The 46,518-nt window shown below is 68.0% G+C and carries 46 protein-coding genes and 1 pseudogene (1 of these 47 running past the window's edge); 26 read left to right on the forward strand and 21 right to left on the reverse strand.

Going from position 1 to position 46,518, the window contains the following annotated elements; all coding sequences use genetic code 11:
- Nucleotides 1-528, reverse strand: the 5' portion of a protein-coding gene (locus tag AB0B72_RS20455) for a sensor histidine kinase (protein ID WP_367740421.1). The gene continues 738 nt to the left of window position 1, outside the view; the window shows 528 of its 1,266 coding nt (coding positions 1-528); the start codon lies at nucleotides 526-528; its stop codon lies beyond the left edge, outside the window.
- A 1-nt stretch (nucleotide 529) separates the two neighbouring features.
- Entirely contained in the window at nucleotides 530-1,246 is a 717-nt protein-coding gene (gene cseB, locus AB0B72_RS20460; RefSeq protein ID WP_367740422.1) for a two-component system response regulator CseB, read from the reverse strand.
- Nucleotides 1,247-1,419: 173 nt separating this feature from the next.
- Here cseB and AB0B72_RS20465 point away from each other — a divergent pair, with 173 nt between their 5' ends.
- Nucleotides 1,420-2,142, forward strand: coding sequence for a TetR/AcrR family transcriptional regulator (locus tag AB0B72_RS20465; RefSeq protein ID WP_367740423.1), 723 nt, complete (start codon nucleotides 1,420-1,422; stop codon nucleotides 2,140-2,142).
- Between the two features lie 22 nt (nucleotides 2,143-2,164).
- Nucleotides 2,165-3,010, forward strand: coding sequence for an oxidoreductase (locus AB0B72_RS20470; protein WP_367740424.1), 846 nt, complete (start codon nucleotides 2,165-2,167; stop codon nucleotides 3,008-3,010).
- A 58-nt stretch (nucleotides 3,011-3,068) separates the two neighbouring features.
- On the opposite strand, the gene AB0B72_RS20475 is transcribed toward AB0B72_RS20470, so the two are convergent.
- Nucleotides 3,069-3,665 carry a TetR/AcrR family transcriptional regulator gene (locus tag AB0B72_RS20475; RefSeq protein WP_367740426.1) on the reverse strand — a complete coding sequence of 199 codons (597 nt, stop codon included), beginning with the start codon at nucleotides 3,663-3,665 and terminating at the stop codon, nucleotides 3,069-3,071.
- Nucleotides 3,666-3,746: 81 nt separating this feature from the next.
- Here AB0B72_RS20475 and AB0B72_RS20480 point away from each other — a divergent pair, with 81 nt between their 5' ends.
- The gene (locus AB0B72_RS20480; protein ID WP_367740427.1) at nucleotides 3,747-4,517 is read left to right on the forward strand and encodes an SDR family oxidoreductase; all 771 of its coding nucleotides are present in this window, start codon (nucleotides 3,747-3,749) and stop codon (nucleotides 4,515-4,517) included.
- Between the two features lie 25 nt (nucleotides 4,518-4,542).
- Here the strand turns inward: AB0B72_RS20480 and AB0B72_RS20485 are convergent, their stop codons facing one another.
- Nucleotides 4,543-5,112 carry a TetR/AcrR family transcriptional regulator gene (locus AB0B72_RS20485; RefSeq protein ID WP_367740428.1) on the reverse strand — a complete coding sequence of 190 codons (570 nt, stop codon included), beginning with the start codon at nucleotides 5,110-5,112 and terminating at the stop codon, nucleotides 4,543-4,545.
- A gap of 108 nt (nucleotides 5,113-5,220) precedes the next feature.
- Between AB0B72_RS20485 and AB0B72_RS20490 the strand changes: the two genes are divergently transcribed.
- Together AB0B72_RS20490 and AB0B72_RS20495 are read left to right on the forward strand one after the other, a co-directional pair.
- Nucleotides 5,221-6,171 carry an SDR family NAD(P)-dependent oxidoreductase gene (locus AB0B72_RS20490; RefSeq protein ID WP_367740429.1) on the forward strand — a complete coding sequence of 317 codons (951 nt, stop codon included), beginning with the start codon at nucleotides 5,221-5,223 and terminating at the stop codon, nucleotides 6,169-6,171.
- Nucleotides 6,172-6,428: 257 nt separating this feature from the next.
- A complete protein-coding gene (locus AB0B72_RS20495) occupies nucleotides 6,429-7,490 on the forward strand; it encodes a 5'-nucleotidase C-terminal domain-containing protein (RefSeq protein ID WP_367740430.1) in 1,062 nt (353 codons plus the stop codon).
- A 140-nt stretch (nucleotides 7,491-7,630) separates the two neighbouring features.
- On the opposite strand, the gene AB0B72_RS20500 is transcribed toward AB0B72_RS20495, so the two are convergent.
- Together AB0B72_RS20500 and AB0B72_RS20505 are read right to left on the reverse strand one after the other, a co-directional pair.
- Nucleotides 7,631-8,905, reverse strand: coding sequence for a glycosyltransferase (locus AB0B72_RS20500; RefSeq protein ID WP_367740431.1), 1,275 nt, complete (start codon nucleotides 8,903-8,905; stop codon nucleotides 7,631-7,633).
- Nucleotides 8,902-11,139, reverse strand: a complete 2,238-nt coding sequence (locus AB0B72_RS20505) for a glycoside hydrolase domain-containing protein (protein WP_367740471.1) — start codon at nucleotides 11,137-11,139, stop codon at nucleotides 8,902-8,904. Before AB0B72_RS20505 ends, AB0B72_RS20500 begins: the two co-directional genes overlap by 4 nt.
- A gap of 220 nt (nucleotides 11,140-11,359) precedes the next feature.
- Here AB0B72_RS20505 and AB0B72_RS20510 point away from each other — a divergent pair, with 220 nt between their 5' ends.
- The 7 genes from AB0B72_RS20510 to AB0B72_RS20540 all read left to right on the forward strand — a co-directional run bounded on the left by AB0B72_RS20510 (nucleotide 11,360) and on the right by AB0B72_RS20540 (nucleotide 17,051).
- The gene (locus tag AB0B72_RS20510) at nucleotides 11,360-11,932 is read left to right on the forward strand and encodes an RNA polymerase sigma factor (protein WP_367740432.1); all 573 of its coding nucleotides are present in this window, start codon (nucleotides 11,360-11,362) and stop codon (nucleotides 11,930-11,932) included.
- A gap of 2 nt (nucleotides 11,933-11,934) precedes the next feature.
- Nucleotides 11,935-12,552: a hypothetical protein gene (locus AB0B72_RS20515; protein WP_367740433.1), complete on the forward strand. Its 618-nt coding sequence runs from the start codon at nucleotides 11,935-11,937 to the stop codon at nucleotides 12,550-12,552.
- Nucleotides 12,553-12,691: 139 nt separating this feature from the next.
- Nucleotides 12,692-13,669 (forward strand): MerR family transcriptional regulator, encoded by a 978-nt coding sequence (locus AB0B72_RS20520; protein ID WP_367740434.1) that lies wholly within the window; start codon nucleotides 12,692-12,694, stop codon nucleotides 13,667-13,669.
- Between the two features lie 119 nt (nucleotides 13,670-13,788).
- Nucleotides 13,789-14,436, forward strand: coding sequence for a DUF1707 domain-containing protein (locus AB0B72_RS20525; protein ID WP_367740435.1), 648 nt, complete (start codon nucleotides 13,789-13,791; stop codon nucleotides 14,434-14,436).
- A gap of 165 nt (nucleotides 14,437-14,601) precedes the next feature.
- The gene (locus AB0B72_RS20530) at nucleotides 14,602-14,958 is read left to right on the forward strand and encodes a VOC family protein (RefSeq protein WP_367740436.1); all 357 of its coding nucleotides are present in this window, start codon (nucleotides 14,602-14,604) and stop codon (nucleotides 14,956-14,958) included.
- 198 nt (nucleotides 14,959-15,156) lie between these two features.
- Nucleotides 15,157-15,921: an alpha/beta hydrolase family protein gene (locus tag AB0B72_RS20535; RefSeq protein WP_367740437.1), complete on the forward strand. Its 765-nt coding sequence runs from the start codon at nucleotides 15,157-15,159 to the stop codon at nucleotides 15,919-15,921.
- Between the two features lie 149 nt (nucleotides 15,922-16,070).
- On the forward strand, nucleotides 16,071-17,051 hold the full coding sequence (locus AB0B72_RS20540) for a PQQ-binding-like beta-propeller repeat protein (RefSeq protein WP_367740473.1): 981 nt from the start codon (nucleotides 16,071-16,073) through the stop codon (nucleotides 17,049-17,051).
- 161 nt (nucleotides 17,052-17,212) lie between these two features.
- Here AB0B72_RS20540 and AB0B72_RS20545 read toward each other — a convergent pair whose 3' ends face one another.
- Nucleotides 17,213-17,791, reverse strand: coding sequence for a hypothetical protein (locus AB0B72_RS20545; protein WP_367740438.1), 579 nt, complete (start codon nucleotides 17,789-17,791; stop codon nucleotides 17,213-17,215).
- A 69-nt stretch (nucleotides 17,792-17,860) separates the two neighbouring features.
- A complete protein-coding gene (locus tag AB0B72_RS20550; RefSeq protein WP_367740439.1) occupies nucleotides 17,861-18,460 on the reverse strand; it encodes a hypothetical protein in 600 nt (199 codons plus the stop codon).
- 332 nt (nucleotides 18,461-18,792) lie between these two features.
- Here AB0B72_RS20550 and AB0B72_RS20555 point away from each other — a divergent pair, with 332 nt between their 5' ends.
- From AB0B72_RS20555 to AB0B72_RS20570, 4 genes are all read left to right on the forward strand, one after another.
- Nucleotides 18,793-19,377, forward strand: a complete 585-nt coding sequence (locus AB0B72_RS20555; RefSeq protein ID WP_367740441.1) for a hypothetical protein — start codon at nucleotides 18,793-18,795, stop codon at nucleotides 19,375-19,377.
- 134 nt (nucleotides 19,378-19,511) lie between these two features.
- Nucleotides 19,512-20,642 carry a sensor histidine kinase gene (locus AB0B72_RS20560; protein WP_367740442.1) on the forward strand — a complete coding sequence of 377 codons (1,131 nt, stop codon included), beginning with the start codon at nucleotides 19,512-19,514 and terminating at the stop codon, nucleotides 20,640-20,642.
- Nucleotides 20,639-21,307 (forward strand): response regulator, encoded by a 669-nt coding sequence (locus tag AB0B72_RS20565; RefSeq protein ID WP_367740443.1) that lies wholly within the window; start codon nucleotides 20,639-20,641, stop codon nucleotides 21,305-21,307. The genes AB0B72_RS20560 and AB0B72_RS20565 overlap by 4 nt, the downstream gene beginning before the upstream one ends.
- 327 nt (nucleotides 21,308-21,634) lie before the next feature.
- Nucleotides 21,635-22,456, forward strand: a complete 822-nt coding sequence (locus tag AB0B72_RS20570; protein ID WP_367740444.1) for an MOSC domain-containing protein — start codon at nucleotides 21,635-21,637, stop codon at nucleotides 22,454-22,456.
- 275 nt (nucleotides 22,457-22,731) lie between these two features.
- Here AB0B72_RS20570 and AB0B72_RS20575 read toward each other — a convergent pair whose 3' ends face one another.
- The 6 genes from AB0B72_RS20575 to AB0B72_RS20600 all read right to left on the reverse strand — a co-directional run bounded on the left by AB0B72_RS20575 (nucleotide 22,732) and on the right by AB0B72_RS20600 (nucleotide 29,166).
- Nucleotides 22,732-23,277: a hypothetical protein gene (locus AB0B72_RS20575; protein WP_367740445.1), complete on the reverse strand. Its 546-nt coding sequence runs from the start codon at nucleotides 23,275-23,277 to the stop codon at nucleotides 22,732-22,734.
- An 867-nt stretch (nucleotides 23,278-24,144) separates the two neighbouring features.
- Entirely contained in the window at nucleotides 24,145-24,804 is a 660-nt protein-coding gene (locus AB0B72_RS20580; RefSeq protein WP_367740446.1) for a tetratricopeptide repeat protein, read from the reverse strand.
- A 245-nt stretch (nucleotides 24,805-25,049) separates the two neighbouring features.
- Entirely contained in the window at nucleotides 25,050-25,709 is a 660-nt protein-coding gene (locus AB0B72_RS20585) for a zinc-binding dehydrogenase (protein WP_367740447.1), read from the reverse strand.
- 293 nt (nucleotides 25,710-26,002) lie between these two features.
- On the reverse strand, nucleotides 26,003-26,845 hold the full coding sequence (locus tag AB0B72_RS20590) for a carbohydrate ABC transporter permease (RefSeq protein WP_367740448.1): 843 nt from the start codon (nucleotides 26,843-26,845) through the stop codon (nucleotides 26,003-26,005).
- Between the two features lie 10 nt (nucleotides 26,846-26,855).
- Nucleotides 26,856-27,812: a carbohydrate ABC transporter permease gene (locus AB0B72_RS20595; RefSeq protein WP_367740449.1), complete on the reverse strand. Its 957-nt coding sequence runs from the start codon at nucleotides 27,810-27,812 to the stop codon at nucleotides 26,856-26,858.
- Nucleotides 27,813-27,891: 79 nt separating this feature from the next.
- Nucleotides 27,892-29,166, reverse strand: coding sequence for an ABC transporter substrate-binding protein (locus AB0B72_RS20600; RefSeq protein ID WP_367740450.1), 1,275 nt, complete (start codon nucleotides 29,164-29,166; stop codon nucleotides 27,892-27,894).
- Between the two features lie 590 nt (nucleotides 29,167-29,756).
- Between AB0B72_RS20600 and AB0B72_RS20605 the strand changes: the two genes are divergently transcribed.
- Entirely contained in the window at nucleotides 29,757-30,269 is a 513-nt protein-coding gene (locus AB0B72_RS20605; protein ID WP_367740451.1) for a hypothetical protein, read from the forward strand.
- A gap of 330 nt (nucleotides 30,270-30,599) precedes the next feature.
- Here the strand turns inward: AB0B72_RS20605 and AB0B72_RS20610 are convergent, their stop codons facing one another.
- Both AB0B72_RS20610 and AB0B72_RS20615 read right to left on the reverse strand, forming a co-directional pair.
- A complete protein-coding gene (locus AB0B72_RS20610; RefSeq protein WP_367740452.1) occupies nucleotides 30,600-31,184 on the reverse strand; it encodes a hypothetical protein in 585 nt (194 codons plus the stop codon).
- A gap of 262 nt (nucleotides 31,185-31,446) precedes the next feature.
- On the reverse strand, nucleotides 31,447-32,679 hold the full coding sequence (locus AB0B72_RS20615) for an MFS transporter (RefSeq protein WP_367740453.1): 1,233 nt from the start codon (nucleotides 32,677-32,679) through the stop codon (nucleotides 31,447-31,449).
- A gap of 84 nt (nucleotides 32,680-32,763) precedes the next feature.
- Between AB0B72_RS20615 and AB0B72_RS20620 the strand changes: the two genes are divergently transcribed.
- The gene (locus AB0B72_RS20620; protein ID WP_367740454.1) at nucleotides 32,764-33,402 is read left to right on the forward strand and encodes a FadR/GntR family transcriptional regulator; all 639 of its coding nucleotides are present in this window, start codon (nucleotides 32,764-32,766) and stop codon (nucleotides 33,400-33,402) included.
- Between the two features lie 137 nt (nucleotides 33,403-33,539).
- On the opposite strand, the gene AB0B72_RS20625 is transcribed toward AB0B72_RS20620, so the two are convergent.
- On the reverse strand, nucleotides 33,540-35,879 hold the full coding sequence (locus AB0B72_RS20625; protein ID WP_367740455.1) for an FtsX-like permease family protein: 2,340 nt from the start codon (nucleotides 35,877-35,879) through the stop codon (nucleotides 33,540-33,542).
- A complete protein-coding gene (locus tag AB0B72_RS20630; protein ID WP_367740456.1) occupies nucleotides 35,879-36,610 on the reverse strand; it encodes an ABC transporter ATP-binding protein in 732 nt (243 codons plus the stop codon). Before AB0B72_RS20630 ends, AB0B72_RS20625 begins: the two co-directional genes overlap by 1 nt.
- A 98-nt stretch (nucleotides 36,611-36,708) precedes the next feature.
- Here AB0B72_RS20630 and AB0B72_RS20635 point away from each other — a divergent pair, with 98 nt between their 5' ends.
- A complete protein-coding gene (locus tag AB0B72_RS20635) occupies nucleotides 36,709-37,317 on the forward strand; it encodes a DNA-binding response regulator (RefSeq protein WP_367740457.1) in 609 nt (202 codons plus the stop codon).
- Here the strand turns inward: AB0B72_RS20635 and AB0B72_RS20640 are convergent.
- Nucleotides 37,258-39,363 (reverse strand): sensor histidine kinase, encoded by a 2,106-nt coding sequence (locus AB0B72_RS20640; RefSeq protein WP_367740458.1) that lies wholly within the window; start codon nucleotides 39,361-39,363, stop codon nucleotides 37,258-37,260. The two genes, AB0B72_RS20635 and AB0B72_RS20640, sit on opposite strands and share 60 nt — an antisense overlap.
- Nucleotides 39,364-39,489: 126 nt before the next feature.
- Between AB0B72_RS20640 and AB0B72_RS20645 the strand changes: the two genes are divergently transcribed.
- The gene (locus AB0B72_RS20645; RefSeq protein WP_367740459.1) at nucleotides 39,490-39,939 is read left to right on the forward strand and encodes a phosphotransferase family protein; all 450 of its coding nucleotides are present in this window, start codon (nucleotides 39,490-39,492) and stop codon (nucleotides 39,937-39,939) included.
- Nucleotides 39,940-40,354: 415 nt separating this feature from the next.
- Here AB0B72_RS20645 and AB0B72_RS20650 read toward each other — a convergent pair whose 3' ends face one another.
- Nucleotides 40,355-40,951 (reverse strand): hypothetical protein, encoded by a 597-nt coding sequence (locus AB0B72_RS20650; protein ID WP_367740460.1) that lies wholly within the window; start codon nucleotides 40,949-40,951, stop codon nucleotides 40,355-40,357.
- A 422-nt stretch (nucleotides 40,952-41,373) separates the two neighbouring features.
- Here AB0B72_RS20650 and AB0B72_RS20655 point away from each other — a divergent pair, with 422 nt between their 5' ends.
- The 6 genes and pseudogenes from AB0B72_RS20655 (at nucleotide 41,374) to AB0B72_RS20680 (ending at nucleotide 45,445) form a co-directional block, all read left to right on the forward strand.
- Nucleotides 41,374-41,589, forward strand: coding sequence for a hypothetical protein (locus tag AB0B72_RS20655; protein WP_367740461.1), 216 nt, complete (start codon nucleotides 41,374-41,376; stop codon nucleotides 41,587-41,589).
- Nucleotides 41,590-41,638: 49 nt separating this feature from the next.
- Nucleotides 41,639-41,857, forward strand: coding sequence for a hypothetical protein (locus AB0B72_RS20660; RefSeq protein ID WP_367740462.1), 219 nt, complete (start codon nucleotides 41,639-41,641; stop codon nucleotides 41,855-41,857).
- Nucleotides 41,857-42,306 (forward strand): hypothetical protein, encoded by a 450-nt coding sequence (locus tag AB0B72_RS20665; protein ID WP_367740463.1) that lies wholly within the window; start codon nucleotides 41,857-41,859, stop codon nucleotides 42,304-42,306. The genes AB0B72_RS20660 and AB0B72_RS20665 overlap by 1 nt, the downstream gene beginning before the upstream one ends.
- Nucleotides 42,307-42,848: 542 nt before the next feature.
- Nucleotides 42,849-43,208 (forward strand): Arc family DNA-binding protein, encoded by a 360-nt coding sequence (locus AB0B72_RS20670; RefSeq protein ID WP_367740464.1) that lies wholly within the window; start codon nucleotides 42,849-42,851, stop codon nucleotides 43,206-43,208.
- Nucleotides 43,209-43,706: 498 nt separating this feature from the next.
- A pseudogene (locus AB0B72_RS20675) lies at nucleotides 43,707-44,951 on the forward strand (IS256 family transposase).
- Entirely contained in the window at nucleotides 44,948-45,445 is a 498-nt protein-coding gene (locus AB0B72_RS20680; RefSeq protein WP_367740465.1) for an HAD domain-containing protein, read from the forward strand. Before AB0B72_RS20675 ends, AB0B72_RS20680 begins: the two are co-directional and overlap by 4 nt.
- A 478-nt stretch (nucleotides 45,446-45,923) precedes the next feature.
- Here AB0B72_RS20680 and AB0B72_RS20685 read toward each other — a convergent pair whose 3' ends face one another.
- A complete protein-coding gene (locus AB0B72_RS20685) occupies nucleotides 45,924-46,292 on the reverse strand; it encodes a hypothetical protein (RefSeq protein WP_367740466.1) in 369 nt (122 codons plus the stop codon).
- Nucleotides 46,293-46,518 lie beyond the last annotated feature (226 nt).

Here is a 46,518-nt window from a genome sequence, read left to right on the forward strand (position 1 = left end):
CGCGGTCCGGGCCACCCGCCTCAGCCTCCGGTTGGGCAGCTCGGCGCCCAGCGCCGCCAAGGGCACCACCACGGCGAGCGCGGCCAGCGACGCCATCACGACGTGCCGGTCGAGCGCCTTCAGGCCGCGCATCTCGGACGTCATGTCGATCTTCACGGCCAGCACCTGGTCGCCGGCCTGCTGTGCCCCCCACATCCAGGTGATGTCCGGCCGGCGGTCGTCGAACCAGGTGCTGAACTCACCCGTGCTCCTGGCCCGCGTGACGAGTGCGGGCGGGATCTCATCGGGATCCAGCCCGTCGGCCGGCATGACACCCGTACGCCGGTAGTCGTTCACCACGGGTGACATCGCGACGAAAGCCCGGTCATGGCCCAGACTCATGGCACGCTCGAAGGTGCTCCGATGAACCAGCACCCCGACGGCCAGCGCGACCGAGCAGGACGCCACGGCCACCAGCGCGGCGATCTTCCAGCGCAGCGACCGCCAGTTCAGCAGTGCGCGTGACGCCTGGGCGACGGCGTGTCCCACCTCAGCGCCGCAACTTGTAGCCGAAGCCGCGGACCGTCTCGATCCGGTCCACACCGATCTTCTTACGGAGCCGCTGGACGCACAGGTCGACCACCCGGCTGTCGCCGTCCCACCCGTAGTCCCAGACGTTGCGCAGCAGCGTCTGGCGGTCGAGGACGATCCCCGGATTGGCCGCGAACTCCAGCAGCAACCGCAACTCGGTGGGGGCCAGCGCGACCGGCTCGCCGGCCAGGAACACCTCCAGGCCGTCGGTGTCGATGGCCAGGTCACCGAAGACCACGTCGGACGGAGGTTCGGGAGCCTGCTCGGGGCCGGGGGAGAACGTGGCGCGGCGCAGCAGGGAACGGATCCTGGCCACGAGCACCGAGGTGTCGACCGGCTTGACGACATAGTCGTCGGCGCCCGCCTCCAGACCCGCCACCACGTCCAGCGCGTCACCACGCGCCGACATCATCAGGATCGGGACCAGGCTCCATTCCCTGACCTTCCGGCACAGTCCGATGCCGTCGAGGCCCGGGAGCATCACGTCGAGCAGGAGCACGTCATGCCGCTGCTCCCTGAGCAGTTCGAGCCCGGTGAGGCCGTCGCCCGCTGTGCTCACGCGGTAGCCGTAGCGCTCCAGCACCATCCCGACCGTCGTACGGATCACCTCGTCGTCCTCGACGAGCAGCACCGTGACAGGGGCGGACGGCCCGCCAGCAGCACTCGAAACCGACATAGCTCCCCAAACATGACACAAGAGGCGAAAGAGCCAATATATGGGCTGTCTTGTGCGCCAACCGGTTCCGCACTCCGCACCGGACCGGGGTTGCGGATGCCCCCGGGGCGGAGTTACGGTGTTGACTTGTTGACCAAGTTTCATATCCGGTCAAAAATTCCAAAGGACGTACGGTGCTGGGACGACCTAGGCAGGACCTCAACCGGGCGGATCGGATCCTCGACGCCGCAGCCGAGCTGCTCGTGCGCCTCGGCTACCGAAAGGTCACGATCGAGGACATCGCCCAGCCGATCGGCATCGGCAAGGGCACGGTCTACCTGCACTGGCGCACCAAGCAGGAGCTCTTCGAGGCTCTGCTCCTGCGCGAGGCCATCATCTACGTCGAGCGGCTCGCGGATGAGCTTCGCCGGGACCCGGCCGTGGTGCTGCCACATCGCCTGCTGGCCGCGTCATTCCTGATCATTCACGACAGGCCCGTGCTGCGGGCGATGTTCACCGGGGATGCGGAACGGCTGCGGGCCAGGCCGGCCGACAGCTCCATACGCGGCCACGAGTTGCTCGCCACCGCCAGGTTCTTCGACGTCCTGACCCGCCACGGCCTGTTGCGCGACGACGTGCCCGATGTTCTGTACGCGTTGAGCGCGACACATGGCGGCTTCCTGCTCCTCGACACCCTGGATCCGGCGGCCGCCGAGCTCGACGTGCGGGCGAGGGCCGACGCGCTCGCGCATGTCGTCCACGCTGCCTTCGAGCCGTCGGACCGGCCGGATCCGCAGGCTCTGGCCGCGGCGGCCGCGGAAGTGCTGGACGTCATCGAGGACGTGATCCCGCCCTACCGTGAGTGGATCTACGGCTACCGGCGCACCGGTGACCCCGGCCGGCTCCCCGTCACCTGATCCAGAATTGAGGCGAACACAAATGGTGGCCAAGGTCTGTCTTGTCACAGGCGCCTCGTCCGGCATCGGCCATGCCACGGCGCTCGGCCTCCTCCACGCCGGTCACACCGTGTACGGCGCCGCGCGACGTGTGGAGAAGATGAGCGCCATCCGCGCGGCCGGCGGCCACATCTCGCCGGTGGACGTCACCGAGGAGGCCGACCTTCAACGCGTCGTGAGCACCGTTCTCGCCGAACAAGGCAGGATCGACGTCCTGGTCAACAACGCCGGGGCCGGCCTCTACGGCGCCGCCGAGGATGTGCCGATCGAACGGGCACGCGACCTGTTCGAGATCAACCTCTTCGGCGTGGCCCGGCTGACCCAGCTCGTCCTGCCGCACATGCGGGAACACGGGTCGGGCACGATCATCAACGTCTCCTCGATCGCCGGCGTGATCGCGCTCCCGCTCGGCTGCTGGTATCACGCCTCGAAACACGCCCTTGAGGCGTACTCCGACACGCTCCGCCGGGAGGTCGGGCGATTCGGCATCCGCGTCGTGGTCGTCCAGCCCGGCCTCGTCAAGACCGAGTTCCAGCGGGAGACCGCCCGGCAACTGCGCGAGTTCTCCGGCGACGGGGCGTACCAGGACCTCGCCGAGGCGATGATCATCCAGTCCGAGAAGGCGTTCGGCGAGACCAGCAAGGCGTCCGATCCCGCCGTCGTGGCCAGGACCATCACCAGAGCCGTCGAATCGGCCAGGCCGAAGACGCGGTACGCCGTCGGCTATCTCGCCAAGCCGGTGGTGCTGCTCAGCAAACTCATGCCGTCCCGCGCCTTCGACGCGCTGACCGCCCGCAGCAGCGGCCGGCGCGACTCCGTCCGGCCCTGATCCGAGCCGGCGCCGCCCACTCTCCGGCCCGGAAGGCGTCCATGAGACAGCCGAGCCGTTACGCCGGCCTGGTGATCGCACGGGTCAGCTCGGCCGCCACGCCTGCGGTGAGGGGTGACTGGGCGATCAGGAGCCGGTACCACATGAGCCCGTAGATCTGGTCCATCGTCAGTTCCAGGTCGGTCTCCGCCGGCAGCTCGCCACGCTCCTGACCTCGCATGAGCAGAGCGCGGAGCTCGTTCCTGCGGGCGGCGACGAACTCACGCATTCCCTGGGCGGCCGTGGTCTCCCGCAGCGCCTCGGCCATGAGGCCGCGGAGCAGCGCGCCCTCACGCTCGACGGCGCGGAAGGTGTCGGCCAGGAACGTCTCCAGATCCGTGGCCAGCGCGCCGGTGTCGGGGATGGTCACCTCCTCCTGGGCGCGTTCGACCACCGCCTCCAGCAGCACCGCCCCCTTGGAGGGCCACCAGCGGTAGATCGTGTGCTTGCTGACGCCTGCCGCCTGGGCGATCGCGTCGATCGACACGGCGATGCCCTCCGACCGGGCGAGCAGGTCCGCCGCGCGGTCCAGCACGGCCTGCCGTACGGCGGGGTTGCGCCGGCGGCCCGTATGGGGACGGGATGCGGCCGGCACGTGAGGCGGGTCGGGTGACATGATCCGACCCTACCATTTGACGAAACTGACAGTTCCGACAATGGTGGAGACCGACGTGACCTGCACGAAAAGGGGGAAACCGTGGATCTGAACCTGCGCGGGAAGAGCGCACTCGTAACCGGGGCGTCGAAAGGCATCGGGGCGGCGACCGCCGAGGTCCTCGCGGAGGAGGGCTGTGAGGTGCACCTGGCCGCCCGCGGCGCGCCCGCACTCGAGGACCTCGCACGCAGGCTGCGCGTCACCTACGGCGTCGGCGCGCATGTGCACCCGGTCGACCTCCGGCGGTCAGAGGATCTGGCACGCCTCGCCGCCGACGTCCCGGATCTCGACATCCTGGTCAACAACGCCGGTGACATCCCGGGCGGTTCGCTCGACGCGGTCGACGGCAGAGCCTGGCGGCACGGCTGGGACCTCAAGGTCTTCGGGTACGTCGACCTCACCCGGCTGATCTACGCACGGATGAAGACTCGCGGACATGGCGTGATCATCAACAACATCGGCATGGCCGGCGAGAGAGCCGACTTCGACTACATCGCAGGAAGCTCCGGCAACGCCGCCCTGATGGCGTTCACGCGGGCGCTGGGCGGCCGCAGTCTCGGCGACGGCATCCGCGTCGTCGGAGTCAACCCCGGCCCGGTGGCGACCGAGCGCATTCTCACCCTCCTGGACGCCTCCGCACGCAGCCGATCCGGAGCCGAGAGCGCCTACACAGAGCTGACGGCGGCCTTCCCGCGGGGCCGTGCCGCCGCTCCACGGGAGGTCGCCGACCTCATCGCCTTCATCGCCTCCGACCGGTCCGCATACACCAGCGGCGTCGTCTTCACCATCGACGGCGGCATGTCCGCCGCGTGAGCTACGAGCGTCACCTCGGCGCCGCCTACTTGCGGGCGCGGAAGGCGTCCATGAGATAGCCGAGCAGGCGCTCGACCTGATCGGGGTCGAGCGCCGCCATGGCGGCACCGTTCGCGGCCACCAGGACGTCGAGCGGATCGATATCCGGCCGCAGGACGCTGTCCCGCACCCCGGCGTCGATGAGACGGCCGACGGCGTCGAGCGCGAGAGCCCTGGCACCCGGGAAGGCCACGGCGTCCGTGCCGGTCGCCGCCGTGGCGCGCAAGGCCTGCGCGAGGCCGTGCTTGGCGGCCAGGTAGTCCGTCCAGCGTCCCAACCAGGCGCGCAGCGCCTCATCCGCCGGCATCGCCGCGAGCAGTTCGTCCGCCGAATCGCAGACCCGCGCGAGCTCGCTCGCGTGCGCGGCCTCGATGAGGGCCTCGCGGGTGGGGAAATGCCGGTACAGGGTGCCGATGCCCACGCCGGCCTCCTTCGCGATGCCCTTCAGCGAGGTGCCAGGGCCTTCGCGGGCGAACGCGCGCGTCGCGATCTCGAGGAGCCGCTCACGGTTGGCCCGGGCGTCGGCTCGGGGCTGTCTGGATTCCTTCGTGTCCATGGATCGCTTCCTGCGGGAGACTCTCACGTTGCAAACGGACCCGGGTCCGCTTACAGTCGACGCTAATCGGACCCTGCTCCGTTTATCTTATGCGTAAGGAACATCACCATGAGCACAGAACGCGTCACAACCCCCTTCGGACCGGCCACCACCGCCGGGGAAGTGGTCGCGGGCGTCGACCTGACCGGCAAGAAGGCCATCGTGACCGGAGCGTCGTCCGGAATCGGCGCGGAGACCGCCAGGGCGCTCGCCAAGGCCGGCGCCGACGTCACCCTCGCGGTGCGCGACATCGCCGGGGGCGAGAAGGTGGCCGCCGGCATCGAGGAGTCCACCGGCGACGCGCACGTACGCGTCGCCCACCTTGACCTGTCGGACCGTGGCTCGATCGACGCCTTCGCCACCTCGTGGCGAGGTCCGCTCGACATCCTGGTCGACAACGCCGGCATCATGGCCACGCCCGAGCGGCGTACCCCCGAGGGATGGGAGATGCAGTTCGCCACCAACCACCTCGGCCACTTCGCCCTCACCCTCGGGCTGTACGACGCCCTCGCGGCCGCACAGCACGCCCGGGTCGTCGTCGTCAGCTCTGTGGGCCACGTCAACGGGGACATCATCTGGGACGACGTCCACTTCGAGAAGAACCCCTACGACGAGTGGAAGGCCTACAGCCAGTCCAAGACCGCGAACATCCTGTTCGCCGTCGAGGCCGCCAAGCGCTGGGCCGGCGACGGCATCGCCGTCAACGCTCTCAATCCCGGCCGCATCTGGGGCACGCGCCTGTCCCGGCACATGTCGGCCCCGCCCGCGTCGTTCGAGCCCGAATCCAGCGACGGCGTGTCGGTCAAGGACATCCCCCAAGGCGCGGCCACCTCGGCCCTCCTGGCCGCCTCCCCCCTCGTCGAAGGCGTGACCGGAAGGTACTTCGAGGACTGCCAGGAGGCGTCCCCGCACACGCCCGGGCTCCGGCGCGGCTTCGCGGCATACGCCGTCGACCCCGAAGCCGCCGCACGCCTCTGGCGGATGTCCCTCGACATGATCGAAGACGCCGCCGCACGGTGATTTGCGGCTCGGACTGCTCCACGTCCGGTACACGCGGCCCCTTATTACGTGGCCTTCATACACGGCCATATACACGCGATATACACCTGGCCTTTATACACGGCCTCTGTACACGCATTTACGCGCCGGCACGGCGTGCTCATGAAGGCGGCGCATGGGCGATCGCGCGGAATTGTCGGTCGTTCCATTTAAGGTATTCCTCGAAGAGGACGGGCTAATCCGTCGTCTATTGTCGCCGTTCTCAGGAGAGGAATTCTGTGGACCTATTAAGCAGGACCGGGCGTCGAATCGTGGGGCTGGCGGCCTTTGTCGCCCTCGCGTCCGGCACCTTCGTCCCGGCGGCGCATGCCGCCCCTGAGTCAGCCATCTCCGCTACGGCTTCCGCTTCGCCGGAGGCGTCGTCCGGGCAGGACGATCCCGTTCAGAACCCCGTTCAGAAGCTCACCATCTTCTTCGAGCGGACCACCGCCTCGAAGTGCCCGGTGACCTTCAAGGTGCATGGCTCCTTCCAGGGGCTTCCCGCCGGCCCGCAGCTCGTCCGGTATCGCGTCGTCGGCACCGAGATTTGGAAGACCATCAAGGTGCCGGCCGGCCACGGCGCGGTGTACACCACCGTGCTGGAGACGCTCAACTGGGACTGGGACTGGGACTGGGACGAGGACGGGGACGGGGAGACGGCCGAGACCTCGGTGCGGATCGAGGTCAGGCAGCCGGACGGTCTCACGTCCAACGCCCTCTACTACTTCAAGTGCGGTTCGCCGCCGGAGGGGGCGACGTTCGGCGAGACCACCGAGAACGTCGAGCTGACCACCGCCGGCGGCCCGCTGGCCGAGCTGACCGCCGACGCCTACCTGGACGCGGTCCAAGCGATCTCCGGCGCGGAGGTCGCCCTGGTCAGCAGGTACGGGTTCTCCTCGGACCTGGACGCGGGCCCGGTCACCTACGAGGACCTGTGGGCCACCCGGCCGTCGGGGATCGCCGTGGACGTGTACGCGATGACCGGCGCGCAGCTCAAGACGCTGCTGGCCTACCAGAACCCGTCGGGCTGGGTGCTCACCCCCTCAGCTTCGCTCCGCTACACCGTGGAGGGAGGGGTGGTGACCGAGATCACGCTGAACGGCGTCCCGGTGACCGACACCCAAGAGATCAAGATCGCGGCCAACTACACGCTTGCGGGCGGTTGGGAAGGCTTCCCGAGATGGGAGGGAAGCACCAGCTTCTACCACGGCGGGCCCGACGACCGAGGAGCGCTGGCGACCTACATCGCGAAGAACTCGCCGGTGGCGGCGCCGGCGGGAGACCGCGTCACCATTCGATGAGCGATACCTGACCGGAGGATCGCCGTGATCGCCGGGGGGAATCACTCCGCCCGGCGATTCGCCGTCGGCGACATGTCGCTTGCTTCGCCTGGAAACGAGGGCCTATTGACGGAAAGGACGGACGCGCCGGCTCCAAAAGGTCAGTGGACGCCGACGGCGGGAGCGGGCTGCGGGAAAAGGCCGTCGAACACCGCGCCCCGGTCGAAGGACATCGCGCGGGCGCGGGCGCGAAGCTCCATCTCCTGCCGTTCGGCGGCGGACATCTCCAGGACCACCCGGTCCACGGCCGCCGCCAGACCGGCGATGTCCCCGGGCTCGACGATGACGGCGGTGTCGCCGACCGCCTCGCCGGTCCCGCCCGTCGTGGTGGTGATGATCGGCCCGCCGCCGGCCAGCATCTTCTCGGCCAGGGCGATGCCGAACGTCTCGATGAAGTCGGGCTCAGGCTTGGTGGGCAGCGCGTACGCCGCGCAGCCGCGCATGAGCAGCGACTTCTCGTTGTCGTCGACGTCGGTGAGGAAGACCACCCGGTCGTCTTCCTTGGCCATCGCCTGCACGTGCTCCAGCGCAGGCCCGGTGCCGGCGACGACCAGTTTCATGCGTGGCCGGCACCGCATCTGACCGAACGCGATCAGCAGGTCGTAGATCCCCTTGGCCCGGGCGACCCGGGACAGGAACAGGATGTACCCGTCGCGCTCCAGGCCGCGCCGCGCGAGCGCGAAGTCCACATGCGCCGGATCCAGGTCGAGGAAGGCGGAGGAGTCGATCGGCGGGTAGCTGATGGTCACGCGACGCCGGCACTGCTCGGCGAACGTGGTGCCGCAGTGAGCGTCCACCTGCTCGGCCGAGGCGATGATCTCGTCCCGGGTGTACTCGGAGACCGCGACGACCTCGTCGTTGGCCAGGAACGTGGTGAACAGCACGGTCGCCGCGCCGAACCGGCCCTCCCGCAGGCACGACCGGATCACGTTGGTCACGTCGGAGCCGACCGCCTTCGCGACGGTGCGGACGTCCGGCGCGAACCCGGCCGCGCGGGCGGCTGTGACCGCGTCGATGGCCACCGTGGTGTGCGGAACCAGGTACATCGACAGGATGGTCGTGGGCACCGGTTCGGCGAGCAGCTCGACGAGGCGGCCGGTCAGGCCGGCCTGGTGGCGCCCGTCCGGCACCCGGTAGTCCCCGATCGCCTCCGGCCGCTCCACGGTGATCCCGGGGCTGTACGGCAGTAACCGGTCGAGCGGCTTGAGCGGCAGCCCGGCCGCCTGGAGCACGGGAATCGGCCAGGTCAGCAGCCGTACGTCGTCGAACCCGCGGGTCAGCGCCACCTCGGCGAGGTTGCGGGCTTCGCCGGAGTGGCCGCAGATCACCGGGTCGGCCCTGACCACGATGACGAGACGGCGTCGGGGGTGGGTCATCGTGCTTCCTCCGGTGTCGCGGGATCGGAAAGGGACGGCGGGCGGATCCCCCGCCCCCACGCTGACGGCTCCGGCCCCAGTCGCAGGTGCAACAGGCCGCCGCGGTGCACGTCGGCCGCGCTCAGGTGCGTCGCCTGCAGGGGTTTGCCGTTGAGGGTCGCCGACTGGACGTACTGCGCCGGCGGGTCGCGCTCGATGCCGTCGACGCCGATCGGCGTCTCGCGGTGCCCGCTGGTCTCGATGACGAACTCGTTGCCGCCCGCCCGGAGCACGGCCCGCGCGAACGCGGGCGCGTTGACGAGGAACAGGCTCTGGCCGGCCACCGGGAACAGCCCCAGCGACGCCCAGACGTACCACGAGCTCAGGCCGCCGGAGTCGTCGTTGCCGGGCAGCCCGCCAGGTCCGGTGCCGAACTGCCAGGTCAGCGCGGCGTGAACCACCTGAGCCGTACGGTCGGGCCGGCCCGCGTAGTGGTACGCCCACGGCGCCTCCATGTCGGGCTCGTTGTTCAACCCCTCGAACCGGCTCAGGGCGTACCCGGCCGCCATCTCCGTCGCCTGCGGGCTCCGGCCGGGCTGCGTCACCGGTGCGGCCCCGAAGCCGAAGAACCTGTCCAGCTTGCCGACGAAGGCCTCGTCGCCGCCGGTCAGGGCGATCCTGGCGGCCATGTCGTGCAGCAGGCGGAACGAGTAGTTCCACTTGCCGCCCTCGTAGAACTCCGAGTCGCGCAGCAGTCCCGTGGCCGGGTCGAAGGCGTTGACCCACTGGCGGCCGCGATTTTCGAGATCGTCGGCCAGGCGCCGGTCGTTCAGCGCCCGGGCGACCTGCGCCGTGCAGTGATGGGCGTAGGCGAGGTCGAGGGTGTGGCTGATCGGGTGCACGACGCCGTGCTCTGCGAAGTCCTCGCCGTACATGCGGCGCAGGTCGTCGACCATGTGCACGAGCGCCCAGTTCCAGTCCAGGCCCGCCCGGCCGAGAGCGTGGGCGTCCGCCAGCGCGGTGTGGACGAGCGCGCTGGCCTGGCGGAAGAACCGGTCCGCGCCGCGGGCCATCCGGTATCCGATGGGGAAGTTGCCCTCTTCCTCGCAGACCCGGATCAACGACTCCAGCAGGTCCGCGGCCCGGTCCGGGACGATGGCCGCGAGCAGCGGGATCTGAGTCTTGTAGATGTCCCACATGGTGCACACGTCGAACGCGTACGGCCCGGGGGTGGGCCAGAACGGGCTTTCGTCGTCGGTGACGCATGGCTTGATCAGCGAGTGGTAGAGCGCCGTCGCGAACACGGTCCGGCGGGCCGGTGTGCCCCCCTCGACCTGCACACGGTCGACGTGGTCGCCCCAGGAGGCCACGGTCCGGGAGCGTACCGAGTCGAACGCCGGCCGCGAGTGCCCGCACTCGCGCTCCAGGTTCTGCCGCGCCTGGTCGCACCCGCGCAGCGAGAACCCGAGCCGCACCTCGATGGTCTCCCCCGGAGCGGCCTGACCCATGAACAGCATGCCGAAAGGCCGCAGCGTGGTGTGCCGGATGCTGTCGAAGTCCAGGCGGGTGCCGCCGTCGATGAGCCGCCGGTCGTACCAGAGCATCTGCCGCCAGCCCGGACTGTCGACCTCCAGGTACACCGACAGCGGGACGCCCTCCATCACCACCGTGCCCTGGGCCCGGCCGTGGCTCATGCTCTCCACCTGTGCCCGCAACGGCACGGTACGGCCGAGCTCGACGGCCAGGCCGCCGCAGGACAGGTCGACCACCACACGGGCGCTGCTGTGCTGCGGGAACGTGTACCGGTGCACGGCGACCTTGGGCCCCACGGTGAGTTCACAGCGCACCCCGGTGTCCAGGGTGGCCGCGTAGTAGCCCGCCTCCGCCACCTCGTCGTGCAACGCCCACGCCTCACCCAGCGCGTCCAGCGGCTGCACCATCGGGGTGACCCGAACGTAGTTGTAGTACTTGCGGATGGCGCCGGTTCCGGACTGCTGGAAATGGGTGAACCCGGACGCCTGCGACCGCGCGAACATCTCCTCGGGCACACCCTCGGTGTTCTTGGTGTACCGCCCGTACCCCGTCGGGTACGCGCCGGAGTAGGCACAGGCCGACACCATGCCCAGCGGCGACGTCGCACCCGGGTGCGTGTTGCCCACCTGCGGTTTCGGCCACCACCAAGTGGCGGCCAGACCATGCCCTCGCGGCAGGTCGGTCACCGAGGTACCGATGAATGGGTCAATGTCGTAGAGGATGGCGGGACTGTACCCCGCGCGGTCCCACCTTTAGGTTTCGGGCAGATGAAATGCCGCGTCCAACCGCACTGAGCACCGGAACCGCACACCGGCGCCGGTGATCACCGGTGGAGCCGGCGGCCCGGCGCGGGCACCTGCCACCCCTCCCGCCGTCCGTGAAGGATTTCGGTCCGGCGCGGTAAGTACAGGTGACCGCATACGCCACGAAGGGCCGACATGCATGACAATCCCCCGCGAAGTCGTCGAGGCCGACGACGCGACTCTCATTGAGAGATCGCTGGACGAGCCTGAGATCTTCGCCGTCCTGTTCGACCGGCACGCGCCACTCCTGCATCGCTACGTGACCAGGCGGCTGGGACCCAGCGAAGCGGAGGACGTCGTGGCCGACACCTTTCTTGCCGCGTTCCAGCACCGGAGCGATTACGACCGGGGCCGCTCCGACGCCCGACCGTGGCTGTACGGCATCGCCTCCAACCTGATCGGCAAGCGGCGGCGCACCGAGACGAACCTCTACCGCGCGTACATCCGCAGCGGCGTGCATCCGGCGGAGATACCGGGTCTCCAGGTGGAGGACGGAGTCAACACCCTGGCCGTCAACCGGCCGCTGGCACGCGCCCTGCTGGGCCTCACCCGAGCCGATCGCGACGTGCTGCTGCTCGTCGCCTGGGCCGAGCTGAGCTACCAGGAGGTCGCCGACGCGCTCGCCATCCCGCCGGGCACCGTCGCCTCGCGGCTCAACCGAGCCCGTACGCAGATCCGTCAAGCCCTGAACCAGGAAGAGCGAGGAGAATGACCATGGACGCACTGAAGAGCATGTGGGAGACCATTCCAGCCGCCACCCCGGCCGAACTCGCCGGAGCGCGGCAGCGGCTTCTCGACGGGATGCGCCCCCGGCGGCGCTTCGTCACCGCTCCCCGGCTGCTGGTCGCGGCCGGTGTCGCGGCGGTCGCCGCCGTCACACCGTTGATCGCCGGAAACGGCACCCCCGCCTACGCGGTGGCCGAGAGCGCGGACGGCACGCTCACGGTGACCCTCAACGAACTGCGCGACCCCGACGGGCTTGAGGCCAAGCTGCGTGCGGCCGGCGTCAAGGCGGATGTGACGTTCCTGGCCGCGGGCACGCGGTGCGCCGGCCCCCGGTTCGCCGGCGCGGATGCGATGTACGGCGGGCCGGCCGCCGCAGGGCCGGACGAGCTACGTGCGCTCGTGGAGGGATCACGTTCGTCCAAGGCCACCAAGGTGACCTCCATACGGACGGTCCGCATCTCCCCGGAGTACATCAAGCCGGGTGAGACGCTCGTAATGGAGTTCCGCGACAACCCGAGCACACAAAGGCCGTGGCAGCTCGGAAGCTGGCTGGCCCGGGCGAACACCCCCGTGCAGCCGTGCACGCCCATCCCCGACGCCAACTGAGGGCTGTACGGCCCGAGATGTCGTGCCGCGACAGGTCCGTGGTGCGGCGCGGCCGATGCCCTCCGCCACGCGCCTTCTGCCACCTGCCTTCTGGGGCGCGCCTTCTGGGGCGCGCCTTCCGGGGCGCGCCTTCCGGGGCGTGGCGGACGCTGAAACGCCCTTCCGCCTTGAGTCTCGAGTGACTCGAAGGTGCAGGCTCGTCCTCGTGAGTGACCGAACGGAGCTTTACACCGTAGGCCAGATCGCTCGGCGTACCGGTCTTTCCGTACACACCATCCGGTTCTGGTCCGACAGCGGCCTGATAGCACCCACTGACCGCTCGGCCGGCGGGTACCGCCTGTACGACATCGACGCCCTGGCTCGATTCGACCTGGTCCGGACGCTGCGCGAGCTCGGCATCGGATTGGAGGCCATTCAGACGATCCTGGCGCGACGAGCCACGGTGGCCGAGGTGGCCGAGGTCCACGCCCGAGCGCTGGACGCGGAGATCAAGGCGCTGAAGCTCCGCCGCGCCGTACTTGGTGCGATCGCCAAGCGCGGCGGTACAACCGAGGAGACGATGATGACGCACAAACTCGTTCAACTGTCCGCGACGCAACGGCAGCAGGTCATCGACGAGTTCATCGAGAACACGTTCTCTGGGATCACGCTGGACGGCGACGCCGAGGTGGTCGTGAAGTGGATGCGGGAGTTACCCGGCGAGCTGCCGGACGATCCGACGTCACGCCAGGTCGAGGCCTGGATCGAGCTGGCCGACCTGGTGGCCGGCGAGGACTTCCGGCACCGGCTCCGGCAGATCGCATCGCCCGGAGCCGCGTCGGTGGCGTCCCGCTACGGCTATGAGCTCCGGTCGCTGACCCTGGAGCACGCCGGCCGGGCGATAGACGAGTCAATCGCGCCGGACTCGGTCGAAGGCCGGTCGGTTCTGAACCACATCATCAAGCCCGATATGCCGAGCGACGAACGCAGCCAACTGATTCAGTGGCTCGAGATCGTCGCCGACGCCCAGGTGGAGCGCTACTGGCAGCTGATAGCCGTGCTCAACGACCGTGAACCGTTTCCTTCGGCCATGCCCGCTTTCACCTGGCTGATCGCCGCTGTCCACGCTCACGGCTGAGCCGCCGCTCAAGACCGGCAATCCGCGGCTCTGAAGGCCACGGGTTGCCGGACGCCGGGGACATGATTCGGCCACTCAAGCCCACATACGTGGGCGGCCGCACCATTTACAGTGAAGACATGTCTGGCGAATTGGTCCCCGGCCGGGGCGAGTTGCGCGCGTCTCACGAAGATCGAGACCAGGTCGTGGAGTGGCTTCGAGTCGCCGCCGGAGACGGCCGGCTGAGCGCGGAAGAGCTGGACGAACGGCTTGAGGTGGCGCTGACTGCGCGTACGTACGGGGAACTCGAGGCGCTGATCACGGATCTGCCGGCGGCCGGACCGGCGTTGGCGACCGGTGTCGCGGCCGCTCCCCCGAAGGAGACGTCGCGGATCGAGGTCGGCAGCGGGAGCACGAAGCGCGACGGCCCTTGGGCGGTGCCGCGGCGCATGGAGATCGAGTGCAGGAGTGGCTCCGTCGTTCTCGACTTCACCAGTGCCGTCATCACATCGCCCACCTTGGAGATCGAGGCATCGGTGCGCAGCGGGTCGGTGACGCTGGTGGTTCCGCCGGACGTCTTCGTCGACGTCGACGATGTGGCGGTGAACAGCGGCAGCGTGCAAAATCGCACGCATGTCGCCCCTGGCACGCCGGTCCGGCTACGCGTCCATGTGACGGGGAAGGTGCGCGCGGGCACCATCAGGGTGCGCCCGCCCAGGCCGCCCCGCCGCGGTTTCTGGCAATGGCTGCTGCGGCGCCCTCGACCGACGAAAGCACTCACTCGCTGACGAAGCCAGCCCTCGGGCATGCGGCGTTCGTTCGACCGGGGTCACGATGTGCGTCTCCCATCGGAGGACGAACCAGCACCCCCTGTGCGATCCGAAGGTCGCGGCAGCATGCATCTCACGGCATGATGAAGTATCTTGATGTCAAGATGCATGGAGGGAGCCGTCATGCTTCATCATGTGCAGCTGGCTTGTCCCCCGGGAAGCGAAGCCGTCCTGCGAGCCTTCTACGAAGGCGTGCTGGGGCTGACGGAGATCCCCAAGCCTCCCGTTCTCGCCTCCCGCGGCGGATGCTGGTTCCGCGGCCACGACGGCATCGAGTTGCATCTCGGCGTCGAAGCCGACTTCCGTCCGGCACGCAAAGCGCACCCAGGTCTCCTGGTCCGCGATATCGACCAGTGGGCCCGGCGCCTCGGCGAAGCGGGGTATCCCGTCGCCTTCGACGACGATTTCCCGGGGATGCGTCGTTTCTACAGTGAGGATCCCCACGGCAACCGTCTGGAGTTCCTCGAACCGATCAGCTGACACCCCCGCTCGAAAACGGCTGGGCCGGAGGATGCTCGGGCTGGTAACTTGCAGGCGGCCGTGACACCACCCGAGGAGGTGAGACCCATGAACGCTGTATCGAAGTGGGTGCTCCCTCTCTTCTTCATGGTCGGGCGGTTGACGTAGGTGCCGCCGGGAGCGCCGCGACAACAAGGCACTCCCGAAAGGCAACAACCTGTGCATTCTCTCCACTTCACTGCGGAGACCTCCTCGAACGGTGTGGTCGAACGCGACTTCACTGTGGGTGAGGTCCCCGGTGTGCTCTGGTCGCCCGAGTCCGGCGGCGAGCGCGCGCCCTTGGTGCTCATGGGTCACGGTGGCGGCACCCACAAGAAGGCGCCGGCGATGAGCGGCCGTGCGCAGCTCCTCGTGACCGGCTGCGGTTTCCACGTCGCCGTCATCGACGCGCCCGGGCACGGGGACCGGCCCCGTACGGCGCACGACGAGCGGGAGATCGCCGCACTGTACCGGGCGAGGGCGGCGGGCGAGCCGGAAGGCCCGATCGTCGTCCGCTACAACGCCCACCTGGCGGAGCTCGCCGTGCCGGAATGGCAGGCGACCCTGGACGCCCTCCAGGAGCTGCCGGAGATCGGCGTCCAAGGACCGGTCGGCTATCTCGGCCTGAACATGGGCACCGCGATCGGCGTACCACTGACGGCGATCGAACCCAGGATCACGGCTGCGGTCTTCGGCCTCCACTGGCCCGATCTCCTGGCCGAGACGGCGAAGCGGATCACCATCCCGATCGAGTTCGTGCTCCAGTGGGACGACGAGCACATCCCGCGCCAGTCCGGTCTGGCGTTGTTCGACGCCTTCGCCTCCAGGGAGAAGACGCTGCACGCCAACGCGGGCAAGCACAAGGAGACGCCGAGGTTCGAGGCCGACAGCGCGGTCCGGTTCTTCGCCCGGCACCTCGGCCGTACGGTGAGCCCGCCGTCCTGATGTGAGCGGTATCGGCGCCCGGCCGGCGGCCGGGCGCCATGGCCGATCGGCGCAGGCCGCGCTCACGTGCCGGAGGGATCCTCCGAGTGCCGCTCCACCTGCGGTTGATGTGACCGGCGACCGCCTGGTGCACTGGTCGCGTGATCGGGATGACGCTGTGGGAGCGGCAACTCCACCAAAGGACCTCCACGTCCGCGATGGCAGTCGCGGAAGACTGCATCGTCGTCCATGAACGCCAGACTCGGCTTGTCTGCCTGAATCGCCATGACGGCTCGACCCGCTGGGACATCCCGACAGGAACTCGGCCGCGAGCCGTCGTCATCGCCGGCGACCGATGTCTCTGCCTCGCGCAGAACAGCGATCAACTGTCCTGCGTCAACCTCACGACGGGCTCGCCGGTGTGGCAGGCTGGCCTGCCAAGGTACTCGGGACATGTCGTGGCGACCGCGGACACGGTCATCGTGGGCGGCTGGCGTGGCTACACGCCCATGGCGGGGTTCGACCTGTACGACGGACGGCTTCTGTGGCTGACACAGCACCGCACGAACACGGTGCTTCCTCTGCCATGGGGCGGCGGCGTACTGCTGGGGAACGGCACGAAAGCGTGGCTGATCGATCCCCGAGACGGCGGGGAGCTTGGCTGGTGGCGCCTACCGCAACCGATGGCGGACACCGATGACCGCCCCGCGTTCACCCTGATCGACCATGACCGATGCCTGGCGCTGTGCGGACAACGGTCCCTTGTCGGAATTCAGCTCACCTCGACTCTGGTGGATCGGCTCTTTCAGCATGATGCCGATCTCACGGCCTCGGCTGCCGAGTTCGCCGGTGGTGTGCTCTTTTCGCAGGAGCGGGGCGCCGGTTATGTCGCCGTCGATCCTGAGTACGGATCGGCGTTGTGGAAGGTGGATGTCGGGCAGCCGCTCGCCGAAGGTGTCGGCCGAGACGACAAGGGCTTCGTGATGGTCAGCCGAGACGGCGTGCTCTTGCGCCTGAGCTCCGACGGGCACGTCCTCGATCGGTCCTCATCGGCTTCCAGGGTCATCGCGCTGCGCGGCCTCGGAGCCGGGGAAATGGTGCTGATCACCAAGGGAACCCTACGGATGATCGTTGTCGACCGCTTCGGCTAGGCCATTCTTGCCACCGCAATACGCGGCCGCGAAACGCTTCCCAAGCGTGCGCTCGATCACCGTGCCCGTGACAGGGCTCCCGCGTAGAGGTCACTGCCGTAGCCGGCTGGACGGGGGGCGGATGGCCGGTCACAGGATGGCCTACTGTCGCATTGCCTGGCCTATTCCACCCACCACCAGCCGTTGTCGAGGTTGCGAACCGGACGGCCGACATCGCCCGCTGCGGTTGCAATCACGCTCTCTCGGCCGTACGGCAGGAAAGCGATTCCCGCGCCGGTCTCGCCCCGCCACCGATCAAGAGACACGGGCAAGTAGAGGGCGTTGCGTTGGCGCTCAACCTGGCCGTTCACCGACACGTACTTCATCCAGGAGGGCACCGTGAACGGCCGGCCGCTCTCATAGGCACCGGCCAACTCGGTGAAGGTGTCGCGATGCAACCAGAACACCCCGTCCACGTAGAGGGCGTTCCAGTCCGTTACCCGGATACCGGCCCATATGACCAGCATGATCACCGTCGCCAAGCCGCATCGCCCGTACGCCCTGACCGCCAGGTACGCGAACGCAGTCTTCGTTGACCAGAAAATCGCCCACACCCAGGCGACCGCGATCAGGAACCAGCTGAGCGACAGGCTCATCTGCGACAACGGAATCCACAGGACTTCGAGGCCGATGAGGGCGATCCAGCCGGAGGACGCGAACGCGAGAAGCCAGGGAAGCCGTATGCGCTGTCTCACTGTCACAGAGATAGTCTGACCGGGGAGTTGCGCGGAAGCTGTCGGCTTCCCGCGATACAAGCTTGGATGCATCCTCTACAGGTAGTCCCGCCAAAACGCGACCGTGGCCTGCGGCTGCCACGTCTCGGCGTGCTCAGGATACGGGTCCCGAAACTCCCGGTCGATGTAGTCGACCAGGTCGGTCCCGTAGTAAATGGTGTCCGTGCCCCGCATGGACAGGACCGGATGCCCGAAGGTTCCACGGCCGGCCGGCAGAAATCGATGCGCGTAGACCGGAACCATTCTGGGGACATCCGCCAGCCGTAGCCGGGCTGTCTCGATGGCTTCGAGAGGATCACTCGGCCGATTTCCCCAGCTCGATGGCCAGTGGCCATGCTCGACGTCCCACAGAATATAACCGATCGGCCATTCCACATGTTCTCGTAGTTTCTCAGGGTCACCGTTGCGCCAGTCGGGCCACGGGTTCTTCCACGCCTGGCCCTCTTCCCAAGGCTCACGCACGGGTAACCCTGCTGCCAGGAAAGCCCGGTGGTCGTCGGCGAACTCGAATCCGTACTCGTGCTCGACGCGAGCGAACTCCGCCTCGGAAAGTCCGTCCTCGATTTCACAGCAGCCCAGCTGAGCCAGCCGACGCGCGGCCTCGGCGCCCAACCGGGCACCCTCGTTACCCGCCATCTCCCGAATCTAGCGCTTGCAGCTTGTAGCGCTGATTCAGCCGGCGTGGACATGTCAGCGATAGCGGGCCGGCGGTGGACGCGTCGAAGTCGGCAAGCTCATGAGCAGGAGCGGAGAATCATACGGGCGGCCCGAGCCGCCGGCGGCCGGGACCAGGCGAGCGCCCCCGGACTGCGCCTGATATCTGCCTCTGGTGCGCCGGGATATCGCCGATACGAGGGAGACGCACTCCCTCGTGAGAGGGAGCGCCGAGATCGCTCTCCCCGGCGATTACTTCCAGGCCGGAGAAATCCAGGATTGAGGTGTAAGCGAACCACTGAGGAGTCTCCCGCATGAACCCCCGCATCGCATTCGTCGCAGCCCCCTTGCTCGTCATGGCCTATGGGGTGATCCGGATCCTCGACGGACTCGACGGCAGCCGCGGCCCCGGTCTCGCCTGGACCACCGGTCATCTCGCCTTCGTCGCGGCCCTGGCCCTGTTCGTCTCCACCTTCCTGCAGATGCGCCGGATGGCGGGACGAAACGCCCTCTCCACGGTGAGCGCCACGATCGGGATCGTCGGCATCGTGGCGCTTTCCACGCAGTTCGTCATCGACATGGTGGTCGGCTTCCTGTCCGCCGACCATGCCGGTATGGGCGTCCTCTTCGACCAGATCCAGGCCGTCCCCGGTGTCTCCGCCGCCGTCTACGACGGCGGTCCGTTCCTCTTCTACATCGGCCAGCTCGCGCTCGTCGTCCAGCTCGCCGTCATCCGCCGCGTCAAGGTCTGGACGCCCCTCCTGGTCCTGGTCGACCTCCTCCTCCCACTCATCGACAAGGACTTCATCCCGGTCGGGGCCGTCTTCCTGCTCGTCTCCTTCATCCCTCTCTCCGGTCAGGTCTCCCGTACCGCCGAGCCCCTCCCCGCCGTCGCGTGACAGGACGCCGAGCGGCGGGCCGCCTGGTCCGTCGTTTCGCGTTCCCCGGTTTCGCCGTGCCGGAAGGCCGGGAAGAGGGGGCAAGATTGGACGCTGTGTCCGCCTTGCCACACTTTGTCCAAGCTCGCGCCTGGTTGAGATCCCTACCGCCTCCATGGCTGGATGCGGCGCTCGCCGTACTGGTGATGGGCGTGCAGCTGTGGCCGTTCCTCTCCCACGAGAACCCGGACACCGTGCCATGGCACTGGTGGGGATACACAGTCGTGGTCGCCGCCGCCGTGCCGATGGCGTGGCGACGGCGGGCTCCAGTGGCCGCGCTGATATGCACTCTCGGCGCGACCTCCCTCTACGATCTCGTGGACGAGGTCCCCTCACAACCGATCTGGTACGGCGGGCTCATCACTCTCTACACGGTCGCCGCCTACTCCTCGCGCCTGCCCCGCGTGATCATGCTCGTCTTCTCGGTCGGCGGGGGTCTGATCCTGGTCGGCTCCTCGGAGACCGCGCTGCGCGGCGTTGTGCTGTTCGTCGCCGCGTACGCGATCGGCCGCGCCTCCGCCGCCTCCCGTGCGTACGCCACCGCCTTGGAGGAGCGAGCCTCCCGGCTGGAGTACGACCGCCAGGCCGAGATCGAACGGGCCGCCGAGCGCGAGCGAGCCCGGATCGCCCGCGACATGCACGACATCCTCGCCCACGCGGTCAGCCTCATGGTGGTGCAGGCCGAGGCCGGCCCTGTTGTGGTCAGAAGCGATCCGGCCCGCGCCGAGGCCGCCTTCGACGCGATCGCCTCCGCGGGACGCGACGCCATGGTCCAGCTCCGCCGCATGCTGACCGCGCTCAAGGAGGACACGGGTTCGCGCGCGCCGCAGCCGACCATCGACGACCTGGCCGAGCTGGCCGACCAGGTCTCCGATGCCGGGCTCGACGTGACGTACTCCACCTCGGGTGACCGCAGGCCGCTCCTTCCCGACATCGAGGTCGCCGCCTACCGGGTGACCCAGGAAGCCCTCACCAACATCGTCAAGCACGCGGGCGCCACCCGTGCCGACATTCGGCTCCTCTGGCAGGATGACACACTCATGATCATCATCACCGACGACGGCCGCGGCTCCGGGCCGTCCTTCCCCAGCGGCGGGAACGGTCTCATCGGCATCCGCGAGCGCGCCGCCGCCTTCGGCGGCTCCGCCGCCATGGGCCCTCGACCGGACGGGCCGGGTTTCCAGGTGCTCGTACGGCTGCCGCTGGCACAGGCGGTGCCTGCATGACCGTGAGAATCGTGGTGGCCGACGACCAGGAGCTGGTGCGCGCCGGGTTCAGCATGATCCTCGACGCGCAGCCCGACATCGAGGTCGTCGCCGAGGCGAACGACGGCGCCGAGGCCGTCGCGGCGGTCCGTGAGCATCGGCCGGACGTGCTCCTCCTCGACATCCGCATGCCCACGATGAACGGCATCGAGGCGGCCAGGATCGTGTGCGCCGAGACCGGCTGCCGGGTGCTCGTGCTGACCACGTTCGACCTGGACGACTACGTTTACGACGCGCTGCGAGCGGGCGCGAGCGGATTCCTGCTCAAGGACGTCCGCCGCGACGACCTCGTTCACGCGGTGCGGGTGGTCGCGGCCGGAGAGTCACTCCTCGCGCCCTCCGTCACAAAGAAGCTGATCGCCGAGTTCACCTCCAGAGCGGTCACCCGTCCTGTCACTCCACCTGCTGAGCGACTCGCCGTACTCACCGTTCGCGAGCAGGAGACGCTTCGGATGATCGCGCGGGGACTGTCCAACGCGGAGATCGCCGAAGCCATGGTGCTCAGCGAGCACACGGTGAAAACGCACGTCAGCAACGTGCTCACCAAACTCGGGCTGCGCGATCGGGTACAGGCGGTGGTCGCCGCCTACGAGACCGGTCTCGCGATCCCCGGCGGATCGGCGTAGCCGCCGACGGCCCACCACACCGTTCCGGTCCGAACAGCCGACCGGCTTGCCGCCCCTGGTGCGGGGGAGGACGGCCCTGTCCGTGATCGATTCCGGGGCCGCATGCCGGCGACCACGACACCCGGCCGTACGACCGCTCCGTGAACATTTCACGCCGCGGCTCGGACGGCGCCTGCGCGGAGCCTCCCCCGGCGGCAAGGTCACCGCGAAAAGATCCGAGGTCACCCCATTCGAGCAGGCCACGTCTGGACAGGCGGTCTGCGGATGGTGAACCCGGGTAGACGCCGACCACTCGTGAAAGCGCTCTCTCGAACGTAGCGTGTCGGGATGGAGCTAGCTGAGATCCGGAAATATCCGGTTAAGTCAGTTTCAGGGCGGACGGTGGATTCGACGGTCGTGGAGCCTTGGGGGCTGGCGGAGGACCGCCGCTGGGCCGTCGTGGACGAGCACGGGGAATTGCACTGGGCCGGGGAGAATCCCCGGATGCTGTCCGTCGTCGCCAGTGTCACCGACGAAGGGGGGCTGCTGCTCGACGCGCCGGACCTACCCCAGCTGAAGGTCCCCCCGGCCACCGGAGAGCGCGTTCCCGTCGGCTTCGCCGAAGTGGACACCGTTGTGCTCGCGGACCCCGGCGCGCACGCCTGGTTCACCCGCCTGCTCGGCAAACCCGCCCGCATGGTCTGGCTCGACGACCCCAACCGCTGCGCCGTCCCGGCGTCCCACGGCGGCCTGCCCGGCGACGTCGTCAGTCTCGCCGGGGACGCCCCCATCCTGCTCACCTCCCGCTCCTCGCTGCGGCAGTTGGACGACTGGATTATCGAAGGCGCTCTGGAACGCCAGGAGGATCCGCCCGCACCGCTGGACATGGCCCGCTTCCGCCCCAACCTCGTCGTCGACGCCGCTCCGCCGTACGCGGAGGACAAGTGGCGCGAAATCCGCATCGGCTCGCTCGCCTTCCGCGTCACGGAACGCTGCGACCGCTGCGCCGTCACCACCTACGACCCGGTCACCTTGCAGAAGGGCAAGGAACCCCTGCGCACCCTCGCCCGCCACCGCCGCTGGGACGGCAAGACCTGGTTCGGCATCCGCCTCGTCCCCCGCGGCCGAGGCGAACTACGACTCGGCGACCCCGTCACCGTCCTGGCCTGAACCGGCTCGACGTCGCAGGACCTGCCAGACCTTCAGCGGGCCTGCGATCCGGCCAGCACGGCGGCCTGCTCATCTCCGCCAACGTCGACGGACGAAGCGATGGCGTCCTGCTGTTCATCGCGGATGGCCATCTCTCCTGTCTTGAGGTCTACAGCGTCGAGGATGAGCCGGCCCGGCTCCCACGGCCTGAAGAGCTCATCGTGGACGCACCCGGCTCCCGGCTGGCGTCTTTGATCACCGCCTCAACGGACACGCTTCCAAAAGCCGATCTTTGATCAGGGATGGCGGTCAATGACGACCATCATGTCTGCCTGGTACCGATCCAGTTCAAGATCGGCCCAATCCTCACCGGAGCGGATCTGATGAAAGCGAAACGTGGCGGCGGTGTCGTTCGCGTTGACAATGCATCGGACGGGAACCGGCTCTGGTAGAGCTTGGACAAGGCCGGACACGTCGTCCGCCACAACCAGGCCGAGCCTCAGCAACACAATCTGATCCTCATACCTGATCTGAGGTTGTCCGCCATCGAGGGTCGCCACATGAATCAGCGCATAGTCTTCCAGATGAATAGCATTGACGTTGCACTCATAGCCGGTCAGATCCTGCCAGCCCATTTTGGCGATCGCTGCCGCCGGAGAAGCCGGCGCGGCCCGTTGGCTCACGTGCTCAGCGAATACCAGAGCGCCTTCGTTGTACGTGAATCCTTGAGCGAACTTGTCACGTAGACCTTGACTGACAACCGGAACGGCGGACGGCGGATCGGCGGGTGTGAGCGGTTGAAGCGCAGATGCCGCCGCCTCGTTCATACGGATAGTGAGCACCGGCGTACGGTACCGACCTCGGCAGCGGTTGACCAGTTCACGGAAATTCGGGAAGGTGCCCCTGGCCCGACGAATGTGATGCCGGCCAGTGAGGTTCGAGCAGCAGAGCCAGCACCTCAGGGGAAGCGGACTCGGCGGCCTTGGTCCCGCTCGGCTTGTCACGGTCGACGGCGGGCGGGGCGATCAGGCCCCACCTCAGCCACCTACGGCCGGCCACGATGAGCGAGGCTTTGGCGATCGCCCCGGAGCCGGAGCGCCCCGCCGGAGGCTTCAATAAACAGCAGCTTGAGGATCGCGGCATACTCGGCGAACCCAAAGTTGACGGCGTCTCCGACTATGAGGTTCTCGATATAAGCACTCCAAGATCCACGTGGCGAATCTCCTCTGGGCAGGTCAGGCTGGATCCGAACGTCAAGTATCGAGCTGAAGCATGGCTCGGAGACGGCAAGCAGGGAACCTTCGGCGCAGCGGCATTCACGCTGAAGGAGGCTGAGGCCCTTACGTCAGGACAAGTTTGGTTCGGGGACTCTGGAAGTGCGGTCTCATGGGAAGACTTTCTTGCGTCCCCTAGGCAAGGGGTATGCCATTAGCATTTCACCCATGGAATATGAAGGACTTGTCGTGCACTACGAGCGGATGCTTGCTGTCGCCCAGTTCCTTGATGTGGGGACGCCCGAGCAGTAGCACATCCCCCGCTTCAGGCCGGACCAGACCGAGCAGGAGTTCAATGACGGTGGTCTTGTCGACTCCGTTCGCTCCTGCCCGGCCGACCGGACTCCGCGGCCCCCGGGGCCCGGTGAGTGGCGGCGGCCTCAGCCCTTGAAGGTCATGGCGTCGGCAGCTTGGGCGCCTGGCGTGATCGCGTGCCTAGATCTCCGTTCTCGCCTGCTCGATCTGCCGCACGATGGCATGGGCACCATGCGCCTCCGCGATGGCGTGCGCCTCGCCGAGTGTCGCGAGCGCGTCCGCCCGGCGGTCCTGGGCGGCGGCGACGTAGGCCAGCCCGACCATGTTGGCGGCCACGACCGGCAGAGCCCCGACCTCCCGGCTCAGCCGCGACGACTCCTCCAGCCGCTCGCGCGCTTCATCCAGCCGACCGGCCATGTATGCGGCGATGCCCAAGTGCCGCAGGGCCTCGGCCTGGGTCGGCTTGTCGCCGACCTGCACCGCCAGCCGGCAGGACTGCTCCAGCTCCGGAACCGCGGTCTCGTTGTCACGCCGGACGACTTGATGGAGGCAGCCGATCCAGAACAACGCCTCGGCCTCGCCACGCGCGTCACCCAGCGCCCGGTACAGCTCGATCGCGCGCTCGAACAACGTCAGTTCAGCCGGGTCCTCGACGGGTGAGCCGGCGTTGGCGCGCTCGGTGAGAAAACGCGCATGCAGGATCCGCCCACGGGCCAACGCGGCATCGGCCTCCACCGCGTCCAGGCCCCGTTCGGCGTTGGTCAGCACGCTGGCGTCGCCGCTGAACACTGCCCGTTCATAGAGCGTCTTGGCCTGTTCGATCCGGTCTTCGGCGCTCATCGCCCGCCCCGCCCTGACATCGCCGCTACGTGCTAGATCATCTGTAGAGTACTCCGGCCACAGGATCGTCATGTGGACGATCAGCGATGGGTGGGCCGACCGGTCTGAGCCGTACTCGTCCTCGGAACAGCGACTCATCCTCGGCACAGGCACGCCCGATCCAAGGGCGATCTGCACGACCGGCGCTGATGCCGCCCCGGGGCCGGTGCGGGTTGTTCAGCCGGTACTGATTCGAGACAAGAGCCCTACCGGCCGTCTCCCACGGTCAGTACGGCCTTGCCGCGTACCTCGCGGCGGGCCAGGGCGTCGAGCGCGTCGGGGGTCTTCTCCCAGGGGAGAGTCAGGCCGATGCGGGGGATGAGCCGCCCGTCGGCGACAAGCGCGGCGAGGATAGCCAGGTCCTCGCCCTTGGTCTCCTCCGGCACCGGGCTGATGAAGCCGACGATGTGCGCGTTCCAGCCCTGGGCGTAGAAGTCGGCCAGGCGCAGCTCGGCCGAGCCGCCGATGTTGCCGTACCAGGCGAGATGGCCACCGGGGGCGATCCGCCGTACGGCCTGCGCGGTCAGCGGGCCACCGATGCCGTCCAAGACCAGGTGGAAGGCGGCCATGCAATGGGTGGGCACCGGGATCCGCTCTGACCAGCCCTCCCAGTCCAGGTAACAGGCCACCCTGGTGCCCACGGCCGGGCCGCTGCCGTCGGCGGCGGCCCGGACGACGAAACCCGCCACGTCCTGCCCCGGCCGCCATCCGTCCGGACGACGGGCGATGAGATTGAGCTCGTCATGGTTCACGGCGTACGCCCGCACCTCGACCACGGCCTCATGAGGTGCCGGCGACGGCTCCGGCAGATCATCGGCCAGCCGCAGGCCGGCGCGGCCACCTGGGTCGGTAATGAATCCGCGCATGCCGCATCCCGTTTCTCAGACCACAACGTGCAGCCGACACAACGGGGTCACCTACTTCGACATTCCGCCACGGACCGCTCCGAAGGAAGGTGCGTCTGTCGGGGAGCCCAGGACCTTGGCGCGTTCGCGGAGGCGGAGCCCAGGGGTTCGAACCCCGACTTACTGGTTGCGAACGGGAGCCAGTCACGACGTAGACAGCTATCGCCCTGCTCGGGTGTGTGATGCCGGACGTCAGTGTGAAGTGTCGTGTGGCCCTGTTGGCGGCCGCCGGGGCCCGGTGAGCGGCGGCGGCCTCAGCCCTTGAAGGCGCCGTCCATGATCCCGGCCACCATGCGCCGCCCGACGAAGACGAACAGGACGATCAGCGGAAGGGTGGCGAGGAAGGAGCCGGACATGGCGAGCCCCAGGTCGATGTTCATGTTGCTCTGCAGTGCCTTGATCGCTATCTGGACGGTGTACATCTCCGGCGACTTCAGCACCACGAAAGGCCACAGGAAGTCGTTCCAGGCGTAGACGAACCCGAGCAGACCGAGCACGAACGCGGCCGGGCGTACCAGCGGGAACGCGATGCGCCAGAAGATCTGCCAGATCGTCGCCCCGTCGATGCGGGCCGCCTGCAGGAGCTCGTCGCTGATGGCATGGGCCATGTGCTGGCGCATCCAGAAGATCCCGAACGCGTTGGCCAGGCCGGGGACGATCAGCGCCTGCAACGTGTCCACCCAGCCCAGCGACGACATGATCATGTACTGCGGGACGATGGCGAGCTGGGTCGGCACGGTCATCGTGAGGACGACGAGCACGAACAGCGCATCGCGTCCCCGGAAGCGCAGTTTGGCGAACGCGAAACCGGCCAGCGCGCACAGGACGGCTTGCCCCACGCCGATCGTCCCGGCCACGACCAGACTGTTGACGATCGACCGGACGAACGGCACGGTCGAGAAGACCAGCCCCGCGAGGTGGAAGAAGTTGCCGCCCGGGACGACTCTGGGGGGTAGCTCCGTGGCCGCCGCGGTGTCGGTGGTGGCGACGACGAACATCCAGTAGAGGGGAAACACGCAGGCGAACACGGCAAGGGCCAGCAGAGCGTAGACCCACCACCGGAGGCGGTCGCCGGACCGCGGTGTCGTCCTACTCATGATCGCTCCCTTATGCCCTCTCCGGGCGGATCCGGGTGGACAGGAAGTAGTTGAGCCCGGCGAACGCGACGACCATGACGAACAGTGCCACGCCGACGGCCGCGGCGTAACCGAACTTGAACTGGATGAAGCCCTGCTCGAACAGGAAGAGGGTCAGCGTCTGGCACTGGCGGATCGGCCCGCAGGTGTTCGGCGCACGCTGGGAGATGAGCAGGGGCTCGGTGAAGATCTGCAGCCCGTAGATGGTCGAGGTCACGATGGTGAACACGATGACCGGCCGCAACGCGGGGATGGAGATGTGCACGAACTGCCGCAGACCGCCGGCGCCGTCGACGGCGGCCGCCTCGTAGATCGTCCGGGGGACGGCCTGCAGGGACGCGAGGTAGAGCAGCGTCGTGTAGCCGAACCACCTCCAGGTGACCATCACGGCGATCAGCGTGTGGCTGCCGGGCACCGACTGGAGGAAGTCGATGTGCCCGATGCCGACCAGGCCGAGCAGCCAGTTCAGCAGCCCGTAGTCACGGTCGAACATCTGGGCGAAGACGATCGCGGTGGCGGCCACCGAGGTGATGTACGGCACGAGCATCGACATGCGGAAGAACACCGCGAAGCGCAGCCGCACGTGGTTGAGCAGGTGCGCCAGCACAAGCGCCACCAGCAGCTGCGGCACGGTCGACAGCGCCCAGATGCTGACGGTGTTGCGCGCCGCGTTCCAGAACCGCACGTCCTCGAACAGCCGGGCGAAGTTGTCCAGGCCGACGAACACGTGCTCGCCGATCGGGTTCCAGTCGAACAACGCCACGTAGAAGGTGAACAGCAGCGGGATGAGGCCGAAAATCGCGAAGAGCACGAAGAACGGGGCGATGTAGGCGTAGGGGGCCACGAACTCGGTGAGGCGGCCCCGCCTGGTCACCACCGGTGCCGGCGGAGGCGGGGCCTCCTTGGTGAGGCTGATGCTCGTCGTCACAGGTGTGATCACTTTCCCGCCGCCGGTGCCGGACGTCTGGGACGCCGGGCGCCGGCGGCGCTCGTGGCAGGGGACCGCCCTAGCCGCCGATCGCGTTCTTGATGTTCGTCACAGCCGCGTCCCAGGCCTTCGCGGGGTCGCCCTTGCCCTGCTCGACGTTCTGGATGGCGTTGGTGAACTCCGTGCCGATCGTGGTGCTGTCCGGCCCGATGAGGAACGGCTTCAGACCCAGCAGCGAGTTGGTGTAGATGGTGCCGACGGGCGCGCCGGAGAAGAACGGGTCCTTGACCGAGGTGAGCTTCGGGTCCTTGTAGACCGACGGGGTCGAGGGCAGCGACCTGGCCTGGGCGAAGTGATCAAGCTGGCCCTGCGGCGACTGCGTGGCGGCGATGTAGTCCCAGGCGGCCTTGGGGTTCTTGGCGCCCTTGGGGATGGCGAGGAAGCTGCCGCCCCAGTTGCCCGAGCCGCCGGGGATCGTGGCGATGTCCCACTTGCCCGTGGTGTCGGGGGCGTTGTCGCGGATGGCGCCGAGCATCCAGACCGGTGCGGCTATGACGGCGAAGTCCCCCTTCTTCATCGCGGCGCTCCAGCCGTCGGTGAACGTGCTCTGCTTCGCGGTGATCCCGGCGGCCACGGCCTTGAGCGCCTGGTCGAAGGCGGCCTTGACCTGAGGACTCCGGTCGTACACCGGATTACCCGCGGAGTCGTAGTACTTCTCCTGCCCCTGGTTGACCACCTGCGAGTAGACGCTCCCGCCGGCGTTGTCGACGAACGCCTTGCCGGTGGCCGCCTTGTACTTCTTGCCGGTCTCGATGAAGGCGTCCCAGGTGGGCCAGAGCTTGCTCACCTCCTCGCGGTCCGTCGGCAGCCCGGCGTCCTTGAACAGGTCGGCCCGGTAGGCGATGGCCATGCCGCCGACGTCGGTCGGGATGCCGATGATCGCGCCGTCCTTGGTCGTGGACTGGCTGATCACCCAGTCGAGGTAGTCGCCCTTGATCTTGTCGGCGCCCATCGTGCGCAGGTCGACGAAGTTCTGCGACTGCTGGACGAACTTGGGCAGGTCGTCGCCCTGGATGAGCACCAGGTCAGGCACCTTGCCGCCGGCGAGCGCGGTGGTGAGCGCCTGAGCCGTCTCCTGCGCGTTCCCCACCTCCGTCAGCTTCACCTTGATGTCCGGCCTCTTCGTGGTGTACTCCGCGAGGGACCCCTTGGCGTTGATCCCGGTGAACGACCAGAACTCGAACGACTTGCCGTCCCCGCCGGAGGAGGTCCCGGACGACGAGCCTGAGCACGCTGCTGTGGTGAGGGCCGCGGTAGCGACGAGCACGACCGCTGAGACGTTGCGGAACTTCACGGCGACCTCTTTTCGCTTGCTGTGGTCAGGGATGTGATGTGCGGCCCGGCACCGAAAAGAAGCGCTGCGCCCGCCGGGCACCTCTTACGTTTCGGTCCTCGTGCTCGCCCGGAACGCAGGACGCCGACGGTGCGGTGCTACTTCAGGCTCCGGACCGCGAGCGCCGGACAGGTTCAGCACCGCCACGCCGACCTGGTGCCTTGTCTGCAGAGCCTTCTGACGTCACTCTTGGGATTGAAACTTTCGGAGATGTCACTTCGATCGTTGCTCCAGGACAGTAGGCCTCTGTTAACCTGAGCGTCAATATTCGTACGGCTACGTGTCTGAAACAATCGGCCCACCGGTTTTATGTTTCGGGAGCACACCGGGCCCCTCACCGTGACGACGGAAGCCGCCTTCCCGCAGATCACCGGGAACGAAGGAGAGATCCGGCGCCTCGCCGACGAGTCTCTGACCGCGACCATCCGCGCCGCCATGGCCGCGGTCGCTCTCCGAAGGAGTGGCCCGAATGCGGGTGAGTCGGCCAGGACCGGCGTGAAGGCCGATTGCCCCGGCAAGTCGTAAGCGGCGACATCTGGCAGGATCACTGGATGTTCGACTTCGGGATCCCCGGCTACCGGCCGGACTGGCTGAGCGGGCGTAAAAGGATCACGGCTGTTCACGGGCCGAGGCTTGCTCGCCTCGTTGGCCGGAAGTTGACTCGCACGCTGGTGGTGTGGGATCTCGACGAGGACGAGTGGTTCCCCGACTGCCCAGTCCTCCTGGATTTCGAGGGCGAACAGGTTGAGATCAACCACTGGAAGTTCGACGAGGTCTCCATCACCTGGAACACCGTCGATCCGGCGCGCGCACTGGACTGGCCGGACTTCCACATGGCGTGGCGAGACGACGTGCCGGATGAACTCGCCGTGCTGGTTGGACAGCCTTGCTCGGCTGTGGAGCTGCTGATGTGGAGGAGCAGGGATCACGTGGAGGGGACCATCGTGTCCCTGGGATTCGGCTTCCCGAACGGCCAAGTGACGATCTACAACGCGCTTGATGAGAACGGCATGGAGTTCACCCCTCCCGGCGACCTCTACACGCGGTACGGGCTCGGAAGGTGACGATCAGCGCTATAACCACAGCAGAGTTGTCGGTCGGCCTGCTGGTTGCCGCGAGTACGGCCAACTCTGGACCGCTGTCGCCTCAGGCCGCAAACCGCGTCCCCGCACCGCAGATTTGATGATCGCTTGCGTAGCGATCGCCAACCGACTCCCGCTCTACACCTGCAACCCGAAGGACTTCAAAGGTCTGGATCATCTGCTCATGGTGGTTCCGGTCAGCCGCCCACAGTGGGGACACGAAGGACACGACGACTCCCTGAAGCGCTTGTCCTAGTCGACCAACCACCACTGGGCGATCGCAAGGCGCAGGTGGCCAATTGGCGGTGAGAACTACACCAGCTTCCCTCGCGTTGAGGCATACCGGTCCATCTCGTAACGCCTGAGCAGCAACAAGAACATGACCAGCACTACACCAACCACGTAGTACACGATCGGCCCGAACTCGACGATGTCCCACCCCCGGAAGCGGAGCGTTTCTACGCAGGCAGGCACTATCTCCACGGCGAAGGGGATCGTGAACACCACGGCGATCACCACAAACACTGCCACCGTCACCCAGCCGGCGATCGTGCCCCACACCCGAGGAAGGGCAAGGGTCGCACTCAGACCAAGCGCCATTACGGCGGTGGGCCAGGCATTCGACTCGGCGGTAGTAGTCCACTCCTGGATCCTCCACAGCCACCCGAAATTCCCCTGCGGTCCACCGATTGAAAAGTCCTTGGCGTAAGGATCGGCCGCAAGCGCGCGACCACACAACAAGACAAAGCTTTCCGTGTGGGTAGGCGCTGCTGGGAGGTACCACCAGACGGTACGCAATGCGGGAGCCGCGAGAGCCGCCAGGGTCAACAGGGGCAGCCCCCAGCGCGCGGGAATCGTTGATGATGGACGCAGGAGTGCCTCCAGTTCATCGTTCAAGGAGGTGCTTAGCATAGGCCAGGCTGAACCGGGGGCTGCTATGGATAAGACGCTCCACGTCGGCGGCGTTGCCGCACTCTGCTGTATTCATGACAAAGGGGCCATTCCTCGAAGACGAGAAGTGGCCCTTGAGTTGCGGGCGCCGACAGGGGGCGAACCCCTGGCTTCCTGCTGCAAATCGGCCTGATCACCAGAGACAGCGGGCTCGACCTGGGCGAGAGGCAGCCCGCGTATGACCGCGAGTACCCCCTGTCGACCGCCCTTAATGGTTCGTCTGCTGTGGCGCAGAGTCCTCCACGAAGCGAGGACGGCAAGCGAACCAGCCGGCGATCACCCCTGGGATGGCGGTCGCAGCGAGCACCAGGAGCGGGATCGACCATGATCCGGTCGCCTCGCGCAGAAGGCCCAACCCGATCGGGCCGAAGCACGCCAGCCCGTAGCCGATGCCTTGAACGAAGCCCGACACGGCAGAGGCTGTCCGCGGGCTCCTGGTTCGACGGTTGATGAGGGTCATGCAGAGCGGGAAGGTGCTCACCCCGATTCCCAGCGCGCACACCCACATCAGCGTGCCGTCGAGCGGGGACAGGAGCAGGCCCAGGTATCCCGCCACCAGGAAGATCGCGCACCCGACGACCACGATGAACGGGTTCGTCATGCGCGTGGCCAGGTGTGGAACCACCAAGGCCGCGAGCATGCCCCATGCCGAGTAGAGCGCGACCATGGAGCCGCCCAGGGCCGCGCTGCCTCCTGCGTCGGTGAGCACTGCCGGGACCCAGGTGACGATCCCGTAGTTGGACAGCGAAATCATCGCGAAGAGGATCACCAGCCCCCAGACGGTTGATGATCGGCTGATCCTCGGTGCCGCATCGGTCGCCGTCACAGCCGCGGGCGCGTGGTGATCGGCGGGCAGCCTGACTGCCAGGACGAGCCAGACCACACCAGCCACAGCAGCTGGTCCCGCCCAGACACCTACCGAGAGCCGCCACGTCGCCGCTTCCGCCACCGGGACCGCGAGGAGCGGGGCGATGAACTGGCCCGCCTGCATGAGGATCAGGTAAAGCGAGGTCGCCAGGGCCAGCCGATCGGGGAACCAGGCCTTCACCAACGGAACGACCACGACGTTCGCGGCTCCGATTCCGGCCAGTGCCAGCACGGTCGAAAGCACCAGCAACAAGGGCGTTGGAGAGAAGGCGCGCATCAGGAGCGACAGAGCCGTCAGGCCCAGCGCCACAGTGGCCGTGCGCTCGAGTCCGAACTTCCTCGTCACCGCCGGCGCGAGAAACCCGAAGATGCCGAAGGACACCGTCGGCACAGTGCCGAGCAGGCCGGACAGCGTCACCCCGAAGCCGAGATCGGATCCGATGATCTCCAGGAGCGGAGTGAACCCGGTCACGGCCGTTCGCAGGTTGACCGCTGTCAGGGCGATGGCGAGCCCGGCCCACAAGGTCAGACGCCCACGGTGTAACGGAACGAGCGATGAGGAGAGCGATGCCACGTTATACTCCGGTGTAAGGTCAGCAGATGATGGGATTATGGGATGAGTTCCGAAGATTCTGACACGCGACAGCCGATGCGTCGAGTGGGACTCATCGACCAGGCTGCCGAGCGCTTCCGCGAGGAGGTGGCCTCTGGACGCTGGCCGGTCGGTGAGCGGATACCGAGCGAGGCCGCACTGGTGTCGGAGTTCGGGATCGGTCGGAACACGGTGCGCGAGGCGGTGCAGTCGCTGGTGCACGCAGGTCTGCTGCGCCGTGAGCAGGGCCGCGGCACCTTCGTCATCTCCAGCTCCGAGCTGACAGGCACTCTTGAACGTCAGCTCGCCGGTGGCACCCGTCGCCACTACCTGGAACTACGCCTTGCCCTTGACAGCGCTGCAGCGTCACTGGCCGCATTGAACCGCTCGGATGCCGACGTCGAACTGCTGCGCGAGCTGCGCGACCGTCGAGAAGCGAGCTGGTCGACCAATGATCTCGACCTGCGAGCGAGCGCGGACCTCGCCCTGCACCGCGCGATCGTGGCAGCGACGCACAACCCTCTCTACGTCAAGCTGTACTCCAGCATGCTCGACATCTTCGCTGCCCACATGCGCGACGAGAAGAGCGAGGACGAGGACGCGGCACACCGCTACCACCACGAGCTCGTCGAGGCGATCGCGGACGGGGACGCCGACCGTGCTGCCGCGAAGGTGGTTTCCATCTTCAGACTCTTCATGCGCTGAACCACGCAATCGGACTTCTGATTGAGTGGCGCCTAAGTACGTGGCGCACTGCGGAGAGTGCCGCCGCGAGGCCCGCCGCCGCCTTTCGGCGTCGGTGATGGTCGACTGCTACCTGCTGTACGAGCACTTCGCGGACCTCAGGCGGACGTCACGGCGTCGGCCGGGCGGGTCCTGAGGGCCAGGCGGGCGGGGAGGGCCGTGGCGGTCAGGGCCAGCGCGGCCGCGGCCGCAAGCACCAGGACGTACGTCCCGAGATGGAGGTACGGGGCCGGGGAGCCGGTCATGCCGGTGGCGAAGGCCGACAGGGTCACGAGGGCGATCGCGGTTCCGGCGACGGCGGCCGTCAGAATCGCGCACAGGGCCTCCAGGCGGAGCATGCGCAGGATCTGGCGCCGCGTGGTGCCCGCCAGTCGGAGCACGGCCAGCTCCTTCGTCCGGCCGGACGTCGCCATGGCCAGGGTGTTGACCACGGCGATGCCGGTGAAGGCGATGATCAGCCCCAGCGCCACGTAGGTGACCTGCGGATTCGCGACCGCGACCGCGGCAGCCTGCGCGCGGTCCAACACCGTCGCGCCGGGCACCGCGCGGGCCAGCGCGTCCCTGGTCAGGGTGGGGGCCGACACCAGGAGGGTGCCCGTGGGATCGTCCACGTGGCCGGAGACGAGCGCGTGCGGCAGCGTCAGGTCGCCGAAGCCGAGGCCGCGGGTGTACACAGCCGAAATCTTCAGGGTGGTGCGGGTGCCGTCGCCGAGGGTGAGCCGCAGCGGGTCGCCGACCGTGAGGCCGAGCCGGGTCGCGGCGGTTTGGCTGACGGCGGCCGCGTCCAGTTCGACGGCACCGGAGACGACTCCCAGGTCGAGCGTGCGGGGGTCGTAGGTGACGGCTTGGGCGGTGTACTTGTCCAGGCCGACCCTGACCGTCGTGCGCACCACCTGAGTGACGGCCTCCACCCCGGGGACCTTCGCGACGGCCGCGGCGGGCGCGCCCGGCAGCACGTAGCCGGCGCGCGTGCCCGCCTCCGCCTGCTCCTGCGCGGCGTCGCCCATCGTGGTCTGTACGAACAGGATCGTGCAGGTCATCGCCACCATCAGAGTGAGCGGCGACAGCACCGAGGCCAGACCCTTCGGGGCGGCGCGCAGGTGCCTTGCGGCGAGGAAGCCGGTCACCCCTGCCACCCGTAGCGGCAGCGGCACCACCCTGGCCGCCAGGGGGCCGAGCAGCGTCGCGGCGATCGTCCAGACCAGCGCGGTCAGCATGGTCACCGGCGTGGCCGCCGCCTCCGTGCTCAGGTTCGACAGGACCACGGTGAGCACCACAGCGCCCGCGGTCAGCGCCAGCCCGGCCAGCAGCCGCACCAGGGGCAGCCGGCCGTCGTCCAGCGCGGCCTCACCGAGCGCCTCCACCGGCCGGACACGGGAGAGGCGGCGGGCCGACATGCGGGCCGCGACCCAGGCGGCCGACACGGTGGCCAGCAGCGCGGCCAGCGCGGGAAACGGGCTCACCACCAGGCGCAGGTTCGCCGGGACCGCGCCCAGCGACACGAACGTGCCGTGCAGCCAGAAGCCGAGCCCGATGCCCGCCGCCGCGCCGAGCACCCCGGCCACCGAGCCGGCCAGCAGCGCCTCGCCGCCGACGAGCTTGCGTATCTGCTTGGGGGTGGCCGCCACGGCCCGCAGCAGCGCGAGCTCGCGCCGGCGCTGCTGGATGGACAGGGCGAACGTGCCCACCACGACGAGGACCCCGACCAGCAGTGAGGTGCCGGCCAGCGCGCCGCCCATGCTGATCAGCGATACCCGCGCCTGCTCCGCGTCCAGGAACTCCAGCCGTCCGCGCTCGTCCCCGGTGTACAGCACGGCGCCCTGGGGCGCGCGGGAGAGCGCGGGGAAGACCCCGGTGGCGCTGACCATGCCCGGATGCCCGGCCAGGCGGCGGGCCTCGGCGGTGCTGAAGAACACGGTGTCCTGGCTGGGCAGGGCCTGCGCCGTGACGCCCACGACGCGGTGCCCGCGCAGCTCCGTGCCCACGTGCAGCCCGGCGCGGGCGTCCACCACCACCTCGCCCGCGGCGCGCGGCGCGCGTCCCGTCGCGATCGTGAACGGGGTGAGCCCGGCCGACTCCCAGCCGTGCCCGGTGAACCCACCGAACGGAAACGTGACCTCCGTGATCACCCGCTGCACCCCGGGCGTGCCGCGCAGCGCCGTGACGACCGAGATGGGCAACCAGGCCCGCTCCGACAGCGGCTTGGCCTTCGTCTTCGTCTTTCCCTTGCCCTTGTCGACGGTCTCGCGGACGTACTGGTCGGCGGCCACGATCGCGGGCGCGCCCGCGTACCGTTCCGGGGCGACCGTGCCGCGCAGGCCCGTCTCCAGCAGCATCAGGCAGGCGCACACCAGGGCGGCGGCGCACAGCAGCGCCACGAACGCCCCCGCGAAGGCCGCCTTGCGGTGCCGCAGCATCTTCCACGCGAAACCCGTCATCACTTCCACGCCCCCAGCCCGGTCATCCGCTCGGCCACCTTCTCGGGGGTCGGGCCGCTCATCGTGTCCACGATCTGGCCGTCGGCCAGGAAGAGCACGGTCTCCGCGTACGAGGCTGCCAGCGGGTCGTGCGTCACCATCACCACGGTCTGTCCCATGGCCGTCACCACCTCGCGCAGCAGCCGCAGCACCTGGCGGGCGGTCATCGTGTCGAGCGCGCCGGTCGGCTCGTCCCCGAACACCACCTCCGGCCGGGTGACCAACGCCCTGGCCAAGGCGACGCGCTGCTGCTGGCCACCGGAGAGCTCCGCGGGCCGGTGCCCGGCGCGGTCCTCCAGGCCCACCCGGGCCAGGATCTCGCCGAGCCAGGCGCGGTCCACGCGCTCGCCGGCCAGGCGGAGGGGGAGGGTGACGTTCTCCGTCACGTTCAGGGCGGGGACCAGGTTGAACGCCTGGAACACGAAGCCGACCCGGTGCCTGCGCAGCTCGGTCAGCTGGGTCTCGCCCAGACGCGACAACTCGGTGTCGCCGAGGCGGACCGAGCCCGACGACGGCACGTCCAGCCCCGCCGCGCAGTGCAGGAACGTGCTCTTGCCCGACCCGGACGGGCCCATCACCGCCGTGAAGGAGCCGCGCGGGATCCCCACCGACACCTCCCGCAGGGCGGCGACCGCGCCCTGCCCCTTTCCGTACACCTTGCTCACGGCTTCCAACCGCACGACGTCTGTCATGCCTCCAAGCCTGCTGATCCGCGGCTACGCGGCCCAGAGACGCCATCACCGATGCCCCATGACGTCGTCATGATCCGGACACTGGTACACATGTCTCCGTGATTCGCGTACTTCTGGCCGAGGACCAGGCGGTGATCAGGGGAGCTCTGGCGGCCCTCCTCGGGTTGGAGCCGGATCTGGAGGTCGTCGTCACCGTCGAGTCGGGCGCCGCGGCCGTCGCCGCGGCGGCCGTGGACCTGCCCGACGTGGCGGTGCTGGACATCGACATGCCGGGCGGCATGGACGGGCTCGAGGCCGCCGCCGAGATCCGCGCCCGGGTGCCGGCGTGCCGGACGCTCATGCTCACCGCGCACGGCAAGCCAGGGCACCTCAAGCGGGCGCTGACGGCGCAGGTGGACGGGTTCATGCTGAAGACCGCGCCGCCGGAGGAACTGGCGGCGGCCATCCGCGCGGTCGTCCGGGGCGAGCGGGTGCTCGATCCCGCCCTCGCGGTGACGGCCTGGGACCTGGCCGACAACCCGCTCACGCCCCGCGAGGCGGACGTGCTGCGGCGGGCGGCGGAGGGGGCCGACGCGAAGGACATCGCCGCCGGATTGCACCTGACGCCGGGGACCGTGCGCAACAACCTCACGGGCATCGTGGCCAAGCTAAACGCGCGCAACCGCACCGACGCCGTCCGCATCGCCACCGAGTCGGGCTGGATCTAGCCGGGCCGGCTCGGGCCGGTAGGTCACCCGGGCGTCGAGCCGAAACCAGCCGTCCTCGACACCCGTGGTGAGGCGCCCGTCGAGCGCGGCCAGACGGGTTGCCAGGTTGCCCAGGCCCGACGATCCCCGGCGGGCCTCCCCCGGACGGGCGCCGTCGTTGCGTACGAGCAGGCGTGCCACGTCATCGTCAGCGGCCGTCGAGATCTCGCAGTGGCGGGCGGTGCTGTGGCGCAGGATGTTCGTGACGGCCTCGCGGAGCACGGTGCTGAGCACGGTCTCCACTTCGGCGGGCAGCGGCGGGTGCGCCAGTTCGGCGGTGACCTCGACGCGGGCCGCCCGCAGGACAGACTGAGCCGACTCCGCCTCGGCGCGCAGCGACAGCTCGTGCTGCTCGCCGGAGACCGAGCGCAGGTCCTGCTGGGCGTGTTCGGCCATGTCCAGAATGTCGGCCAGCTCGTCCCGCGAGCGTTCCGGGGGGAGGCGGCGGGCCAGTTCGCATTTGAGCAGGATGGCCGCCAGGCTGTGGCCGAGCAGGTCGTGCAGGTCGCGGGCGGCGCGCAGCCGCTCCTCGACGACGGCCGAGCGGGCCAGGCCCTCCCTGGCCGCCTTGAGCTCCTTGGCGAGCTGGGCCAGGCGCAGCAGACTGTAGATGACCAGGCCGGTGACCAGGGTGCTGAGCGTGAGGTTCGCCTGCTGGCCGGCCGGCAGCGCGTACAGGGAGGCCAGGACGTTCGTGCTCGCCACGACGGCGGCGACCAGCGGCCAGGCCACCAGCGGCCGGAACGCCAGCAACACCGGGCCCGCCAGGAAACCCTGCGTGCCCAGCCAAACCGGGCCGAACAGCGGGACCGGCGCGTAGGCCAGCACGGCCATCACCGCCAGCGCCGTCATGTGTCGGCCGTGCACGGATCTGAGCTGCATGACCACGATCACGGCCAGCATCGCCGACGCGGGCGGCAGCAGCGTGGGCGGGATCTGAATCAGGGCCTTGGCGCTGAACCCGACCAGCACGGCGGCCAGCAGAAGCACCGACATGTCCGTCTTCTGACGGGCCTCCTGCGGAGGGTGGGGGGTGTGCAGGGCGGCTTCGACGGTGTAGTGACCGCGATCCGACAGGCCGCGCTTCAGCCTGCCGCCCGCGGCCCTGACCTGGTCGTCGAGACCGGCCAGTCCGTCGTGCTCGGCCGTGCGGCGGCCGTCGTCGGCGACGCTCAGGTGTACCGTGCCGCCGCACTCGCCAGTCTCGATCCTGCAGGAGCGGGCGGCGCCGCGGCGTACCACGTCCGTGACGGCCTCCCTCAGCACCGTGGCGAGCAGTGCGCCCGCGGGCCCCAGCGGTTCGGTGTGCCCGGCCCGCACCTCCACGGCGATCCCCGCGGCGTCGAGCATCGCACGGGCGGTGGTCAGCTCGGGTTCGAGCGACATCGCGCGGTAACTCGCCGCCGCCGAGCGCGCGTCCGCCAGCGACCGCCGGGCCGTGGCCGTCACCTCGCCGAGCACCTCCGCGGCCCGCGACGGCACGGCGAGCGAGCGGCGGGCGCCCGCGCCGATCGCGGCCAGGCCGCGACCAAGACCGTCGCTGAGCTCGGCCGTGATGCGCAGCCGCTCCTCGGCCACGGCAGCGGCGGCCAGCGCCAGGCGGGTGGCGTGCAGTTCGCTTACCCGCTCGACCAGCCGGATGAGCCCCGGGATGATCAACGTCAGCACCGCCGTGGTGATCGTCGTGTCGAGGGTGGTGAGCGCGTCGCCGTTCCGCGCGTACGCGATCACCACCGCGCTGAACACGACCCCGGGTGCCAACGCCCACAACCTCGTTACCAACAGCGAGCCGGCCAGAAAGCCGAGCACCGCTACGGACGACCCCGACCCCAGCGTCACCCAATAGACCAGCACGGCCTGCGCCGCCGGCAGCCACCACTTCCGCGACCACAACGTGTACAGGCACTGCACCGCGAAGACCAGCACCGCGCCCGGCGCCCCGGCCAGGACGTACACGCTGGACAGCGCGGCCAGCACCACGACCACGATCAACCGCGCCAGAAACACCTGAAACCCCCTAAGCCACGCAGAAGCCTAGGAGAACCCTGTGGGCAGCACGGCGACGGGGATGATCAGAGATTTGGCTGCCTGCCAGCTGTGTGATATCGATGAGCCGCGAAGCCGGCCCGTAAGTTGCCGTCCGCCCATGCCGGGCACGTCCAACGATTGCTCGCCGACTTCGATCGGCGGGTCGACCAGGTACGAGACACCGCGGCGGTGTGGGTGGTCACGCACGGCGAACCGCACCCCGGAAACGTCATGCGCACCCCGGCTGGACTGCGGCTCATCGACTGGAACACCGTACAGATCGCTCCGCCGGAGCGGGACCTGTGGATGCTCACCTCCGCCTTTGCCCGCATGCTCGGCGAGGACCCGGTTGGCGACGATGGCGTACTCGCCCGTTGCACCCGGGCCACCGGCCGGGCCGTCTCCCCGGCCGGCCTCGCGCTCTATCCGCTCTGGTGGCGGCTCGCCGACATCGCCATCTTCGTCGACCAGCTGCGCCGGCCGCACGACACCGGCGAGAACATCGCCGCATCGTTGACCTATCTCACCGGCTATCTCGAATCCAGCCGAAACTGACCTGCGGTCTGGACGACGGCGCGTCGCGCCGCCGTCTTGACAGCCTCGCGCGAGGACAACTCAAGAGTGAATCGGGCACACAACGGGACGGAAGAGCGCGAAGGCCGAATAACGATCAAAGCCCAGGCGAAAAACGATCTCTGACCTGGGCTTTTGCGAGGTGGAGCCTAGGGGATTCGAACCCCTGCGTTGCTCACCGACGGGGCCGCCGACGCTGTCACTCGCTATCGCCTCGCACCCTGGCGGCAGTGCCTCGACGTCCTTGCGCAGGACTGACCGACCGAGCTGATCCATCAGGTCCGCGAAGCCGAGCGATGCGACCCCCACGGCGAACGCTGGCCACGGAGTAAGGTGCACGACGACGCCAGTGCCGCCTATTGCCAGATTTGACTTCGTGGCAGGGTGCTCCGCATGCTCAGATGGCAATGGGAAGGGGCTCGATCCAGCAGTCGGCCACTTTGGGAGCGATGAAGGCACGGGCATCTTCGGCGTCGGCTTCGGTGATGAAGACGCCAGCACCGCCGATGTCCGGCTCGCCTCGCCGATCGACGCGAGTCATGAGCACATAGACAGTTCGATACCGTTGCCGCCGAACCTGCTGTTCCTCGGTCTCCATCACCTGCATGAGTTCCTGGATCGAGGCGACATTGAGCCCGGGTTGGAATCCATCCAGCGGTTGGGTGGGCCACCTTGGCATGTCGCTATCGGCGGACGCGAAAAGGCTCTGTCTGGTACGCGAGAGAACGTCCTCCCGCCAGCCCATCGCCGAGCTGATCACGTAGTCGGCCTCGCCCTGGCTCTCAAGAAGGAAGACTCGCTCGTCATCGACGGGGATGCTGGGTGTGCTCGCCTTGATCCGGTAGGCCTCCTCGTCCGTCGCGTTCCGAATGGTGAGCCCCCGATAGCTCTGCCTGATTTTCAGGACCTCGACCGGCTTGAACAGCACGTCGATCGTCGTGCCGGACCGGTCCTCTTCGGGATCGCTGCGGAACAACAACTGGCTGTGGCTCACGCCGTAAGCGCAAAGATAGAACCGGCGATCACTCCGGAAGACCACCGAGCCCGGTACCAGTGGGCTTTTGCTGTGCAGCCATACGTTGCTTATCACGCGGACGATCGTCTTAACCGGGACTGGCACGAGTCAAGAATCGGCTTCTGTATACCCCCTAGACAGTTCTCGTTTGCGGACCGCCGGCCGCCACTGTCTAGGGGGATGGACAAGGAAGTGGTGAACGATGGCACTGCAAGGACCCATTCCGATCAGCTTCGATCGCCTGTTCCCGTACGGCTGCTTCGTCGTGGGCGAGGTGACCGCGGCGAAGGACTTCGACGCCAAGCGGGACACCCAGGCCAAGGACAAGGCGACCAGCCTGCCGGTCTGGCAGGCCCCGGTGATGGACGCCGACCCTCTCACTCAAGGCCGCGCAGAAGACGGTGACCGTAAAGATCCTCGCCGAGGTTCAGCCGGTCGTCCCGCCGTCGCTGCCGGGCGTGCCGCTGGCCCCGGCCGAGTTCGACTGGCTGGAGGTCAAGCCGTACGTCCATCAGGCGACAGGGCGGCTGGCCTACTCGATCTCGGCTCGGGTGATGCGGGCTCCCCACTCGGCAGCCGACAAGCCCGTCCCCGCTCAGGCGAAGGATGCGGCCTGATGGCACGGCGGACAGTACGGCCTATAGCCGTAATCAGCCTGAACAGCGGTTGCGGAGCCTCGGCAAAATCCCTGCCGTACCCGGCCCGGACGCCGGTGCCGGCGCTGGAGTTCAGCGCGACCTCGGGCTGCTGACCACCTCGGACAGCGACCAGGTCAGCCCGGCCGATGTCGATTTCGCCCGGCAGCTCGCCCGCGAAGCGGCCTCGTTCGCCCGATCGGTCGAGCGCCGGTTCCACGGCCTGGCCAACGGCCGCGGAGTGGCGTGATGGCGCACGGCCCCTACACCCATCTGTCGATGTCGATCGACCCCGGCCAGCGGCCCCGCATCGACATCTCGGTCTACGCCTCTATCACGGTGTCCACCGCGGCCAAGGCGTACCGCCTGCTGCGGGCCGTGCTGATGACGGCCGTCGAAGAGGACAAGCTGCTCAGCCGGAACCCCTGCCGGATCAGGGACGCGGACAACGAGCAGACGCCGGAGCGGCCCATTCTCACCGTCGCCCAGGTCTTTGAGCTGGCCGACAAGATGGCCGACCGGCGCTTCCGCGCGTTGATCCTCCTAACCACGTTCGCCAGCCTGCGATGGGGTGAGGTCATCGCGTTGCGGCGGTCGGACATCGATCTCAACGCGCGTACGGTCCGCGTACGGGAACAGCTCATCGAGCTGGATGGCGGAGACAATCAGAGAGGCGGTGTTTTTCGAGGTGGAGCCTAGGGGGTTCGAACCCCTGACTTCCTGCTTGCAAATCGGCCCGCTCACCAGGAGAAACGGCCGCGACCTGGAGGAAGGGAAGTCCGCGAGTGATCGTGAGTACCCCCTGTTGACCTCCCGTAATGGCCCGCTAATGGCCCGGCGCTCAGGCTCGCGACCTGCCGGCGGGCACGGGCGCCCCTGGTCCACCCCGTCCCTCTTCGTACCTCCGACGCCCAGGACGCAACCGCCGTCTCGATGGTCGGCTCGCTGTAGACCGGAACCCCCTACCTGCGGAGGTTGTGTCGGACATAATATGGGCATGAAAAGGTCGCGCTTCTACCGGTCGGCGCGCAAGCATCGCATCGGACAGGCGCACGCCTTACATGTCGTCCGATCTGGTCCGCCAGCGATCGTGCCGGCCGCCGACCCGACGTTGGAGGACCGATGGGTCTGGCTCCAGGCCCCGATGATCGGGGCGTGGAGCTGGAGGTGATCGGCATCCTCACCGATAAAGCTCTAGCGATCATTCACGTGATGCCAACCGCGCTACGGAGAAGGACGCCATGACTGAGCACGAGGCAGCCTGGCCACCCGAAGACATCGAACTGGTCCTGGACGGCGACTCCGACATCGACAGCGAGTCTGAAGAGATCTATGACGCCAAAGGCAATCTGATCACTGACGAGTACGTGCAGGGTGCCATCGACGACGTTCATCGCGCGATCGATGAGGGCCGTGTACCCGTGCCTACTGGTCGCCCCGGGCGCCCATCGCTCACAGGCGAGAGCACCCATTCCCCAAGGGTCTCCTTCAGAGTTCCCGAGGAGTTGCGCGAGCGTGCGAAGGCCCGCGCCGAGCAAGAAGGGAAGAGTGTGTCCGCGCTGGCGCGGGAAGCCTTTGAGAAATTCCTCAGAGCGGGATGAGCACCGCGACGAGCAGCGGCACCAGGTGGCCAAGCAGGTCGACAGCCTCGCGCGAGGACAACTCGAGAGTGGATCCGGGCACGGAAGAGCGCGAGGGCCGATTAACGATCAAAGCCCAGGCGGGAAATCGGTCCCTGGCCTGGGCTTTTGAGTGAGTGGAGCCTAGGGGATTCCAACCCCTGACTTCCTGCTTGCAAACGGGAGCCAGTCACGACGTAGAGGGCTCCTCGGCCTGTTGAAGAGGCAGTTATGGGCCGGTGGCGTGTGGTCGTGTGAGGCGGTGTTGCTGTATCCGGCTGCTGTATAGGCCGCTCCTCTGATGGAGGGGCGCGGCCTGCCCGGCACTGTATCCGATCTCTAGGGTTCTGGAACAGTCGCGGTCTGCCCGGAGCAATGCTCAGAACCTGTGGATCGGCTCGGGGGCGTACCCTCCCGAGTGATCGATTCGAAGGTCACTGAGTAGGCCGACGTTGGCGCGTCGGCTGGGAGGGCACGCCCATGCTTACCGTGGTCAATGCCGGCGGCGCGGCGTCGAATGGATCGTTGATCGATGAGATCGTTCGGGAGGGAGCGCGGCGGATGCTGGCCGCTGTGCTGGAGGCCGAGGTCAACTCCTACTTGGCCGAGCTGGCCGGCGCTCGCGACCGCCGTCTGGTGGTGCGCAACGGGTTCCACGCCGAGCGGACGATAGCAACCTCGGCTGGGCCTGTGCAGGGTTAGGCGCCGCGGGTGAACGACAAGCGGGTTGATGCCGAGACCGGCGAGCGTAAGCGCTTTTCTTCAGCGATCCTGCCACCGTGGGCCCGCAAGACCCCGAAGATCTCCGAGGTGCTTCCGCTGCTCTATCTGCACGGCCTGTCCACCGGCGACTTCGTCCCGGCCCTGGAGCAGTTCCTCGGGTCGTCGGATGGGCTGTCGTCGGCGACGGTGTCGAGGCTGACGTCTCAGTGGACCGACGATCATCAGGCGTTCCAGAAGCGCGACTTGTCGGCAACCGACTTCGTCTACATCTGGGCCGACGGCGTACATCTGAAGGTCGGGCTGGACCAGGCCAAGGCGTGCGTGCTGGTCCTGGTGGGCGTCCGAGCCGACGGCAGCAAACAGCTGATAGCCCTGGACGAGGGCTATCAGGAGCCGTCGGAATCGTGGGCGCACCTGCTGCGCGACTGCGCACGGCGCGGAATGCGCGCCCCGCATCTGGCGGTCGGCGACGGGGCTTTGGGCTTTGGGAAGGCGCTGCGCGAGGTGTTCCCCGAGGCCAAGGAGCAGCGCTGCTGGGTACACAAAACTGCGAATGTGTTGGACTGCCTGCCGAAGTCGGCTCAGCCGGCGGCCAAGGCCGCGATCGCAGACATCTACAACGCCGAGGACAAAGACCAGACCACCAAGGCCATCAGGACATTCGAGCGGCAGCACGGGGCGAAGTTCCCCAAGGCCGTCAAGAAGATCGTCGACGACGCAGACGTGCTGCTGGCGTTTTACGACTACCCGGCCGAACACTGGATCCACCTGCGCACCACGAACCCGATTGAGTCGACACTCTCCACTGTCCGACTACGCACCAAGGTCATTCGCGGTTCCGGTTCCCGCGCGGCGGCCCTGGCGATGACACTCAAGCTCATCGAGTCCGCCCAACAACGCTGGCGCTCGGTCAACGCGCCCCACCTCGTCGCTCTGGTGCGTGCCGGAGCCCGCTTCGAACGCGGCGTACTCGTCGAGCGTGACGAGGCCACCGCAGCATGACCAGCCATGCCGAACGCCCGTTGCTCTTCCTCGACGTCGACGGGCCGCTTCTCCCGTTCGGCGAGGACCCGCAACGCGCACCGGGGGCTACTGCAGCGGACTCGCGCTTGGCGCGGCTCACCTGTGAGGTCGGGAGTCGGCTGGCAGCGCTACCCTGCGAACTCGTCTGGGCGACAACCTGGGAAGACGAGGCGAACGCCGAGATAGCACCCCGTATCGGGCTGCCGCGGCTGCCCGTCGTGAGCTGGCCGGACCCATCCGACGGGCATGAACGCGAGGACCAATGGTTCGGGCTCTGCTGGAAGACTCAGACCCTGGTGAACTGGGCGGGCGGACGCCCGTTCGCCTGGGTCGACGACGAGATCACCGACGCCGACAGGGAGTGGGTTTCCACGCACCATAGTGGCCAGGCTCTCCTCCACCACGTGGAGTCGTACCGGGGACTCGCCGATGACGACTTCGCAGCCCTCGATCAATGGTTTCGAGCTCTGTGAATCACCCGCAATCCACAGGATTTGACAATTACTCTCTGCCCGTACTTCATTCCAAAGGAATACAGAGCGCCGTCGCTACGAAGACCAGTGAACTTTAGCCCGTTCGCACGCGGCTCGACCAGGGTCAAACGGACGACCTGGGGACCGAACTGAGTGGACAGCTCAACAAGATCGCCAACTTTGAGGTTCTCGGCAACGACCTCTGCATTCATGCCCCTTATCCTGTCTGTCCCTAGCAACCCGGGTTCAACGTTGTATCACCGTGCAGGGACCTGCAAGTGCCCTGTGTGGTTCCCCACGCTCGCGCACCGTCTTCGAGTCGGCCTGAAGGCCGGGTACAAATTGCACTCGCTCTCTACCTGCACGGATTCGCCCTGAACCGCAAACGACCTGGGAAAACGCTTCCGTTCGTTGTCATCGCTTGCCATCACTTTTCGAAGCCATGTGCCCCCAGAGTGCCCCCAGCGGATGCATCACGCTACGACTGATCGTGGTGGAAGACGTCGTGTAGCCAGTGATCGAAGTACCTGCGTACAGCGTCGAAGTACCTGCGTACAGCGTCGCTGTCCCGAGGGTTCAGCGCCAGCCATTCGCGGGCAGCCCGAACCATCTCGACCGTAGCGAGGTCTTCTTCAGCTGGCTTGAGCTCCACCCAGTCGGTGAGATCACCCCACAGGTTGTACATGCTGACCGCGTACTCGTACTCGCCGGTGGCGATGACCTCGAGCGTGTCGCCCATAAATTGCAGGCCGACGTCGTAAGGGTCGTCCGCGCGAAGGACCTGCTCCGCGAGGTCGCGGGTGTGCTCGAGATAGGCCAGCCAAACCTCGTCATCTGAGCTGCTCACGGGCCGAGGATCACACGTCGCCGTGCCCGGCCGCAAATCCTCGTGGACCGCTTACTTATCAGGCAATGACAACAGACTCTCGACCTGGTCTTGCAGGCTCTTCACCTGCGGTGACCGTCCGCCGCCGTGCACCTGTGTCCAGGGTTGTCCGTTGGCGTTGTGACGCAGTTCGTCACGCAGAGAAGTGTGTGGGCCGGCTACATGCTGCGTAGCCGATCAACCGCTT

The sequence above is a fragment of the Microbispora sp. NPDC049125 genome (assembly GCF_040802045.1).
Lineage (GTDB): Bacteria > Actinomycetota > Actinomycetes > Streptosporangiales > Streptosporangiaceae > Microbispora.

Bases quoted from the DNA above. Each gene is read 5' to 3' on its own strand.
- cseB (WP_367740422.1), bottom strand. From the start codon at position 1,246: ATGTCGGTTTCGAGTGCTGCTGGCGGGCCGTCCGCCCCTGTCACGGTG.
- AB0B72_RS20470 (WP_367740424.1), top strand. From the start codon at position 2,165: ATGGTGGCCAAGGTCTGTCTTGTCACAGGCGCCTCGTCCGGCATCGGC.
- AB0B72_RS20475 (WP_367740426.1), bottom strand. From the start codon at position 3,665: ATGTCACCCGACCCGCCTCACGTGCCGGCCGCATCCCGTCCCCATACG.
- AB0B72_RS20485 (WP_367740428.1), bottom strand. From the start codon at position 5,112: ATGGACACGAAGGAATCCAGACAGCCCCGAGCCGACGCCCGGGCCAAC.
- AB0B72_RS20490 (WP_367740429.1), top strand. From the start codon at position 5,221: ATGAGCACAGAACGCGTCACAACCCCCTTCGGACCGGCCACCACCGCC.
- AB0B72_RS20500 (WP_367740431.1), bottom strand. From the start codon at position 8,905: ATGACCCACCCCCGACGCCGTCTCGTCATCGTGGTCAGGGCCGACCCG.
- AB0B72_RS20510 (WP_367740432.1), top strand. From the start codon at position 11,360: ATGACAATCCCCCGCGAAGTCGTCGAGGCCGACGACGCGACTCTCATT.
- AB0B72_RS20515 (WP_367740433.1), top strand. From the start codon at position 11,935: ATGGACGCACTGAAGAGCATGTGGGAGACCATTCCAGCCGCCACCCCG.
- AB0B72_RS20525 (WP_367740435.1), top strand. From the start codon at position 13,789: ATGTCTGGCGAATTGGTCCCCGGCCGGGGCGAGTTGCGCGCGTCTCAC.
- AB0B72_RS20530 (WP_367740436.1), top strand. From the start codon at position 14,602: ATGCTTCATCATGTGCAGCTGGCTTGTCCCCCGGGAAGCGAAGCCGTC.
- AB0B72_RS20540 (WP_367740473.1), top strand. From the start codon at position 16,071: ATGACGCTGTGGGAGCGGCAACTCCACCAAAGGACCTCCACGTCCGCG.
- AB0B72_RS20550 (WP_367740439.1), bottom strand. From the start codon at position 18,460: ATGGCGGGTAACGAGGGTGCCCGGTTGGGCGCCGAGGCCGCGCGTCGG.
- AB0B72_RS20555 (WP_367740441.1), top strand. From the start codon at position 18,793: ATGAACCCCCGCATCGCATTCGTCGCAGCCCCCTTGCTCGTCATGGCC.
- AB0B72_RS20565 (WP_367740443.1), top strand. From the start codon at position 20,639: ATGACCGTGAGAATCGTGGTGGCCGACGACCAGGAGCTGGTGCGCGCC.
- AB0B72_RS20570 (WP_367740444.1), top strand. From the start codon at position 21,635: ATGGAGCTAGCTGAGATCCGGAAATATCCGGTTAAGTCAGTTTCAGGG.
- AB0B72_RS20580 (WP_367740446.1), bottom strand. From the start codon at position 24,804: ATGAGCGCCGAAGACCGGATCGAACAGGCCAAGACGCTCTATGAACGG.
- AB0B72_RS20585 (WP_367740447.1), bottom strand. From the start codon at position 25,709: ATGCGCGGATTCATTACCGACCCAGGTGGCCGCGCCGGCCTGCGGCTG.
- AB0B72_RS20590 (WP_367740448.1), bottom strand. From the start codon at position 26,845: ATGAGTAGGACGACACCGCGGTCCGGCGACCGCCTCCGGTGGTGGGTC.
- AB0B72_RS20605 (WP_367740451.1), top strand. From the start codon at position 29,757: ATGTTCGACTTCGGGATCCCCGGCTACCGGCCGGACTGGCTGAGCGGG.
- AB0B72_RS20625 (WP_367740455.1), bottom strand. From the start codon at position 35,879: ATGACGGGTTTCGCGTGGAAGATGCTGCGGCACCGCAAGGCGGCCTTC.
- AB0B72_RS20630 (WP_367740456.1), bottom strand. From the start codon at position 36,610: ATGACAGACGTCGTGCGGTTGGAAGCCGTGAGCAAGGTGTACGGAAAG.
- AB0B72_RS20665 (WP_367740463.1), top strand. From the start codon at position 41,857: ATGGCGCACGGCCCCTACACCCATCTGTCGATGTCGATCGACCCCGGC.
- AB0B72_RS20670 (WP_367740464.1), top strand. From the start codon at position 42,849: ATGACTGAGCACGAGGCAGCCTGGCCACCCGAAGACATCGAACTGGTC.
- AB0B72_RS20680 (WP_367740465.1), top strand. From the start codon at position 44,948: ATGACCAGCCATGCCGAACGCCCGTTGCTCTTCCTCGACGTCGACGGG.